The organism is Paenibacillus sp. FSL P4-0081 (genome assembly GCF_000758565.1).
Classification (GTDB): domain Bacteria; phylum Bacillota; class Bacilli; order Paenibacillales; family Paenibacillaceae; genus Paenibacillus_AQ; species Paenibacillus_AQ phytohabitans.
In genome coordinates, this window is record NZ_CP009280.1 from 7,148,592 (window position 1) to 7,206,262 (window position 57,671).

Here is a 57,671-nt window from a genome sequence, read left to right on the forward strand (position 1 = left end):
CAAGCAAGGAATCATCTTTTCTCTCAAGTATTTTATATTCAGAATCTTTTAAAAGGAGAGCCTCTCCGATATTACTTTTTAGCATTTCACCTAAAAACTCAATGAATTTTCTGTCTCCGTTCTCGTATACATTACATTCTAAGCCATAGTTCACTTCAATATCAAAATCTCTAGATATACTCTTTACATTAAATTGTGTTGTGGTAAAGCTGAAAAAATTACATTTAACATATAATGTATCTCCTTCACCTTCTTCACTCTCTTCTTGCTGTGTGAAGCTAATGTCACTTTCATTTCCCATAACATTTTCCACAAGCTGTAGAAGTGAATTTTCAATTTCTTCTCTTTTAAGTACGTTGTTGCAGAAATAATATGTTATTTCCATATTAATCACCTTTCGTAAAACATCTAGTGATTTCACCGTCTTTTATAACCAACAACTCTTGTAAATATTTCAAATCCCCATTAGGATTAGCCTTTCTTAGTATTTCTTGTTTCAAGCTTTCTATGTCACTAGGATTAAAATCATCAAGATTCAAAGTAATTCTTGTGGCTTGTTTTTTAGTTCTACCTTGTATTTCTTTAATTTTAATTTTTGAAAACTCTCCCTGAGGAGCATAACAATCAAATATATTACCTTCTAATACAAAGTCGGGGTTAGAATCAGGTTTTAACCCAAAACCATTTCATCCATCGCATCCATATACTGCTGCTGCACCGGCGTCCTCGGCAGTGAAGGTCCATCGGGTATCTCCCCTGCCTTTAAGGCCAGCCCTTCCGGTGTCTGTAAGACCGGACCCAGCTCCGGGAGCTTCTGCTTGATCCCATTCAAAGCATCCTTCGCCGCCTGGCTGACGACGTCTTCCACCCCGCTGAACACTTTCCCGGCTTTGCCGATTTTGGTGACCTGCATTCCACATAGACCTTGTCCACATAAAAAGCCAGCGTCGTCTCATTTTCTTTGCTGCTAGCGGTAATCGGAGTACCATCCGGCAGTTCCAGCGGCGGACCGTTCAGCCGTCTTGCAGATTCGGTCTGCTCCTGGACCTGCCTCACAGCCTCAACGATCCTGATCTCCTCCAGCTGGCTTCTTGCATAGGCTCCAGGGCACTCTTCTCCATCGCCATCCGCAGCAGATACTCTTCGTTATGTATTAGCGGTACACTTTCCGCCGTGATCGACGAATCATAATCGCAGGCTTTGACAGCCAGCTGCTTGAAATAGCCGCTTAGATCCTTCCCTGCTTCATATTTTTCACTACTTCACATTTTAATCCATATGTTACTTCTGACGAATTATAATCATGTCTTCGTCAATTAATCTAAGATCTCACGAGCTTCCGCCTTACAGCTTGAGGTCAGTTCACCACTAGCCACGATTATGTTGCCAGACTATATATCCTCTGCGGCCCATATGCAGCTGTCTATAATCACAAGACATTTCAGGATATTCCCCATTTCCATTGGGCATAGTCCGCTGTTGAAGTGCTCGCTTCCAAAGGTGTAATTAACGGCAGTTCAGAATTGGCCGGAGCAGCCCGTTTCACGTGCTGATATTGCTTTTTACATAAACGCAAAACAGCTCCCAGCTTGTTTGCAAGATGAGAGCCGCTTCACGCTTATATTTTCATAAAATGATGATCCTATAATCTCTATCTATAATAATAAACTTGTCATTAAAATCTATAGATAAACCCTCGTATTTCTCGACAAGCATTTCATTAAGCGTTAATAAATCTGCCCCTTCCCGAACATACAAATACATTTCGTTAATATTTCGAGTTATAGGATCAAGATGCATCTCAACTTTCATAATATCATTTGAATTTCTTTCAATAGTAGTTATTTTGTATACTATTTTCTCGACATCTTCCTCCACATTTGAATCTTTTCCAAACATTTCACCAAGTGATGAATAGTTCGGTTTTCCCCTCCTGAATATTTCCACTAACCCTATAACTAACTCCTGTAATGAACTTTCTGAAAATTTCAACTTTAACAATTCCCATGAGTTATCAAACATCCAACTCATATCATTGGGATCATTATCACTATCGTCCAAAATTCCAATAACTACAGGTTTTCTATAAAGAAATTTCGAGTTAATTCTTTCATCATTATTTAAAAACATTAAAATCCCCTCCCATCTTTTCTGCCATTTTACTATATAACCTATCCCATACTGCCTCTGTGTTACCTTCTTTAAATAATGCTTGAACCATAGGGTCACTGGAAAGCTCTCTTTGTGTTTGTTTAAAAACTTTCTCAACATCCAGTGGATGTATCGCCCATCCAAGAGTTCCTCTCTTAATACTGAACGTTACCCCATTTGGAGTCACAGCTCTTATTTCTGCCATATCGAAATATACCACTGTTTCTAGGTCAGCAATACTAAACCTACTACTACTAGGATGATTATGAGTAAATGTTGTATCCTTTGCTATATCTTTATAAGCAGAAAGGTCAATTTTTGCTTGTTCCCCATCAGAGATTAATCTACCAATCACATTGCCGTCATTATCGAAAAACAGACCATGCTCAAACGGCTCATTTCTAATACCATCTTCTAAATATTTAACTGTTGAAGGTGCTTTGTCTACTTTCCCTATACTGGATAGTAAATTTTGACCACCCGAACCCTCACTTACTACACCTATGTTAGAATCTGCACTACTAGATTTACCCTTCCCCTCAGATAACGGAACATTTACCTTTTTCACCCTGGACGCAGATATTTCACCCGCACCAGGGTTCAGCGGAAGGCTTCTCTTTATCGTTACATTGCCGCGCATTCCTTCAATCCCTTGAAAACTGGCGACTACACTGCTAATGATTATACCATAGGCCTGCAGCTTCGATAATTTCGCACCGGTCCAGTAGTTGGTCCCGTCTTTTGCTGCCAGAATCTGCTCCTGCATGATATCAACGGGCACATTATCCAGATTAGATTTGATTTCTCCATTCCTAATGGCTTCCTGATACGCTATGGATGCTTGCGCCGCCTCCTGGTCTGTTATGCCATTTTTACTGAGTACCCATGTGTTTCCTATAAGTGTTTTGCTGTACTCCTCAAAGTTGTATTTTTTCGCTTCCGTATTGCTATCCAGCGCCAACTTACGTTCAGCCGCCTCAATCTGCAGCCGCTTCACCTCCAGCTGGCTTCGCGCGTAGTTCCCAGCAGCACTCTTCTCCATCGCCAGCCGCAGCAGCAGGAGATATTCTTCGTTATGTATGAGTGGTACACTCTTCGCCGTGATCGACGGATCATAATCGCAGGCTTTGACAGCCGGCTGCTTGAAATAGCCGCTTAGATCCTTCCCTGCTTCATATTGGACCTTGCCTACACCCAGCGAAGCCAGCTTCTGGCGTGCTTCCTCAGCCTGCGCATGGACAGCCTCCATCTGCGTCTTGTTCCCGAACGCTTCATAGACCTTGAAGGCCATCTGCGCCTTCGCGATCCCCTCCCGCGCCGCGAAGATATCCTTCAGCTTGCTTAGGGCCGCAATACCCTCTACGGTCAAAAGCCCGGACGTTTGGATGATATTCCGCAGCTTCTGCACTGCCGGATCGTTATTCAGTTCATCCCTTCCCAGCAGGACGGTAACAGAAGTGATCAGATACGCTACACTCTTCTGCACAAAGGCTGGAATGGAAACCCGGCCAGCGGCATTTGACGTCCCAAAGCTTCCGAATGCACCAGCGAGAAGATTAAACTGCTGGTTAAGCTTGTCGGCCTGCCGTTTATTCTCCTCCTGGAGGCCTGCGACTCCTTTCAGGGCGGTCCGGATAATATCCTCCAATTTCTCTGCTTCTGCAGTTAATTCGTTGATCATGACCTGGGCCTTCACGAGGTGGTCTCCCATGGGAATTCCGCCCCAGCCGCTGGACTGGCCCTTCAGCTGCAAATACAGCCGGTTAGTGTCCTGGCTTACCTGGCCTATTTTGGTCTGCAGGCGCTGGACTTCACCTTCGTTAAATATAAGCTTCGTTGACGCCATGTCCACCCTCCCGCTTTGTCCGCACAGCAATATTTCCTATGTAATTTATAATTATATATATAGGATATTCTTTTTTATTATCGGATTATTTTTCCATAAATTTTATAGTTATCCATCCCTCCGGCATTTCCTTTAACCTTGATCCGTTGTCATTCCAATCTTCTTCTGCTTTTTGGCCAAATAAAAAGCCTCCTGAAAAGTGTAAAGTACTTCTTACACAATTCAAGAGGCTGGGAGGCTGTGATTAACGGCTGCATATTCAGCTGTCTATATCGACTTACAGTGCTAAAAATCCCCGTCTTAGCAAGGCTCAGCCGCCGGCTTGCCTGCATCTTCCTTCGTACGGAAAGAAGATCCGCAGCCGCACGTAGCAGTGGCGTTCGGATTGTTAATGGTGAAGCCGCCGGTCATGCCGGATTCTTCGAAGTCGATCTCCAGGCCGTCGAGGTAACGGATATCGTCTTTGCTTACGACTACCTTCAAGCCCTCAATGTCCATATACACGTCTTGCTCGCTTTCGTTATCATCGAAGCCCATGGCGTAAGAGAATCCGCTGCAGCCCCCGGGTGTTACGCCCAGACGGAGAAACATATCAGGTACTTCCTGCTCAGCAAGCATGGTCTTCAATTGGCCTGCTGCTAATTCACTAATGTTAATCATAACTTTAACCTCCCAAAAGTTTTGTGAGCATATTTTTGCAATAGCTTTTATCAACCAGCCCTAAGGCCTCAGGTAATGTTCAAATAATTTGCACTTCTATAATTTAAATTAAGTATACTCCACTATTCTCTTAGCCTCAAGTCGCAAACGTACCGCAGTTATGCATTTCATGCCGGGTTCCCTTAAGTTTTCTGGCGGTTGCTCACCCTCCGGGAGAGGTTTATAATAGGAAAAGCGATATACGTAAAAATTCGGAAATTTGTCACGAGGTTACATCTAACCTCTATTTCATGCCGGTCTGCTGCCGGCTCATTTCATTAGCTCACGATTCTGCGATGCAGTTGCCTCGCCAACCTTCAGGAGGAAATTATATGTCTACCCTTATAACACCCCACATGGATGCCCGGATGGCGAACATCATTGAGAAGGTCCGCGGCGGAGAAAGATTAAATTTGGAAGATGGCGTTTATTTATATGAGAGCAATGATTTATTAACGATCGGGCAATTAGCCAATGAGGTTAACCAGCGAAAAAACGGGAATAAAGTATATTTTATCGAAAACATGAGTCTATATTTCACCAATGTCTGCGAATCCCGCTGCGCATTCTGCAATTTCCGCAAGGATGAGGGAGAAGACGGCGCTTATACCCTTTCCGGCGAGGAAATGGTGCAATATGTGCAGCAGCATATCCATCCCGGCGTACGCGAGTTCCACATTGTCGGAGGCCATAATGATAACGTACCCTTCCAGTACTATGTTGATTCGCTAAAAGCTTTGAACGAGCACTTCCCTGACGTCACTCTCAAGGCCTACACCGCAGCAGAGATTGACTTCTTCACCCGCATCAGCGGCCTTAGCATCCGTGAAGTACTGGAGCAGCTGCGCGCCGCCGGACTGAAGACCCTTACCGGGGGAGGGGCAGAGATTCTGTCCGACCAGTACCGCAAAAAAATGCGTGTGGACAAAGCCAATGTTGAGGAATATCTGGAGGTTCACCGCACTGCTCATAATATCGGTATGAGAACACATACGACTATGCTGTACGGCTCCATTGAGTCCCGCGAGGACCGCATCCGCCACATGCTGCAAATCCGCGAGCTGCAGGACGAAACGGGCGGATTCATGGTGTTCATTCCGCTCTCCATGCAGCCTAAGAACAAGAATGCAGGCATTATGCGCCGGAACTCTGCTTACGAGGATCTTAAGACGATTGCAGTAAGCCGCCTGATGCTGGATAACTTTGACCATATCAAAGCCTACTTCATTAATATCGGAGCACAGCTGACCCAGGTCGCCCTCAGCTTCGGAGCTTCAGATGTACATGGCACGATTCTCAAAGAACGGATCAGCCATGCCGCGGGCGCATTGACCCCGGAAGGTCTGACACGTGAAGAGCTGATCTGGCTCGTCAAAGGGGCCGGACGGATTCCGGTTGAACGGGATACTTTCTACAACGAGATTAAAGTATACGAGTAACAACTAACCGCACCAGCCTATAATCCTGCGGAACTGCCTTGCCCATCTCGCACCATACCTGAAAGGAAGATCGGTTCGCATGAGAACTCTACTTGTCCTGGGCGGCGGCTACGGCGGTCTTGCCCTCATTCAGCAGCTACTTAACAACCATCTCCCCCATGATGTGGAAATCGTCCTGGTTGACCGGATGCCGTATCAGGGAATTAAGACGGAATATTATGCACTGGCCGCAGGAACTGTAACGGATTATCATCTGCGGATTCAATTCCCGGTTCATCCCCGCTTAACGATCCGCTATGGTCAGGTGGGCTCCATCGATCTGGAGAGCCGGGTGATATTCCTCGATACCGGGGAGCCGATATCTTATGATATTCTCGCGATAGCGCTCGGCTGCACCGATAATTACCATAACATTCCCGGAGCCGAGCACTATGCCTGCAGTATTCAGAGCTTTGCCGGGACCCGCGAAACCTACCGCCGGCTGAACGATGTGAAGCCTTACGGAACGGTCAACATTGTAGGCGGAGGACTGAGCGGAGTTGAGATTGCCTCAGAACTGCGGGAGAGCCGGCCTGATCTGAACATCTCCATTCTGGACCGCGGGGAACGGGTATTGTCTTCTTTCCCGGCCAAGCTGTCACAGTATGTGGAGGAATGGTTCAATGAGCATCATGTGGAGACCATAGGACGGGTATCCGTCTCCCATGTAGAAAAGGATGCCATCTTCAATGGCACCCAGGCAATTCCTGCTGATGTTACGGTCTGGACTGCCGGCATTCAGCCGGTGCAGGTGGTCCAGCAGCTTGAACTCCCCAAAGACCGTGGAGGACGGATCATTGTGGGCAATTATTACAATGTGGCCGACTATCCGGAGGTATACGTGATTGGGGATTGCGCCAGCCTGCCCTTCGCACCAAGCGCACAAGCCGCAGGTGCCCAGGGAGAACAGGTGGGGCAGATTATTCAGGCCCTATGGCGGGGTGAGACGCCGAAGCTGCATAAGATTAAGCTTAAGGGGACTCTCGGTTCACTGGGTAAAAATGCCGGCTTCGGCCTGATGGGCCGCCGCTCCGTCATGGGCCGTGTTCCGCGCCTGCTCAAAAGCGGCGTGCTCTGGATGTCTAAGCGCCATTTCGGATAGGACAACCACGGCTGCGGGTTTAGTCGATCTCAAGGCTATCCCATGCCTCAGCCTCTTTAATGGCTGCCTCAATCGCCTCTTCAAGTCCGTCGGCGGATTCGGCTTCAATAATCTCCCCGTCGACCATGGCGAAGGGCTGCAGATAACATTGTCCGCAGTTGTTCAGACAACCGTACTCCACCACATCGTATTCGGGGTTTTGCTCCAGCTTATTTTTGAGCTTTTCTGTACCATGTCCGATATTACTGGCACAAAATTCTATAATTGGTCTCATGATGATCTCCCTATTCTGCGCTAACCATTTTATTTTTTAACTTTTTGTACTATAATAAACATACGAAAGGAGTGATTGAGAAATGAGTGAGAATGTACAAAGTGCAACCATGTACGATGAAGTATTGGAAGTGCTCGATAAACTTCGTCCGTTCCTGCAGCGCGATGGCGGTGACGTCGAACTGATCGATGTAGAAGACGGCATCGTTAAGTTGAAGCTTATGGGTGCCTGCGGCAGTTGCCCAAGCTCCACGATCACGCTGAAAGCCGGGATCGAACGCGCTCTTGTTGAAGAAGTAGAAGGCGTGGAAGAAGTTATTCAAGTATTCTAATCCCGTATCATAGATCATCCCGGCCTCCGTTGAGAAGGCCGGGATTTTTTTTATTATAGTGGATTTCACAGGCAGGATCAACCCGCCGCGTTCCCGGTAAACTTACCCATCCCTCCCAAAGGCCAGAAATGCCCTGTTAACCGTTCCCGGCTGACAGGGCATTTCTGGTCTTCTCTTTAGTTGTTCAGCTTAAGCTTTAGGCTTAGAATGCAGGGATAATTGCACCTTCATATTTCTCTTCGATGAAGGCTTTGGCTTCAGCAGAGTTCAGGGCCGCAGCCAGCTTCTGGATCGCATCGGAATCTTTGTTATCCGGACGGGCTACCAGCAGGTTGGCGTAAGGGGAATCTGCTCCCTCGATGAACAAAGCATCCTTGGTTGGAACCAGGCCGGCTTCCAGCGCATAGTTGGTGTTAATCAGCGCCAGATCTACCTCGTCCAGCTGACGCGGCAGCATAGCTGCATCCAGCTCAATGATTTCAAGCTTCTTCGTATTCTCAGTGATATCAGCTTTGGTGGAAGTGATGTTGGTGTCATCCTTCAGTTTGATCAGACCGTTCTTAGCCAGCAGGATCAATGCGCGTCCGCCGTTGGTGGCATCATTCGGGATGGCAACCTTGGCACCGTCAGCCAGTTCGCTGATCGCTTTGATTTTTTTGGAATACGCGCCGAAAGGCTCAACGTGAACCGCGGTTACAGATACAAGATCCGTGCCGTTCTTGGCATTCTGGTCATCCAGGTAAGGCTTGTGCTGGAAGAAGTTCGCATCCAGTTGTTTCTCGGCAAGCTGTGTATTCGGAAGGATATAGTCCGTGAATTCTTTGATCTCAAGCTTAATGCCTTGTGCTTCAAGCAGCGGGGCAATAGCTTTCAGAATTTCCGCATGCGGTACAGGAGAAGCTCCAATGACCAGGGTTACGGGTTCTGCAGCAGGTTCAGTGGTCGGTTCTGCAGCAGCAGCTTCCGTTGGCGCCGTTGTAGCCGCAGAGTTTGCCGCGTTATTCGCAGCGTTATTGTTGCCGCAAGCTGCAAGCACCAATATCATGGTCAAGCTGAAGAATGTGAGCAGTACTTTTTTCATCTGTAAATCCCCCTCTAATCAATAATTTGTATGAATAAGGCTCTATATGGACATACCTTATTTCCGTGTAAAATGTCTTACCAGCCGGTCACCGGCCATTTGCAGCAGCTGCACCAGAATAACCATCAGGGCCACCGAGATAATCATGACTTCCTTCTCATAACGGTAATAACCGTAACGGATCGCCAGGTCACCCAGACCGCCGCCGCCTATCATCCCGGACATTGCGGTATACGAGACGAGGGTAACAATCGTAATCGTAACACCGGCCAGCAGACCCGGACGAGCCTCCGGCAGCAACACGCGCATTACAATCTGTCCCGTGGATGCTCCCATACCCTGCGCCGCTTCGATGATCCCCCGGTCAACCTCCCGCAGTGCGGTCTCTACCAGTCTGGCGAAGAATGGAGCCGCGCCGATCACCAGCGCCGGAATCGTTCCAAGTACGCCTATCGAGGTACCCATAATCGACTTGCTGAACGGAATCAGGGCAACCATCAGGATAATAAAGGGGACCGAACGCAGAATATTTACGACGAACGATAATACCGAGTAAACAGCCCTGATAATAGTGTTATTAGACTTGCCCCATAAATATAACACAATTCCGAGCGGTAAACCAAGGATAATTGTGAATATTCCTGAAAAAGCTAACATTTTTAATGTTGCGACCGTGGCATCAAGCATTTCTTCCCAGTTAATCGCGCTAAAATCCAGTCCGCCCATTAAGAAATCACCTCCACATCAAGGCCTTCAGCCGCAAGTTCGGAAAGTGTTGCTTCCACGGCTTCGGATGGCCCTTCAAACCGGACAATCAGCTGACCATAAGGAACATCCTTGATAGTAGAAATGGTTCCCTGCAGAATGGCGAAATTAACTCCGGTTCCCTGCGCCACATGGGAAAGGGTCGATTCGTACGTTTTTTGCCCGAGAAAAGTAATTTTGACCGCCTTAGTATATCCGGCATGTACAGCATCAATCGCTTGCCGCAGCGGTCCGTCCGCCTGAGTTTCACTGCGGATGAATTCTTTCGTAACCTCATGCCTTGGTTTCAAAAAAACCTGGGCAACGTCGCCCTGCTCCACAATCCCGCCCCCATGAATGACAGCCACCCGGTCGCAAATGCTCTGAATGACATGCATCTCATGCGTAATCAGCACAATGGTCAAGTGAAATTTCCGGTTAATATCCAGCAGCAGGCGCAGAATTGAATCCGTTGTCTGCGGGTCCAGTGCTGAAGTCGCTTCATCGCACAGCAGAACATCAGGATCGCTCGCCAGAGCACGGGCGATCCCGACCCGCTGCTTCTGGCCTCCGGACAGCTGAGCCGGATATTTGTTCCGGTGCTCCTCAAGTCCGACTAGAGCCAGCAGATCCTGAACCTTCCGCTCAATCTCCGTCTTGGAGGTTCCGGCCAGCCGCAGCGGAAAGGCAATATTGTCATAGACGGTTGCGGAGGAGAGCAGATTGAAATGCTGAAAGATCATCCCGATCTTGCGCCGCTGCTCCTGCAGCTGTCCCTGGCTGAGTGCGGTCAATTCCACCCCATCCACCCATACTTCACCCTCGCTCGGACGTTCCAGCAGATTAATGCAGCGGATCAGCGTGCTTTTGCCGGCACCGGAGTGGCCGATCACACCGAATATCTCCCCCTTCTTAATAGACAGGCTTAGTCCGGAAAGCGCCGTTGCGGCCTTGCTTCCCTTACCGTATACTTTCGTTAAATCTTTCAGCTCTATCAATCGCCCCGTCCTCCTTCTTCCATGCAATTTATAACAAAAAAGACCTCTTACGATCCGTGCAGATCGGAAGAGGCCGTGTGTGTGAAGTAAACAATGCCGTCTCATCTGCCAAGACCGCAAACCTAGCGGCATTGTAGGAATTAGCACCATGACATTTGCAGCCAGCAGCTAAGCTGTGTACAAATCGGTTGCCGGGCTTCATCGGGCCTATCCCTCCGCCGCTCTCGATAAGATTATAGTATGAAGTTATATATGCCGTTTCATGTTAGAAGTAAATACTTGCATAAGTATATTAAGTTTCCGGTTCTTTGTCAAAGGTAAGTTTTTACGGCTGTCCGTGCTCTGAACGCTGGCTGGATGCAGCTTTATTCTTGTGCCACTGCTCATTGCTGTACCTGAAGGCAGCCGATAAAGATTTGCACACCATCTCCAGGCTCTGCCTCAAATCCTCCAGATGACTGTCAAGATCCTCCAGTTGGATTTTGTCATGCAGCCCTTGATGGCGTTGCCAGAGATCATCCGTCATCTCAGCGTTCATGTAGTGAATCTCGGCATTGCGCCGTTTGCGCAGATTCTCCACCGGTTCGCGGTAAGAGTTCCTGATCTTCTCCAGCTCATTGGCCAGCGGGTTGTGCGCATGAAGCAGCTGAAATTGGCGAAGCACTGTGAAGTAAGAGAAATGCGCTTTGACTTTACCTGTATTCAGATCATACAGACTGTTCAGAACCGTACCCAGCTTGTCCAGCAGGGAGAACACCCGGATGAAGCCGTCCTTATAAAAATACACATACCTGGCGTACTCTCCCTGTTCCGTGGGCGACATATCATCCATATAACCGGCAACCACCGACTTCCGGTAAAAGGCGGCGGCGAACCAGCTCTGCTCCAGCTCGTCCAGCGATGAGATCAGACCGCGTGTCCATATCTCCAGCTTGCGGTATTCATGGTCACGGTCTTGATGTGTGTTCATCTCCTTGCGCAGCATGGAGGCGACCTTCGCCATGTTGTCCATGGCTTCGGCCAGTACCCCGCTGTTCTCGCGGGGCGGCTCTCCCAGTAATGTCCGCAGCATATTTGTCCTCCTCAGAATACTTAAGATCTATACAAGAGGGAAATAACGGTTCCAGTTCCGGTTCACCAGTTCAACCGTGTCCTCATGCGGAACCAGCTCCTCCGGGTACCCCGGCTTCATCCGGGCATCTATTACAATCGGCAGGGAATAGCTGATTGCGTTACGCAGTGCATGGGTCTCCGCATAAATATCATCCGCCGGATTAAACCGGGTGAACACTGTCCACAGGAAGGAGGTTTGTGTGCGCACCGCTTCAGCGGCATCGTCCACCAGAACAATCAGCGGCCAGGCTGTGCCCTTCTCCTTGAAGGAAGCGGCCAGCCTGACGGGAAGCTCAGGGTCTTCTATATAGGATGCTCCGGAAACGGCTAAACATCCGCCGCAATAGGGCACGGCGCCGGTGATTGCTGGAAGGTGACCCTCCGTATAGGTTCTGGGCAGCTCACGGACCGGGTTGCCGGTGCCCATCATCACAGCCTTACTGCCATGATTCAGCTTACGGCCGGTATAGTCAAGGGTATCCATGGAGGTGTTAGCGAAGATCACCAGATCCGATGCCGGATTAAAGCGTTCAAGCACGGTTTCCAGCAGTTTAGGGAAATCCGTAAGCTCAACCGGTTCATTCGTCAGGAGCAGGAATTTCGTTAAGGAGAGCTGGCCTTCCCCCAGAATACGGAAAGCCGAAGCCAGTCCCTCACGCGGATAGCTCTCCCTGACAACAGCCGAAGCCAAGGCGTTCGAGCCGGATTCGGAGTACGCCCACAGAGCTTTCACTGAAGGCATCATTAGCGGATAGGCCGGAGCCAGCAGCCGCTGCAGATAATCCTTCAGATAATAATCCTCCTGGCGGGGTTTGCCGGTAATCGTGGCCGGAAATATCGCGTCCTTGCGGTGCCACATCCGCTGCACATGCATCACGGGAAAATCATGCTGCAGCGAATAATAGCCGGATTGACTGCCATATGGACCTTCCGGTCTCCGCTCAAACGGAGACACCCGCCCGCGGATGGAGAATTCAGCTTCTGAAGGAATGCGGTGACCGCCCAGGGGGTCCTGCACCATAGGGAGCTTCCCGCCCAGCATAAGGGATGCCAGCATCAATTCCGGAAGCCGCTCTGAAACCGGGGCAACAGCAGCCGCAATCAGGGCAGGAGGCCCGCCGATAAAGACAGAGACCGGAAGGGTCTCCCCCAGCAGCTCAGCCTGGCGGTGATGGAAGCCGCCCCCTTTATGGATTTGCCAATGAATGCCGGTCGTGCTGTCATCATGAATCTGGACCCGGTACATCCCGAGATTATGGTCTTTGGGGTTGGTTATGCTCTCTGTATAGACCAGAGGAAGGGTGATGAACGGCCCTCCGTCCTTAGGCCAGCTGGTAATTCGGGGTAATTCCTGTAGCGGATTACTGCTGCGGCAGATGCCTAGGACCGGCGCTTCACCTTGCGGTATATTCTTGGTTCCTGCTCGGATCAGGTCAAGCAGCAGGCCCTTTTCTCTCCATAGTCCGGCAGCTGATGGCGGAATCATCGTTTCCATAGCTGCCGTCATAGATTTCACTAACTGCTCCGGGCGGGTCCCGAAGGCCTTGTTCACCCGGCGGACAGTACCGAACAGATTGGTTGCAACCGGGAACGGCGTTCCTTGTACATTTGTAAACAGCAGCGCCGGGCCGTCCTCACCGGCCACCCGGCGGTGAATCTCGGCCAGCTCCAGATGCGGATCAACCGGAGTATCAATCACAGCAAGATCCTTGTCTCTGCGGAGCTGTTCGATCCATTGTCGCAAATTACCGTATCCCACTAAGCGTTCCTCCTCGAACCGGGCCGACCTTGTCCCCATGCCCTTAACGGTAATCTTATTGCTTCTTGTCCGTTCCGCTTAACTGCCAGACACGGACACTCATATAACATAGAACCCCAAACAAGCCGGCAATCAGCAAAATATGCGATAACGCGGTAAATATGTACAGTCGTTCATTATACAGCGTATGAACCACAGCAGCCCCACTGAATACCTGCATCAGGCAGAGCAGCACTGCGGCAACACCCAGAGCCCTCAGCTCCGGCAGCTCTTTGTATCTCCAGAAAGCCAGATGTCCCAGAATAGCAGTCAGCAGGAACAGCAGCGCCGCTGCAACCCGGTGTATGAACACAATGCCCACCCCGCCAGACAGCTCGGGAATCCATTCCCCGTTGCACAGCGGCCAGCCTGAACAGCCCCCCTGCGAATCGGTATGGCTTACATAAGCTCCAATATACACGACCATATAAGAATATAACGCAGTAAACCAGGTTAAGTTACGGAAGCCCCTGCTAACTTTCGGTTCTGCAGTGCTATTCTCTTCCCCAGAAAGGTAGATCCGTCTGGCTCCAAGCGCAAGCATCAGTGAGCTGGCGAACGCAATCAGCGAGAATCCCATATGTAGAGCCATTACTGCAGCAGACTGCGACTTGATTACCGCAAGCGCTCCCATTCCGCCTTGCACCACTACGAATATAAGGGTTAACAAGGCATAGGTAAGCAGATCCCTGCGCTTACGGGCATAACGCCAGAACGCAAACATGGAAGCCAGTGACATTAGACCCGCAAGTCCGCTGAACAGACGATGGGTATATTCAATCAGGGAGCCTACGGTATAAGCCGGTATCAGCTTTCCGTGACACAGCGGCCATTCATTCCCGCATTCCAGTCCCGAACCCGTCTTGGTAACCACCGCTCCGCCGAGCAGCGCCAGAAACATAACAAGGCAGGTTATATAGCTAAGCCATTTTAATTGAAGGGTCGTCAATGTTATCACCCGCATTTTTATAGGAATGAATTAGTATAATGATTGCGCCCGCAGACCATTCTAGAAAAAAAACACCGCTTCTGCTCGGGTAGGGCGAAAGCGGTGCTGCTTCATTACTTGTGGATACTAAGGTAAACATCCAGCGCCGTATTCAGGAAATTCTCAATTTCCTCACGGGACTTACGAAGCTTATTCACGAATCGGACCAGTTCCCGTCCATCGGTATAAGCGACAAAGCTCGGAATGCCCAGAATATTCTGTTCCTGGCTGACGTCGCCTACTGCATCGACATCCACTTCAACGAGTGTAAGGCGGTCACTATATTTCTGTTCCACATCCGGCATGAACGGATCAATGAATTTGCAATCCGAGCACCAATCCGCCTTGAATACCGCCACCGTTAAGCGCGGAGATTGTATTGACACCTGAAACTCAGCAGGAGAACTAATTTTGTTCATCTATTATCCATCCTTTCTCATCTAACCGTTACCCATGATTCTCTTCTCTTTAAGTGAAGCAAAATGTACGGAATAAGTCAAATAAAAAAGACAAAATAAGACAATGATCACAGCTTTATTCGTTTGCACGCACGTGCGCAGGCTGCAGCTTCATTAAAGGATTCAGCAGTTTGCGCAGCGGACGCGGGTAACCAGCGATTTCCTGGCTGCTCAGTACACCCAGAACAATCAACAGCACCAGGTAAATGATAACCACGGCAGCTCCAACGACCAGACATGTAATCAGGAATGCCAGTCTTGCCGGCATCAGATGAGTCAGCATAATCCCCGCTTCATTGAGGCCATAACCGATTCCGGCCGATGCGAGTACAGCGATTGAGAATCCGCCCCAGCGTTTGCCGAGAATTTCGAAGGGAATGATCTTTTTGAGCATCCGCAGATTAAGCAGCGTAATGACAATGAAGCACAGGGCCGTAGAGCCGATGATGCCATAAATGCCGAACAGCTGGCTGAACAGGAAGTTGGAAGCGAACTTCACGATAATCCCGGCTAGCACGTAATACATTGAAATCCGCGATTTGCCCATTCCGAGCAGAATAGAGTTCGTAGTCATCATAGTGATTTGAAAAATAGTGCCCAGCGTCAGCATCGCTACAATCCCGCTGCCGTCCAGACTGCTGAAGATCAGTCCATTGACAGAATATGCCGCCACAACGAGAGAGAGTACAATCGGTGTGCCGGTAAGAATGGAAATACGCATGGCCAGGGTAACCTGGCGTTTCAGATGCTGTTCATCTTTGCGGGCGTACGCCGCTGAAATAATCGGAATGAGCGACGTACTAAGCGCGATGGAGAGCACCGGCGGAATACCCGCTATACTCTGTGCACGGCTGCCGAAGATCCCCAGAGCCCGGGTAGCTTCCTCCATTCCGATCCGTCCGCTGAGCAGCGGTACAATAAAGGAAGTATCGATAAAGTTCACAACAGGTACTGTGATCGAAGATAATACAATTGGAATGGACAGCTTAAAAATATCTTTATAAATTCCAAGTAACGGAAGGCGTGCCTCATTCGATTCATAAAGAGCAATCTGCTCCTCGCTGCGGCGCATCTTCATTGCGTAATACAGCATGACACCGAAAGCGCCGACGCTCCCGAGCACACTGCCGAAAGAAGCGCCTGCAGCCATCCATGTGTTGCTGTACCCTTGGCGCAGCAGAATAAAAGCCAGCAGAATTGCCGTAGATACCCGGGCAATCTGCTCAATAATCTGCGAGATACCTCCGGCCATCATATTATTGCGCCCCTGGAAGTAACCGCGCATCATCGCGATTGCGGGGAACAGCAGCAGCGCCGGGGCAATCGCCCGGATTGCCAGCGTACTCTCAGGAACTTTGGTGTACTCCGCATAATACGGAGCGGCTATGTACAGTATTGTACTCATTACAACACCTACAACAGCTGCAAAAATAAGGGCGGCACGGTATACCTGCTGCGCTTCATGCGGACGGTTCAGAGCATAACGCTCTGATACCATTTTGCTCAGCGTGCTGGGTATTCCGGCGGTCGCCAGCGGAAGGAGCAGGAGATACACATTGTTAGCCTGTGTAAAGGATGCATTCCCGATATCATTGAATAGATGTTCCAGCGGAACCCGCTGGGCAAGTCCAAGGATGCGGGCCACAAGTGCGGCCGCAGCCAGAATAAGCGTGCCTTTAACAAAAGATTCTTTCTTGGTGGACAAGCTGTTTCGCCTTCTTCACAATAAATTTAATACCGTCCGATCCAGATAAAGAAGAGGACGACCATAACAATCTGCAAAATGATCTTGACTACGGTACTGCTGAACAGCCCCAGCAAGGAGCCGAAGCTGACCTTGACCGCCTTGCCGGGCTTCGAGCCGGCAATCAGTTCGCCGACAAAGGCCCCGAGGAACGGGCCGATCAGCAGACCAAAGGCCGGAATGAGAAAGGGGCCAATAATCAAGCCGATCGTGCTGCCGATGACGGATGCCCGTGAGCCGCCGAACTTTTTGACTCCCCAGGCCCCGACCACATAATCGGCAACGAACAGGACCACTACAATCAGTGTCTGGATAATCCAGAACCAGGCGCCGAAGGAGTGGAAGGAAAAGAACCAGCCGTATACGAAGAAGGCCAGATAAATCGCCAGCGCGCCCGGCAGGATTGGATATACCGCTCCTGCCAGCCCTACTGCAAACAAAGCAATGATCAGAATCCAACCCAGGATCGTCAATTCCTTCAACTCCTCAAGTTTTGTTTTGGATAGGATAAGTAAGCTAAGCCTGCTTAGAAATCCTACCGGCCGAGGTTCCGGCTTCCGCAAGAATATACTTCTGGATCACTTCCGCGATCCCGTCATTATTGTTCGTAGCCACAACAGCATCGGCTTCCTGCTTAACGGTCTCCTGGGCATTGCCCATCGCTATTCCGAATCCGGCCTGCTGGATGGCCGCCAGATCATTCAGACTGTCGCCGACGGCCACAACCTGGGACATGTTAATGCCAAGCAGCTTGCAGACTTCCAGAATGCCGGATGCCTTGTTGACGCCAAGCGGATTAATCTCCAGATTGAACGGCGAGGAATTGGTGATCTCCAGCCCGCCCAGCTCCTGCAGACGCATCAGAAGTTTATGGCGGATATCATTATCCTCGGTAGAATAACCGAACTTCAGCCATTCCCTGCTGTCAATTTCGCCGTCCCAGGTGTCGCGGTTGTATACTTCATCCACGGAATATGCCCAGAACCAGATATCGAACTCTTCGGCAATCTTATGCATCTGTTTGACCAGTTCCACATCCATCAGGGACCGGCGGTACAGTTCTCCCGGTGCGCGCCAGACTTCACTTCCGTTTACCATAATCATCGGGGTCTCGAGGCCAAGCTGCACGGCATAAGGCATCGCACTCCGGGACGAACGTCCGGTAGACAGGCAGACATGTACGCCGGCATTCATCGCTTTTTTGATCCATTCCACCGTTTTGGGGGTGATTTTCTGTTCATCATTCAGTAGGGTTCCATCCATATCCAATGCAAGCAGGCGGTATTTGGCAATCATTTGCCACCCCTCCATTCTTGTATGTCTCCCGGTCGGGAGCAGCTGAGTATTTGTCAATCAGGCTACGGCGGTTCGTCAGTTTGTGTTTACGGCATCTCCGTTGGCCGGATCTGCAGTTTTTACATTTTTCTTCGGGTTGCCATCCAGCCCGTACTCCCAGTCATACGCATCGAATATTTTACGCGCGACCGGCGCGGCACTGTTGGAACCAAACCCGCCTTCAGGGATGACCACAGCAACTGCTAACTTAGGATTATTACGCGGGGCAAAAGCAATAAATACCCCATTATCACGCAATTCACCTTTCCCCAGCTGCTGGGAGGTACCTGTCTTACGGGCAAAATCATAAGGGAAATCCGTAAATGCAGTAACCTTACTGTTCATGCCCTGTTTGATTTCTCTCCAGAAGGACGGGTCAAAGGTCGTTACTTCATCCAGCACCTCGCGCTCAAACTTTTTGACCACATTGCCTTCAGAGTCGGTGATCTTGCTGACCAGCTGCGGCTTGATGCGCACACCTTCATTGGCAAGCGTGGAAGCATACTGTGCCAGCTGCAGTACCGTATAACGGCCCTGCTGCCCGAAGGAGGCATAGACCAGTGCGGCTTGCGCACTGCCCGCTGCCTTGATATCGGTATAGTTAATCTGTCCCAGATACTCATTGGGAAGCCCGCTCTGTGTGGAGACACCGAGGCCGAACTCCTTCATATACTTATCCCAAACTTCAATCCCCTTGCCCTTATATTGCTCATAAAGCTTCTTGCCGACCATATCCACCATGAATACGTTGGAGGAATCCTCAATCGCTTTGGCCGGGTCCATCGAACCGTAGACATGTCCGGAGGAATTGCGCACGGAGGATTTGTCATCCTTACCGAAATAAGCGATCCCTTTATCATTGTACCGGTAAGAGGTGCTGAAGAATCCTTCGTTCAAGCCCACAAGCACACTCAGCGGCTTAATGGTTGAACCCAGTAATACGGTAGAACCGAATCCATGGCCGGACATCCCCGAAGAATACGGAGTAATCGTCCCATTCTGATAGTTACCCATAATTTTATTCCAAGTATCGGAATCCAGCTTCTCCGCCGTCCAGACATTAGTATCATAATCCGGCATACTGGCCATGGCAACAATATTGCCTGTATCCACTTCCATGGCTACGGCATAACCCGTGAGTGCATCGGGGTGGGTTTTGCCCTGGACGGCATGACTGTGCAGCCAGCTGATCTGCTCCGTAATGGCCTCTTCCGTCTTGAGCTGGACGTTCTTATTAATCGTCATCCAGACATCATTACCCTTGACCGGCGGCACAACCTCTTCAACCTTCTCGGCCATATTCTGCGGATTCACTGAAATGACCTGATAACCATTCTTGCCGCGCAGCTCCCGCTGATATTGCAGCTCCAGACCGTCAAAGCCGACAAACTCATCATCTTTATAGTTCAGGCCGGGATCGGCATCGATCTTCTTCATTGCGTTCTGGATGTTCTTATAAATATTAAGTGTACTGGACGATTTGAAGGGCTTGATATACCCGACTGTCTGCACAGCAACCGTGTCCTTGTCATAATGCCGCACGCCTTCTTCAACAATCTCAAGACCGGGGAACTCGCTTTTATGCTCCATGAAATAAGCAACTTCCTGGGTGGTAAGACCGGATTTGATCTTGCGTGCCATATAACCCGAATATTTTTTGAAATATAAATCCAATGAAGTAATTACATTATTCACCGTCAGCTTCTCGCCGTCCGGATCACCATGTTTATCGAATTCCTCGACCAGCCGGGTTGCCAGCGCATAGGCGTTAGCTCTCGATTCCGGCTTCAGTGCACTGATTCCGGTTTCCTTATCCACGGCTTTGGCCGTATATTCCTTCGTCAGGGTGATATACAGCGATTGAACGGAGGTCGAATAGGCAATCTCTTCTCCTCCGGCTGCGCGAATCGCACCACGGATGGACGCGAGCGGTACACTTTTGGTATCCCGGCTGGTCTCCACCTCGGTCAGCTTAGGTCCTTCCACAAACTGCACAACAGCCAGACGGATAATAATTACGCAAAAGATTACAAACGTGCTGAAGAAAAACACGTTGAGCCGCAGGCCAAGCGAACTCTTGCTGTCCTTCTCGTCCGGGGGAGAGGCCTGCTTTCGGAAAACACTCACAGTTTTTCACTCCTCTACATCTCAAGTGGAAACGGCTTGGCTGCCCTTGATAAGGACAGCACCGTTTCAGCGGGAAAAATAATATAAACCTCTTAGTTCACAGTTGACTCTTGTTTCTGCTCTACTGGCGGAAGATTTTTTTTGGGGACTCCATCGAGCCCGTATTCTGAGTCATAGGCTTCAAATATTTTGCGGGCCACCGGTGCAGCACTGTTCGATCCAAAGCCGCCTTCCGGAATAATCACCGCTACAGCAAGCTTGGGATGCTCGCGAGGAGCATAAGCAATAAAGACTCCGTTGTCACGGACCGCACCGTACGCATCCATTTCAGAGGTCCCTGTCTTGCGGGCAAAATCATACGGGAATCCGTCAAACACCTTAACCGACGTGTTCATCCCCTGCTTGATCTCCTTCCAGTACGAAGGATCAAACGTAATTTTGTCCAGAACTTCCCGTCCGAATTCCTTGACCGTATGGCCTCCGGCATCTGTAATCCTGCTGACCAGCTGCGGCTTGATCCGTTCCCCTTCATTGGCAAGCGTCGCTGTATATTGGGCAAGCTGCAGTGCGGTATACTTGCCTTTCTGACCGAAGGAGGCAAAGACTAACGCCGCCTGGACAGAACCCGCTTGCTTCGTGTTGATATAATCGGCAACTCCGGCACTCTCACCCGGCAGTCCACTCTGTGTCGAAACCCCAAGTCCGAAGGCCTTCATATACTTGTCCCATACCGCGATTCCTTCACTCGGATACTTCTTATAGAGCGCATTGCCGACCCAGTCTACCATAAAAGCATTGGATGACTCCTGGATCGCCTTGGCCGGATCAAGCGGCCCCAGGACGTGCCCTGAGGAATTGCTTACAGAGGAACTGTCATCCTTGCCGAAATACGCGATTCCCTTGTCCGTATACGTATCGGTGGTGGTGAATAAGCCTTCATTGAGACCAATTAACACACTTAACGGTTTGATTGTGGAACCCAGGAAAATCAAGGACTTCAGCCCATTGCCTGAGAAGCCGGAGATATTCTCATTAATCGTCCCGTTCTGGTAATTATCCTTGATCTTATCGTATACTTCCGGCAGCAGCTTCTCGGCATTCCAGACATTCGTATCATAGTCCGGCATACTGGCCATCGCTACTACATTGCCTGTATCTACTTCCATCGCAACCGCATACCCGGTTAGGGCATCCGGATGATATTTGCCTTGGACCGGATTGGTATGCAGCCAGCGGATCTGATCCATAATGGCCTGCTCTGTCTTCATTTGCACGTTTTTATTGATCGTCATCCAGATATCGTTGCCCTTGACAGGCGGAACCGATGCAATGACTTCCTCAGCCATGTTCTGCGGATTAACGGAGAGGGTCTGATAACCGTTCTTGCCTCTAAGCTCGCGCTGATATTGCTGTTCGAGACCATAGATGCCGACAAATTCATCTTCCCTGTAAGTCAGGCCGGGATCAGCACCCGTTTGTTTCATGGCATTACGGATATTCTTGTATATATTATAGTCCTCTGTAGAACGGAACAGCTTCATATAGCCTACCGTCTGAACTGCCACTGTATCCTTGTCATAATGGCGGACGCTTTCTTCCACAACAGCTACCCCAGGATAGCTTTCCTTGTTCTCCATGAAATGAGCGATTTCCTTCACCGTCAGCCCCGTCTTGATTTTACGCGGGACATAACCAAGCGATTTCTTATAATCAAGATCCAGCAGAGCAAGGATATCCTCCTGCGAGAGCTTTTTGGCGGAAGGATCACCATATTCATTAAAAACTGACGTGAGCCGCGCCACCAGTGACTTCGTCCTTGCCTTGGCTTGAGCAGTGAAGTCGTATACTCCGGTGTCCTTATTCTTGGCTTTGGCTGTATATTCTTTGGTTAAAGTGATATATAACGACTGAATGGATGTGGAATAGGCAAGTTTCTCACCGCCGGCAGCATGAATAATTCCCCGGATCGCCGCAAGCGGCACATCCTTGGTCTCCCGGCTGGCCTCGACCTCAGTAAGCTCAGGACTCTCCACAAACTGCAGCCCTGCAAGGCGGATAATAATAATGCAGAAAATAAAAAAAGTGCCGAAGAAAAACAGATTTATGCGTAAACTCAGGTAGTTTCGGGCAGAACCTCCATCCGGGCGGGAGCCCGGCTTACCGAACCATCTCACAGCATGTCCTCTCCTTGTATGTTATGCAAAACCGTATATCCGGCAGTCCACAGGCAGAGCTCTTCTTACACGCTGTTATTGTACCATAGATGGAGGAGCTCCCGCTTCTTGTCAGAGGATGTTTTCCTTGATATGTGTTGAATCAAAATCCTTGGTATTGAACCAGTTACCGCTGCTGGCCCAGGTAGAATCCAGCGGAATCCAGGCTTCCCTGCTGCTGATATAGACCTCATTCCAGGCATGGGGACCATAACCGCCCTGCCCGTCATAGCCCCTGCCGGTTACAACCCGCACCTGAAGGCCCTGCGAACGGGCCATCATGGCATAGAGACGGGCATAATCTATACATACTCCCAGCCGGGTATCAAAAGTATCCTGCGGGGTCTGCTCATGCCAGATCCGTTTCTGCTCATAATTCTCTGCCTTGGTATAGTCATAGGTGATGCGTGAGCCGATCCAATCATAGAGCAGCTTGGCCTTCTCTTCATCCCCGTCAGCCTGTCCGGCAATATCTGCGGCTGCACCGGCGATGTCCGCGGAGATATCATGGTCGATCACTTCATATTTGCGCCGCAGAATATCATTCATCTCGGCGGCTACCGCCTTGGTCAGCACCGGAAGCTTCCCCCGGACCTGTTCACCGGCCAGCGGCTCAAATACCGCTGCCGCACTCTGGCTGTAGATCGGCGAGGACTCCACATAGCGGCTGAAGCCGCTGTCCGGATTCAGCCCTACGCCGATGTAGAGCGCGAAGACCAGGACAAGTGCGCGGGCAAGCCCTGCGGCGAAGCCTAGAACGGCTCCGCTTAAGCGGCTGGCCCCCGTGATCTTCCCTCCCGGCCTTGACGAAAACCGCGGCAGGCGGAAAGGCAGCAGCAGGAACAGCAGACCCAGCATTAGGCGGATCAGACTGTAGGACAGGAGCAGCAGGAGCAGGAACCGCACAAGCGGCGAGTTCGCCAGCACCGATACGGCTGTATAATACACCTGCTGCCACTGGCTCAGCCGGATGTCAGGCAGAACAACGCCTGATGCCCACTCCCCGGCTAGTGGCGAGAGGTATACAGCAGCCGGAACCGCCATGATCAGGGCCGCGATCGCCATTATTCCGGAGCCGAGCAGTCCGAACAGCCCTCCGGCCGCCCTTTTGAAGCCCCGGCCCCATCCCTGCAGTACGGAGAACAGCACGACCACCAGCAGGACGATCGAGATGATATTGGCTTCACTAAGACTATCTAACCAGCTGTTCAGCATCTCTCTCGCTCCTCCTTCTGCGGCCAGCCTGCCTGCCCAAAGTTCAGCTGCACTTTTATTTGCCGGCCTGTTTCCGGGCTTCATCGATAAATGTTTTGGTGGTATCCGTTACACTCCACTTTCCAAGACTGACCCCGCGGAAGATTACTTCAACCTTATCCTCTGCGGCGGAGCCCTTCACTTCCAGGTTTGGAGTAGTGATCGTAAAAGTGCCGTCACCGCCGGAGGTATACACCGCATCCTGCGCTTCCTTAAGCATGACTTCCTGCGCTTCGTTCTTCAGTGTGCTGACCGTCCCGTCCGCCACTTTGTTAACAGCATTACCTATCTGATCCATGGTCACCCCGCTGTAGATGAACAGGCCTGCAACGATAATGATAACAATTGCCCATTTCAATACAGTCTTAACGAGATTAATTACTGCAAACAGCAGGACAAGCGCAATAACGATAACAAGCCAATTCTCTCTGATAAATTGTGACCACACTGCCGGATCCATCAATTTCACAACACCCCTATCGCAAATTTCGCCACTCCGGGACTCCTGTCCCGTCAGACATATCATTAATAATAATTATTATACATGAATACCTCTTATAATTCATGGTTCCCGGGCTGCAGAAGCGCATACAGAGTCTGGCCAAGAAAATGGTATAAGCCCCCTCCGGTGCACGTAAAGTACAAGTAGGCCGTTTCTTCCAAGTGAATTCCGTTCCATTACTCATCGGCTGGCCACCAATCTGGAGGTGTTACCCGTGAAAACCGCGCTGTGGCTGTATCTGTTTCTGTTCCTTGCCTTCTTTGACCTGCATGCCCAGTATCCCATTCTGACGCCGTTTGCCATGTCTTTGGGAGCTGGGCCGGCCTTTATCGGCTGGATGATGGGGATGTATTCGCTGACCCACCTCCCCGGCAACCTGCTGGCCGGTGTACTGGTTGACCGCAACGGCAGCCGCCGTTACATCGTCTTTGCCCTTACAGCAGCCGGACTAATCCTGCTGCTCCAGGCTCATGCGCAGCTGCCCTGGCATCTGCTGCTGCTGCGCGCAGCAAGCGGCTTCGCGTTGGCCTTCCTCTCGCCTGCCTGCATGACCCTACTGGCCTCCCTCTCCTCTGACCCGGCTACCCAGGGCAAGTACATGTCAGGCCACGGAATCATCCACACGCTGGCCTCTGTGGTCTCACCGGCGGCCGGTGCGTTCATCGTGGCCAAGGCCGGCTATTCCGGTACCTTCAGCACGCTGGGCTGGCTGCTCATCCTGACAGGTGTGATGGCCTTCTTCAGTGTCCCGAAGCATTCTCCTGCGCTGGCTGTACACAAACCCGCTCTGCCGCTGCCGCAGGAGAAAGCGGCGAATCCGCTGTCAGCCGTTATTCCAGTCTCTAAGCGCTACTATCTGCTGCCTTTTTTCGTATCCTGCTCCCAAGGGGTACTCTTCTTTGAACTTCCGCTGTCTCAAGGAAGCGGCGGAATGATTTCGACCGGAATTCTGCTGTCGCTGCTCAGCCTCGGGGCACTACTAACCCTCAGCCTGTTCTTCCTGAACCGGCTGGCCCCTGGCATCCGCATTGCTGCCGCCCTGCTGGGAATGGCGATCTGCTTCTTCACTCTGGCCGCCTTCCGCAGCATCCCGGCGGGAGTCGTTCTGTTCATGCTGGGCGCAGCCAAAGGTGTGTTATTCCCGGCCATGGCTTCCCTGTTCATCAGTCTGGGCGGTGCAGGCCGGATGGGACGTACCTTCTCGCTGCAATCCATTGCTATGTCGCTCGGGGCATTTGCCGGGCCGGTAGCCGCCGGACAGCTGCGGGACTATGTCTCCCCTTACTTCATTGCCTTCGTGCTGCTGATGACAGCCCTTCTGCTGCTCCCCCCCGGAAGATCCGGCAGTCCCGCTGCTTATTCTCCGGGCTTGAACGGCCATGCCGCCTGATTCCAGCCGCATTCGCCAGCAATCACCCGCATTTTTTCTGCCGGGTGATTGTTTGTTTGATGACGTTTGTTTTTACGACATTTCCCGGGGAATGAATACATATTGCTCTTTGAACTGTTAAAATTGGCGAAGCTTAGGTACAATATCGTCATAACCAACTACGATCCGGGAGTGAGCACCTATGTCCATTACCATTATTGTCGAAGGCAAGAATGACCGCAGCCGGCTGAGACGGCTGCTCGCGCCGGAGGTCGACATTCTGTGCACTTTCGGCACCTTGAACACACTCAAGCTGGAATCCCTGCGCCGCACTGTCGGTGATGGAGAAGTATACCTGTATATGGACAATGACAGCTCCGGCAAAAAAATCCGCGGCGTACTGCGCGATGCCTTTCCCGATGCGGTGCATATGTATACCCGGCGGGGTTATGCCGGTGTCGAAGGCACTCCTGACGAGTACAGCATCACCCAGCTTGAAAAAGCCGGGCTTGAGGAATATATTCTCTATCCGCAGCCGTTCAGCAACAACTAGCTGGCTTCGGTCTATAGTCAACACCAAAAACGCCTTGCCGGTCCCTCCTTAATTGGAAGGAGTCCGGCAAGGCGTTTGATTTATTCGGGCAAATCTATTCACGGGCCAGCTTCTTAACCGATTCGGCCAGAAACTCCGGAGTCACATTCTCCGTATCCCCGGCATCATATAATCCCCGGAGGCGGTTGGTCCGGTCTACCAGACCAATAAGGTTGGCATGGGCAAAATCATCCTTACTGTTGCCGTAGATAAGAACCTTGAATGATTCAGCCGCCAGCTTGCGCACTTGCTCCTGATCCCCGCGCAGGAAATACCAGCCGTTATAATCGGCATGAAACTTGTCGCCAAATGCCCTGATCGCTTCACGTGTGTCGTTCTCCGGGTCAAAGGAAATGGAGACAAATTCAATATCCTTGCCGAAGCTGCCATCCTTCACCAGCAGATCCTGTGTCTGTGACAGCATGTAAGTAGTAATAGGGCACACATCCGGGCATTCGGTGAAGAAGAAATAGACCAGCCTTGCTTTGCCTGCCGTATCCGCAAGGCTCACCTGCTGTCCATCCACATTCTCCAGAGAGAAGTCCTGTACCTCCCCGATGACCGGCAGCTTCTTGTCTCCGAAGCTAAGCGAATTCACTACCAGATAGACGGCCATAATTACCGCCGCCAGCAGCATCAGCCAGGTCCATTTATAGCGTTTCAAGGTCTGCACAGGACCCCTCCCCATTCATCATAAGAATCCGTACTTCCACCGCGTGTATCTAAAATTTAACCGTGGATCGTATTCAATACCAGCACAATCAGACTTATGGTCAGATAGTTAATGGAGAAGAAGAAATTTTTCTTGGCCCAGGCATCATCATCCTTCGCCTTAAATCCGGTTAAGGTTAAATAGAGCCAGGCCAGCGACAAAGCTGACGATACGATCAGATAAAATATTCCTGCATAGTCATACATGTACATCAGTACAGGGATAGGCAGCAGCAGTGCCACATAAGGGATCATCTGGAACTTGGTGCGGCGCGTCCCTTTGACCACTGGAAGCAGCGGGAACCCTGCGGCCCTGTACTCCTCTTTGCGGCGGATACCAAGTGCCCAGAAGTGGGGCGGCTGCCACAGGAAGAGCATGGCGAACAGCAGCCAGGCACCAAGGTCTACGGTTCCGGTAACAGCCACATAACCGATTACAGGCGGCATGGCACCGGAGATGGCTCCCACGGAAGTGCTCCAGGTAGATGTTCTTTTGAGCCAAAGGGTATACACTACAACATATACGAACATGCCGACGATGCCAAACAGTCCAGCCAGTACTCCGCAGAAAGCAAACAGCACAGCCAGGCCGGCAATACCCAGCCCAATGCCGTACAGCAGCACTGTCTGAGGCTTCAGCCTGCCTGTAGGCAAGCCCCGCTCACGGGTTCTTTCCATCTTCATATCCAGATCCCGGTCGAAATAATTATTGAATACACAGGCCGAGGCCATAACCAGCATAGTGCCTAGCAGGGTAAGGATTAATCGCCCATACTGTACATCCCAGCCTGAAGCTACCCAGTAGCCTGCAAAAGCAGCGATCAGATTGGAACGGATAATACCGGGTTTCGTCACCGTAATGAAGTCGCGCCAGCTTGCACCTTCCGGTGGAGACTTGGCAGACATTGATGCGGAATCGGAAGAAGCTTGATATCTCAATTGATTGTCCACGTATGGTGTTCCTCCTTCTAAGGGACTTCTTAACGTTCCGCCGGAGCCTTAGTAACCGTTCGGCTGCATCTGGATAATATTACTCGCTCCGCTATTAACTTTATCATAGCAAACTGGGAAAGACTTTGACAATCATTGACCATGATGTTCATCAATTCGACAATTACGTGACAATATTTATTTCCTCCCCCCTAAATAACTGGACGCTAAATTGGGTAGTTATTAATAGAGAACTTCCGTACAAAGGAGATCTGACCAATGGATACCGCTACACATTTTGTTATGGGACTGGGACTCGCCGGTCTGTCGTTCGTTGATCCTTCAGTCGCCGCGAATGGGACACTTGCCGGTGCCGTAATGGTCGCTACTGTACTCGCTTCTCAGGCACCGGATGCTGATACTGCGCTGCGGCTGAAGGACAACGCAGTTTATATCCGCAATCACAGGGGAATCACCCATTCCCTGCCCTTTTTACTGTTATGGCCGGCTCTGATCACAGTGGTCATAGGTCCGGTCTTCGGATTAACGGATCTCCATGCCTTAAGCCATATTGCGCTTTGGAGCTTCATCGGCGTTGCCATCCATGTGTTCTCGGATCTGTTCAACACCTATGGGACCCAGGCGGCACGCCCGTTCACCGAGAAATGGATTGCCTGGAATATTATCCACATCTTCGACCCGTTCATCTTCGGCAGCCATGCGGCAGCGATCATTCTCTGGATCAGCGGGATTGTGCCTCCGGCACCCTTGTTCATTACCCTATACGCAAGCATCGTCTTGTATTACATCTGGCGGACGCTCGTACATGCGCGTATCACACGTAACATCAAGAACAAGGATGTGCACCATAATGCTGGTGACCGGTACTTTGTCATCCCTACGATTTCGCCTACACGCTGGAACGTGGTCAAAGCCAAGCCGGATGGCAGCTACAACGTCGGACTGCTGAACAACGGCAAGCTGGAATGGTTCAAGCATGCGGTGTGCTCCACTCACCCCGCGGTTGAACATTCGAAATCCCATCCGGATATTCAGGCTTTTCTGTATTTTACCTCTTACGCTGTCGCCGAGGTCGAAGAGCTGCCCTCTGGTTATATTGTACGCTGGGGGGATGTTCGTTATTTACATCGTAAGCAATTCCCGTTCGTTGCAGTACTGGTCATGGACAACCAGTATCATCCGCTGAATACTTATGTAGGCTGGCTCAGCAGTGAGAAGCTCGATGAGCGCTTCGCCATTGATCCGGGGACAGTTAAGACATAGCAGCGTAAACAAGGCATATCATGTAGATGGATGGCATCCGCCCATGCGGATGCCATCTTTTTAATTTATACGGGCAATGAGTTGAAGTTCACCCTCTTTACGAATTATTGTATGAAATACAGCAATTCCCCCGCTTAGCGGCTATGAAGGAGGAGAATGCTGCCTTTTGTGCAACAATTTTTGATTAGAGGCGATTTAATAAAGAAAATGTTGTATTCTGTGCAGGATTCCGTCATTGGACCTTTACTGGTTCTAAAATTGCAGCAGGTTAAATCTTCCTGAGGTCTAATTCTCTTGCAGCCTCTTGACGCCCCGGACCGCATAAGGCACAATCACAATAAAGCGGTTACAGTATATACTTCATGATATGAATTGAAAATCCCGGGGTGCAGAAAGCACTCCGGGACTCACTCCACCGCTATTGCAGCAGAAAGGAAGGCTGGAACATATGGGTAAAGGTCTGTCACTGTGGTTCGCCTGCTCTTCAATTCTCATACTTACGGCAGCTTCCATTTCAATCAGCTATAACATCTGGCTGGCGCTGCTGCTCGGCGCCCTGTGCGTGCTCAATATCGGCTGGGGCTTCATCATCAAAGCCCGGCTGAGACGCAAGGCCGAGCGCAAGCTGCCCTCCTCTTAACGGTAAGGCAGGAAGCCCATCCGTTCCTTCACGCCTTCCAGTGTCCGGGCAGCACTGCTGCGCGCGCTTTCGGCACCTTGAGCCAGAATATCGCCCAGTGTGCCTGAGCTGCGGATCTCATGGTATCTCTGCTGGATGGGTTCAAGCAGGGCGACGATTACTTCGCCAAGCTCTTTTTTGAAGCCGCCATACATTTGCCCTTCATACTTGTCTGCTATCTGCTGGAGGCTCATTCCCGAGCATTCGGCATAGATACTCATCAGGTTGCTGATCTCAGGCTTATTGGCCGGATCAAATACCACTTCGCGTCCTGAATCCGTGGTTGCGCGGCTGATCTTTTTGCGGATGACATCCGGCGGATCCAGCAGACCGATTCTGCTGCCGGCATTAGGGTCGCTTTTGCTCATTTTTTTGGTCCCGTCATCCAGAGACATAATCCGCGCCCCGACTTCAGGAATATACGGCTCAGGAATGGTGAAGAAATCACCGAACCGGTGATTGAAGCGCCCCGCCAAGTCGCGGGTCAGCTCCAGATGCTGCTTCTGGTCTTCACCCACCGGTACCAGATCGGCGTTGTAGACCAGGATATCTGCAGCCATCAGCGATGGATATACGAATAATCCGGCTCCTACGGATTCTTTGCCTGCCGATTTATCCTTAAACTGCGTCATCCGTTCCAGCTCACCCATAGCAGTCAGTGTCGTCAGAATCCATCCCAGCTCAGCATGCTGAGGCACGTGGGACTGCATGTAGACATGGGAGATGGCAGGATCAATGCCTGCAGCCAGATACAATGCAGCTACCGATTCCGAATTCTCACGAAGGGCAGCGGGGTCTTGGGCAACCGTAATGGCATGCAGATCCACCACCATGAAGTAACATTCATATTCCCTTTGAAGCTTGACGAAATTCTTGATCGCTCCGATATAATTTCCGAGCGTGAGCGAACCGCTGGGCTGAATCCCCGATAATACTTTTTTAGCCATGATCTTTATCCTCCATCATCTGTTTATTCCGTTTGCGTCAGGACGCAAAAAGGCCCCACATCCGCAAGGGACGTGAGACCGTGGTACCACCCTTATTCGCTGCTCCTAAGTTATCCCTGAAGGACAGGCAAGCAGCCTTAGCTTCCGTTAACGGGGAAGAGCCGGCCGGTCTACTGAAGGCTTATGCAGCCCGTTCGATCGCGGCGCTCAAGGGTCCATTCGGTCAGAGGTGCACCACCGGTTCACATCAGCCACCGGCTTTCTGAAGGTACAGTCCATGCTTACTTGTCCCTGTCATCACGTTGTTGTCATTCATTGTTGCCTTCATCATAGAGCGTGCCGGAGAAGTTGTCAAATCTCTAACCACCGCTGAATAAATCTGGTATGATAAGGATATTCGTGTATGATCTGATTACAGTTTATCAAAGGAGCATATCTCTTATGAAACAGGTGACCAAAGGGCAGTGGAACGGTTATGATACGTACATTTTGCATAGCCGTGAGCTGGAAGTCACGCTTTTGCCCCGGCTGGGGAACAATGTAATTTCCTTATGGGACCGCAAGGAGGAGCGGCAAATCCTGCGCCAGCCTGATGAAAGCGACTTGGCTTTTTATATTCAGAAACCTTATCACTTCGGTATTCCGCTTCTGGTACCGCCCGGCCGTATCCGAAACGGGCAGTTCGCGTTCGATGGCACCAGCTACCAGTTCGACCGGAATTCAGGCGATCATCATATTCACGGCCTGCACCGTACCCAAGCCTGGTGTGTCAGCGATATTGAAGAAGACGAGGAAGGCTGCGCGGTAACAACCGAATTCACAACTACGGATGATCCGGAGTGGATCAGGCAATTTCCCGAGCCGCTGAAGCTTGAGATGACATTCCGCCTGCAGGGGCCTGACCTGGTGCAGACACTCAAGGTTACCCATCTGGGCGGCAGTCGCATTCCATTTGGTATAGGCTATCATACATGGTTTATGCTTGACGGCGCCCCTGAGCGCTGGAGCATAACTCTCCCTGTGCAAAGCGTTTATGAGCTAAATAATGAACTCCTGCCTAGCGGACATTTATTACCGCTCGGTGAACTCGATAGTCTTAACAGCCATATGAATCTCCAAGGCAAGAATCTGGATACGGCCCTGAGGATGGATGATCATCAGCCTGCCGAAGCGTTACTGATGCGCGATGACGGCTACGGACTGCGTTATTCGGTGGACAAGGAACAATTCCGCCATTGGGTCCTCTATACCAAAGGAGAGGCTGACCAGTTCCTCTGCATTGAACCGCTCACCTGGCTTCCGGATGCGCCGAATCTTCAGCAGGACGCTTCCTTCACCGGAATGGTCACGCTTGAACCAGGCCAGATACTCGTGTTCGGCAGCAGCTTGCAGATGATTTATCCCGGCGGGTAAATTTCATATAATTACCAGCCTCTAAACCTTCGAAATTCGTGCATGAATTCTCCCCCTAGCGCTCATACTATCTTCACAACGGGCGAAGGAGGTGAACAAACATGGGTCAAGCAGGTCAACAAGGTCGTGGTAGCCGTTCTAACAACCTGGTCGTTCCTCAAGCGAATGCAGCGCTGCAGCAGTTGAAATATGAAGCAGCACAAGAACTTGGAGTAACTATCCCGGCTGACGGTTATTATGGGAACTACACTTCCCGCGAAACCGGTTCTTTGGGAGGATACATCACCAAACGTCTGGTGCAACTGGCAGAGCAACAACTGTCCGGTCGTTCGTAGTAGCAGCCTTATCATAAGTATCCGGCCAAGCGCATAGCTTAGGCCGAGCAGCTTCACAGCCCTCCCGCGCTTCTCGTCGAAGCGCAGGGGGGCTTTTTATATGGGCATACCAAAGATATATATAATCGGGTAATCAGCCAAAGGATTGGTCAGAGACATCGCCATGGTTACTGCGGGGGTAGCGGATCATCAGGTTGGCCATATTGTAATTAGACTCCAGTGTCGCATCCACAACCACCATCCCCTGGCGGACGGCAAATTCATAGCTGATCTCGCCATGAGTCCAGCGCTTCTTGTACTTCAGGCTCTCCAGAGCCATCACCCGGAAAGAAGATTGCTGACCCGCAGTCAATCCTTCCTGCTCCGCTGCATAGCTCCCGCTGCGCCCGGCAAGCGGATTATGGCGGATGCCGAACTTGCCGATGACGTTATTTCTGATTTGCACAAATACGATACCGGAAGTCAATCCTGACAATTCTTCCTGCAGTTCCTTAAACACCAGATCGATTTGTCTTGCCAGCGATAGTTGTTCCGTCCTCAACATACATATCCTCCTAGAAGTTTTGTGGGTGATACAAATTCCATGATTCAGCTTCACAAACACGTTTCGTAAGCTATGGCTTAAGTTTTGTGTGGGCAAAAATACAGAGTAGTAAAATATCAGCCTAACAGCCCTTATATAAGGCTTTAGGCACATTATAGGTCACTAATTAAACGCATACAACATTATTCAACATAATTGGGTTATTATCCCTAGGAATGCGCAAATTTCTTAATACTATTAGCTAAATCCATCCTTATATCGCCCTTTTTCGACAAAAACGCTACTAAAAAAGCCCCTGTATCCAGGGGCTTTGCGTATTCATACCATATTCTACAGCTATTGTTTTACTGCAAAAAAATCAATTCGCCTTATTTCCGACAAATTCTTAGGCCAGATGCGCTGTCATTTCCAGGAATTCATTAATATCTGCAGCAATCAAATCTGCGGCCCCCTGCCAGAAGTCCGGCTTGGACAAGTCCACGCCAAGATGCTTCGACACCAGATTCTCCAGTGTCATGACTCCGGTATCCTTCAGCAGGCTGTCATATTTATCAGCAAAGGATGCGCCTTCCTGCAACGCAAGCCGGTACAGTCCGGTACTGAACATATATCCGACGGTGTAAGGGAAGTTGTAGAACGGCACATCCGTGATATAGAAATGAAGCTTGGAGGCCCAGAAATGCGGGTGGTACTCTGAGAGCACACCGCAGAAGGCTTCTTTCTGCGCTTCTTCCATCAGGGCAGAGAGTTCTTCCGCATTCACCAGACCCTCTTTGCGTTTCTCGTAGAAGCGGGTCTCAAACAGGAAGCGGGCGTGAATATTCATGAAGAACGCTACGCTGTTCTGAATCTTCGCTTCAAGCAGCGCCAGCTTCTCCTCAGCATTGCCTGCGGATTTCACCTGTGCATCAGCCACTATGACTTCAGCGAAGGTTGAGGCCGTCTCAGCCACGTTCATGGCATAGTTCTGATTGAACAGCGGCTGGTCATCCAGCAGGAACGAATGATAGGCGTGACCGAGCTCATGCGCAAGCGTCGATACATTGGACGGAGTACCGCTGTAGGTCATAAAGATGCGCGATTCTTTGCTCTCCGGGAATGATACGCAGAATCCCCCGGGGCGTTTGGCCGCACGGTCTTCGACCTCAATCCAGTCATTGTCAAAAGCATGTTCGGCAAAGTCCGCCAGCTTCGGACTGAATTTGCGGAACTGGGTAACAATGTCGGCTGCCGCTTGTTCATAAGGGATTTTGCCGGAGGACTTGCCGACAGGCGCTTCCACATCAACCCAGGCCAGGGATTCCAGGCCAAGAAGCTTCGCCTTGCGCTGCAGGTAGGACACTATCGCAGGCTTGTTCTTCGTAATAACCTCCCACATCACATCGAGCGATTCCCGCGTCATACGGTTAATGCCAAGCGGCTCCTTCAGCACATCCTCCCAGCCCCGGCCTTTGTACAGCTTCAGGCGGAATCCCGCCAGATGGTTAAGGGTATCAGCACAATAATCAGCAGCGCCGGCCCAGGCCTCTTCCCATTTGCGGAACATGGTGCTGCGGACCTCAGGGTCCTCGTCATCCAGCTTGTTGAAGGCTTGGCCGGCAGACAGCAGCTTCAGGCCTTCTTCATCCTCAAAAGGAATCTGGACCCGGCTCACGATCGTTTCGTAATGCTCGCTCCAGCCATGGTATCCGTCAACTGCCAGTTCAAGCGCAAGGCTCTCAAGCTCCGGACTCATCTTCTCACGGGCCTGATCACGGCTCTCGCTGAGCACGAAGCTCAGCGGGGCAATCTCCGGCCGGGCCATCCATTCAGCCCATACCCCGTCCAGAGTCTGGCGCAGCACATTGTCGAATGCAGAGCTGACGCCCTCGAATCCGGCCCGCATGCCAGTTACCTTGGACGACAGCCTTACAGCCCCTTTGTCCTGCTGATTCTGGGCTCCCAGACAGCCGGTGAATTCTGCAGCCTGCGTGAGGCGTCCGGCACAGCTCTGCAGCAGTTCGATCACACCGTCCAGCGACTCCGTAGAAGCAGCATCGGTTGGCGCAACTGCCGCAGCGACCTGCCGGCGCAAGCTCTCAATGTCTTCTTCCAGATGGTTCAAAAAACTCTCAAACTGGGGGGAAGCCGAACCTCCAGGGAAAATGGATTCCAGTTCCCAGGTCAATGATAAAGGCTGTTTCATGTATTCTCACCATTCCTTTGTTCATATTGGTTTTCTTTGTATTTGTGCTGCAGCCATGGTAAAGTGAATTACGATAGTCCACCAATGTTAAGGAGGCCACCCTTGTGAAGCCACTGCAAATTTCGCCGGAAACGGCCATTACGTTATCCAAACAACTCGGAGTTCCGCTGGAACACCTGATGCATATGCCTCAACATATCCTGCTGCAAAAAATCGCCGAATTATCCAAGAAAGCAAGTACAGAGCAGGACAAGGAATGATTCCCTTTAGCCATACCTGGCCTTATGATATTATTCTGGGAGACATGTACGTACAATATTGCCCGTTCTGCGACCAGGAGAATGTTCTTCTGCCTATGAAGCCCAAAGAGCTGCAAATCGTGCGTGACGGCAAAAAAAAGCTGCTGGTCTTCCCCTGCTGCAGTGCCAGCCCCACGGTCATCGACAATGATGGGGACTATCTGCTGTTCGACCGGGCTGTCCGCTAAGCAGCGGAAGACAGTGCCCCGCTTCCGTCACCAAATACAGGCGTATGAGGAGTTTTCTCTTCTACGCCTTTTTGGTGTCCGGATGACTGCGGACCGACATTCAAAATCCAAGTACGGTTCTCTATGTAGCCGACGGAAGGCCGTCCGGATCAATCTCTTCTCCGCGCATCTGCTCCCGCAGAATGGCCCACTGTTCACGTGAAGCGCGGATCATAGCCGCATCTGTAATTCTCTGGTCATTAATCACACGGGAAAACCACCTTACAGCCACAGTGAACTCGCCGACACGGCGGTTAAGCTCCCCGATCAGATACATCAGACGGGCATCATTTCCTCCCGAGGAATCATTCTCGAACACCTTCACATACTCATCAAGCGAGTAACGCAAGAAACGCTGTTCCTGTACCGTATCCCCTTGATAGCGGTATAGCCAGGCAATATGATGCAGCAGACTTGCAATGATCCGTTCCTTGTCCTTGATGCTTTGTGCGCAGATCAGAGCCAGCTTGTAAGTCTCCAGAGCTACCTCCCAGCTGCGCTTGTCCCCGAAGTCTCGGGTTACCCAGCGTCTGCCCACCTGCGCTTCAAAAGATTTGCGCTGCCATTCCACCAGTTTGTCTGCTGAATTCTCCGTGGATGCGAAGCCGCACTTCGGACAGACACGTACAACATAATAGTCAGGATTCTCATCCTTGTAATACGAGCAGAAATCAGCATCACGGCGGATGGCTTTTTTGAGACTGGGACGTACTCTGGATGTTGAAAATTCATGTTCGCAGTTGCAGCATACAACCTTAATTGAATACAGGGGTATTAATTCCGGCAAAATGCCCTCATCCTTTCACAGCAGCTCTTATTCATGGGGCATATTGACAAAATGATGCGCAGGACCCGCCAGCCGGCTGAGTACGAACGAACGCAGGGGCTCTTCCACACCGGTCTCTTCAAGTGCGGCCTTCATGCAGTTCAGCCAGTCATCCGCCCGTTCCGGAGTGATGGGAATATGCATATGCCTGGCTCTCATCATGGGATGGCCGTGCTGCTCCGAATAAAGGGCAGGACCACCAAAAAACTGGCTTAGAAACTGATATTGTTTCTCCAGTACAGGAGTAATATCTTCAGGAAATAACGGACTTAGCTGCGGGTGGAGCTGTACCTTGGAGTAGAACACTTCCACCAGACGGTGAACCCCCTCGGCACCTCCCAGGTTGTCAAACAGACTCTCATTCGAATTCATTGGAGGCTTCAGCCTTCTTCCCTGTTAATCTGACAAGCAGTTATTTTATTATACCAAAAAATAAGCTACACAGTTATCCCTGCCTTAAGACATGCATCCTAAGGGAAAAAAACACAAAAAAAGGCGCCAAACCTAAGTTCAGCGCTCGTTAACTACTGTAGTTTAGTCAGTAGGTTCTAAATTCTTCATCACCAGGCGGGACAAGAGAGACCCGGATTACATATACAAAAGCACAAACAAGAACTCCGGCAACTACACTCATCACCATCACTCCATCCCTTAAATCAATCTTGATCAGATGTGCATTAATTAATTTTATAATATCATAATTCCGGTGAAAAAGCACCGGTAAATGTAACCGCTTTCTGCGTTATTTTTGTGCTGTTTGTCCCACTTCCGGCATACAACTAAGCATAGAATTGGAGGTGCCATCAATGTCACTGAACAAAATTGCCGGCCCGCTGCTCGGTATCCTGCTGGCGGGCTGCATGCTGCTGATGCTGATCCATCCGTCCAGCTCTCTGGATGCGGCACTTCGCGGGCTGGCTGTCTGGTGGGACGTGCTGTTTCCTTCACTGTTCCCCTTCTTCGTCATTTCTGAAATCATGCTGGGCTTTGGCATCGTCCACCTCTTCGGGGCGCTGCTTGATCCGCTTATGCGCCCGCTCTTCAATATACCCGGCAGCGGCGGATTCGTGGCTGCCATGGGATATGTGTCAGGATATCCCGTCGGGGCCAAATTAACCGCCAAGCTGCGGGAGCAGGGAATGATCAGCAAGGTGGAGGGGGAACGGCTTGTGGCCTTCACCACCTCCTCAGACCCTATTTTCCTGCTTGGCGCCGTGTCCGTCGGGTTCTTCCATGATGCCTCCCTTGGGCTTATCCTCGCCCTTGCCCATTACGGGGGCGGATTCATCGTTGGACTGCTGATGTCATTTCATGGCCGCAGCAGACACGTGGACTCCGGGACAGCTCCCTCTCTCCCCGCAGCGCCCTCATCTGCAGCCCCGTCAGGACCAAGCTACGGCAGACTGCGCACCGCGATGAATGCCATGGCTGAAGCCCGCCGTAAAGACGGCCGAAGTCTCGGCGAACTGCTGAGGAACGCCATCCAGTCCTCGCTGCAGCTTATTATTGTCGTTGGGGGCCTGGTAGTATTCTTCAATGTGCTGATGGAGCTGCTTGCCCGCGCCGGAATTATGTCCATGCTGTTCAGTTCCACCGGCCGGCTGCTGTCCCTGGCCGGATTCCCGCCGGGGCTCTCGGCCGCTCTGGTCAGCGGGTTATTCGAGGTGACACTCGGGGCCCGCTCGGCCGGAGAAGCGGCTGCAGGAATTCCGCTGCAGTTCAAGGTGGCCGCTGCAGCGTTCATCCTCTCCTGGGGAGGATTATCCGTTCACGCCCAGGTAGCCAGTATACTGAATGGCACCGGACTGCGTTACCTTCCCTTTATGGCCGCACGGTTAGTGCATGCCCTGCTCTCTGCCGGGCTTGTTCTTCTGCTCTGGAAGCCGGTGGTCAGCTCAGGAATGGCCGGACAGTGGGGGGCGCTGCCCGTTGCCTCCGGCCTGGCTTCACCGGATTCGGCCCTGATCAGCAGCATCAGCCTGCTCTGCCTGCTGCTGGCCTGTATGCTTGTGCTGTCGCTGCTGTTGCTGCTGGCGGGCAGGCTGCGGCGTTTTTAACTCATTCAAATATTGTGTTCCGGGTCAAGATTGATTATGATCGGTGTATGACTGAATCATACAAAGGAGCCTGTACATCTTGAGATATTATGTTCTGGACCGCGGAGATGAATTGTCCATCCAACTAGCGGAGCAATTTCACAAGCTGGCGGCGGAGCGGGATTTGGAGCTGGATGCCAAGTCTCCGGAAATTGTGATATCGATTGGCGGCGACGGCACCATGCTGCATGCTTTTCATACGTTTATCGACCAGATTCCTAATTTGGCTTTTGTCGGTGTGCATACCGGGCATCTAGGCTTCTATGCGGACTGGCAAGCTGAAGAGCTGCCGACCCTGATCGATTATATGTGCGGAGATATAGGGCCGCATAATCCACGCATGGTGCAGTATCCGCTCCTTGAACTGGAAATTCACAAGAAGTCCGGTTCAAGCTCGCATATTGCCCTGAACGAATTCACACTTAAAGGCGTAGACGGAACGGTTGTCATCCAGATTGATATTAACGATGTAACCTTCGAAATGTTCCGCGGTGACGGCATTTGCATCTCTACCCCCTCCGGCAGTACCGCTTATAACAAAAGTCTGGGAGGCGCCATGGTGCATCCCACGATCGAGGCGCTGCAGATTTCGGAGATTGCTTCGATTAATAACCGGGTATTCCGCACGATGGGTTCACCGCTGCTGCTGCCCAAGCATCATCACTGCGATATTTTCTCGCGCAAGGATCAGCGTCTGCTGCTGACCGTGGACCATAACAATATTCCTGTGGATGATCTGATCTCTGTACGTTGCCAGGTGTCCGACAAAAAAATCAGTTTTGCCCGGTACCGCCCTTTCCCTTTCTGGAACCGTGTCCGTGAAGCGTTTCTAGTGTAGGATTTCTGGGGAATAGAAGGTATCCGAACCAAATGATACGTCTGCTTTCCATTGCTCTTACAGCCGGAGATGCCCCGCCTCTCCGGCTTTATCATGCCGCCTGCCCGGAGTCCTGCTACCTCCGGAGCATCGTTCATAAGAAATGGACAGAGGGAATTTTCAAATGGTATAATGAACCTATTTTACAAAGTTTGCTAATTAAAAGGAGAGAATCTATTGAAAAAACTACTATCCCTCATTGGCGTGAGCCTGCTGGCCCTCATACTGGCCGTTCCCGCTTTTGCAGCAGAGAAACCTATCAAAGTCTACATAAACAACAGCAATCTTACCTTCACCGCCGGAACCCCTTATCTGAAGGATAATACGGTGCTGGTGCCATTCCGGGTTATATTCGAGAAGCTCGGGCTGCAGGTGCTATGGGATTCCAAGACAGGAACAGTTACAGGGACAGGGACAGGCCTGAATATCAGCCTTAAGGTCGGCAGCAAACGTGCTACTGTCAACGGTACGGTCAAGCAGCTTACGGTTGCTCCGGTATCCACGGCAGGTACAACTTACATACCGCTGCGTTTCATAGCTGAAGCCACCGGCGGAACAGCCGTCTGGGATTCAGCCAGCCGGAGCGTGAAAATTACAGTACCGCAATCCTCCTCCAGCGATGAGAAGGATATTACAGCACTCATTCAATTATCCAATAAATATTATAATGAAGAAAAAGCCATCAGCTTCTACTCCCTGGTGGATTCCGAATCCGATAATATGGAATCTGTAACGGATATGAATTCCCTGTTCGAGCTGTACGACCTCAAGAATACCATTACAAGCCTTAAGATTCTGAGTCTTGCCGGAGACGAGGCTACTGTCTACACTGTCGAAAGCTCGGTTAGAACCGGCGGTTATTATATCCCGGATGAGCAGTTCGAATATTTGTACACACTGGTCCGTAAGGACGGGTCCTGGAAAATCTCCGGAATGGAGGTACAGGAATCCACTGTGCTGCTTACACGCGAGCAAGGCATGAAGCAGGCGGTGCTTCCACAGGGTGACGCCACAGTAATCAAGGATAATCTCAGCAAATATTATCAGAACATGACTACCCAGAATGTTGATGGAACCATGGCACTAATGACCTCTTACGGTGAGGAATACGACGCTGCCAGTGCAGCCGATCTGCAGGATCTTTTCGATTCCTATGATCTCAGCTACTCGCTGACAAATGCGAATATCTACTATTATGCGGCCGACGAAGCTGCGGTCTACACGGAAGTCTCAATAAAAGACGGTGAATCGGGAGAGAGCTACACCCAGTCCCTCATCTTCATTCTGAGCAAATCGGAAAGCGGCGCATGGACCATTGACGACACTTATCACATCAGCTTTGATAGTGCGCAATCCTAGAATATCAAAATATATCAAAAGGATGTATGAACTTATGAAATCAGCCAAGATCCTTACTGCAGCCCTAAGCGGCTGCTTGGCTTTATCCATCGCTTGGGCTCCTGCCGCTTCGGCCGCAGACGCTGCTGCTTCCACTGAAGCAGTGCAATCCTCCAAAACGGATATCATCAATGAAATTATGGAATATCTTGAGTACTACAATGTGGAGGGTATTGATCAGGATACGCTCATCCGTGGTGCGATTGACGGCATGGTAAGTACGCTGGATGATCCCTACAGCCAATATTTCGATCAGGCGGAAGCCGCTGACTTCGGCCACGCGGTTGATCTGGAATATGTCGGCATCGGCGTCCGGCTCGTATATACGCCCAAAGAACTCTACATTGAAGAAGTGATGAGCGGTTCCCCCGCAGAGAAAGCCGGTCTGAAACGCGGGGATATCATTCTTAAGATCAACGGTGTAAGGGTAGATGATACGGCAGGCGATGAGCTTGCCGGCGCGTCCGGCACGAAGGTCTCTCTGCTGATCCAGCGGGACGGCGTTAGCAAATCCTACAGTGTTACCCGCAGTGAAATTACCACAACATCCGTTACCAGCACAATTATCGGGTCCAAGGTTGCCTATATTGCCATCAACGGCTTCACACAGACCGCTGACGAAGAGTTCTCCACAGCGCTGGATAAAATGCGGGCAGCCGGAATGAAGTCACTGGTGCTCGATCTGCGTGACAATACAGGCGGCTACATGGATAGCGCCCAGAATATTGCCGCCAAGTTCATGGATGCCGGTATCATGATGTACACCTCCGATCAGAGCGGCGTACTGACACCTGTAACGATCACAAGCGGCAGCAAAATCGGCGTTCCCGTTGTTGTACTGACCAATGAATACACCGCCAGTGCTTCCGAAGCTTTGACCGGGGCACTCCGCGACAACAAACTGGCTACAATCGTCGGTACCCGTTCTTACGGCAAGGCGCGGATTCAGAGTCTGATTCCCATGTCGGACGGCGGCGAGCTGAAGCTGACAACGATGAAGTATCTGACTCCAAGCAAGGAGGATTTCAACCACATCGGACTCGCTCCTGATATTGAGATCAAGGGCAAAACAGCCCAGCTGATCACCGCTCTGCAAATCGCCGGTCTAACCGGAATCACAGCCTCCGGTGACAATCATATTCTCGATATCAACGGTGCTGCTTTTGCCGGAAATGTCGGTCTGATCAAGCAGGGGGATAAAGTCTATGCCTCCTCCCGCGTACTGTCCGCGCTTGTAGAGAGTGAAGTAACCTGGGACGCGAAGAACAAGAAGGTGCTGATTACGACCGGAGCCGGCAAAAGTTCGGGATTCACCCTGGCCGCCAAAGAGGCGCTATACCAGGACGGCGAAACCTTCATCGAGCTGGGTGCCTTCAAGAAAAAGTTCCCGCTGCTTACGTGGAGCTACAACGCTGCCCAGAATCAGCTGAAATTATCGGTTAAATAATTGGACTCCATAGCTAAAATACTGCACTGACATCGAAAGAGTCCCTCCAGCCATGTGGCTGGAGGGACTCTTTAAGTTATCGGCAGCGCCTAAGCGACACTGCGGGAGAATGCACCGAAACACCGGAGAAAACCTGGAGAATAACCGCCCCGTGAACAGGCGTTGCTAACTTTGGCTGTTATTCGGGTTCTGGCTGTTCTGGCTATCCTGTTTGTTTTGATTGTTTTGATTGTTTTGATTGTTTTGATTGTTTTGATTGTTTTGATTGCTTGGGTTATCTTGCTTGTTCTGTCTGTTGGGATTGTTCTCTCTATTCTCTCTGTTCTGCTTATGATTATTCGAGTTGCCTTGATTGCCACCCTGATTCCCCTGCTGCTGGCCTCGGCCCTGGAACTCTTTGTGGTTCTTCTTGCCTTGCTCCTTGTTGCGGTGATTCCGGCTCTGGTGTTCACGCACAGGTCTGTCTTTGGCAGCATGCTCCCGGCCCGAACCGCCTGCGTTATCCTTGTCCCGGTTTCCTCCCTTGGACGGGGATTCGCGGTGATCTTTCACATTCCCTGCCGGCTCGGCAGACTCCTGCTCCAGTTCTTCCTCCGTTCCCGGTTCAGGAACTTCCTTAATCAGAATATCCTTGAAGGTTCCCTCCTGCGGAGCTTCCTTCAGCTTGTGCAGCACAAAATATGCACAGCCAAAATTACAGTATTCATTAATGTAATCCACCATGCCTGAAATAGCCGTATCCCGGTTCACCTTGGGGTGATTATCCCGGTAGAAGCCTTTCAGACGCAATTGGCTGTACCCCCAGTCACCGATAATATAATCGTAGCGGTCCAGCACCTCGCTGTATCTTCCGCGAAATGCTTCCGGGTTCCAGCCGTCCTTATGATCGAGCATGAGCTCGTAACCTTTTCCACCTATAACGATCAAGCGTGTGTCGCCTGCCTTTCTATGAGAGGGTTGGGGGCGTTGATAAGCCGTCATTCCGCGACTCCATCAACGCGGAGGGGTGGTGCAACCGTACACCCCAGGACCTCGCCGCTAACGCGCCATTGGTCCTTTCCCCTTCTTAACAACTGAAACCTGAAGCCATAACCTTAAGGCTAAAGCATAGAGCCAATTTAAAGCTAATACTTTAAAAAAGCATTTAAAACCTATCCCCTGTGACTCCGTCACGTGGCAAATTTGCACAGCAAATTTTTGTAAAGATTACATTATAGAACGCACATAAGATTAAGCACTACACTTAAGCCTGGGAAACCGAACGCGCCTCACGCGCAACCGCAGCAGACTTCACCTGATCATGCGCATGATAGGAGCTGCGCACCAGCGGACCCGCCTCCACATGGCTGAAGCCGCGCTTCATTCCCTCTTCCTTCAGCATAGCGAATTCTTCCGGCGGATAATACTTCTCCACGTTCAGATGTTTCGGCGAAGGCTGAAGGTATTGTCCTAATGTCAATATATCACAATCTGCCGCTCTCAGGTCATCCATCGCCTGCAGAATTTCGTCCCACTCCTCGCCGACCCCAAGCATAATGCTCGATTTCGTTGGAATATCCGGCTTAATCTCCTTCGCGCGGCGCAGCAGCTCCAGGGAACGGCGGTATTTGGCTCTGGCCCGGACACGGTCCGACATGCGTTCCACGGTCTCAATATTGTGATTCAGAATATCCGGATTGCTGTTCATCACGATCTCCAGACTCCCGCGGTCGCCCAGGAAATCGGGAATCAGTACCTCTACGCTGCACAGAGGAAGACGCTTACGAATAGCGGCTACCGTCTCGGCAAAAATCTGCGCGCCCCCATCCTTAAGATCATCGCGGGCCACGCTGGTAACCACACAATGCTTAAGCATCATCCCTTCTGCAGCTTCAGCTACACGTTCGGGTTCGAGCAGATCGAGTTCAGTCGGCAAGCCTGTATTTACAGCGCAGAAACGGCAGGCCCGTGTGCAAATATCACCCAGAATCATGAAGGTTGCCGTACGGTTCGCCCAGCATTCATAAATATTCGGACAGCGCGCTTCTTCACATACGGTATGTAACGTCTTGGAACGCATCATGCCCTTAATTTCCTGATAATCTTCACCGGTGGTTAACTTGATTTTGATCCAGTCTGGCTTGGGCTGTTTGGCTGTTCTATTAGTCAAAATGATGAAACCCCGCTTTCGATCTGAATGTCATTTTCATAGTTAAAAGTTGCTGCCTCATATTATAGCATGTGGAATAGTCATTTGCCTGTTTTTGTGAACCTTTGGGCGGTAACGGATAAAAATAACGCTTTTGCTTCAATCTAAAGAAAAGCACCTGCAAGGTGCCATTTCATGAGGATGTATAGATGACTAAGCGTCCGGAACACAGGAGGTTGAGATTATGCCTGCCCTATTCAGAAGTTATAACACCCGGAGAACCCTTATATGCATGTCGGCAGCCGCCTTGCTCTGGGGCAGCAGCCCTGCTATGAGTACCCCCGCCCACGCTGCCCGTTATCATAAGCTGCCGTTGCTGACGTCCAGCGGTCCCGTAGCCGCAGACAGCAAAGAAGCCGCCGCCGCTGCACGCAAAGGGCTCTATGAACAGATGAGTGCAGCAACCGGAATTCCCTGGTTCCGGTTCGCTGCGATTGATCAATATGAACGGTCTGTCGCCAAAAAGAAAAAAAGCCCTGCGGCGTCAGAAACAGACCCTGCAGCAGCTCCCGCCCGGCTCACCGGTATCTCCATCCCTGCCCCCGTATGGTCCGGACCCCTGAACCCTAATCAGGAGGATAAGTTCCCGGAATCCATCACCTTCTTCGGCGGCTTCGGCCGTGACGGCACGGGAGACGGCATTGCCGATCCCGGGAATGACATTGATGTGCTCTATAGCATGGCAGAGCATCTGCTTAAGTACGGCAGATCCTCCAGCGACTTCAGCATCGGCATCTGGGAGTATTATCATAACGGCCGTGCAGCTCAGCGGATAGCCCAGTTCGCCAAGCTGTATGAGCATTTCGGGCGGCTTGACTTGTCAGGCAGCGCCTTCCCGCTGCCGATAGGTACGAACTACGCCTACCGCAGCACCTGGGGAACAGGCCGGAGCTGGGGCGGGGCGCGTGTCCACGAAGGGACGGACTTGTTCGCACCGCATGGCTTGACCGTCCGCAGCACCTGCTTCGGAGTGGTGGAGACCAAGGGCTGGAACCGTTACGGCGGCTGGCGGATCGGCATTCGTGATATCGAGAACCGCTACCATTATTACGCGCATTTGATGGGTTATGAGAAGTCCTTATCCCGGGGGGATATTGTGATTCCAGGCCAGACCATCGGCTGGGTCGGCAGCTCCGGCTACGGCAGTCCGGGCACCCAGGGCAAATTCCCGCCCCATCTGCATTACGGGATCTACCGTGACCGCGGAATTACCGAATGGGCCTTCGATCCCTACCCGCTGCTCAAACAGTGGGAGAACCAGGAATTCCGGCAGCTCAAAAAAAACAAAAATAAGAAGTGAGCCTCTGCTTCATGCAGATCTTCATTTAATGCAGCATCAGGCAGCCAAACGGCTCAATCTCCACAAGCATCCGCTTATCGGTGCGGATGGTGAGTCCGCTCAACAGATCAACCAGCACAGTTTTGTCCGGGCGGTAATTGCATAGCTCAAGCTGGTACGCATTAGGAGAATTATTGATAATAAGGCCCATCCGGTCCTGCTCACTGCGCCGCACATAACCTAGGACATTGCGCGGCTCGTCTGTAAACCACGGGCGGAATCCGCCTGTCCGCAGCACTTCATGTTCTTTTCGCAGAGAGATCAGCTGTTTGTACCATTCCTGCAGCAGGATATTCTGATCCTGAGCCTCCCAGACCATCGGCTGCCGGCAGTGGGGATCCGTAGCCCCTTCCATTCCAACTTCATCACCGTAATAAATCATGGGCAGACCTATATAGGTCATCTGGAAAAATACAGCCAGCTTCATCCGGCTTAAGCTTGTGGATTCACGGTCCCAGCCCCTCCCTCCCTGCTTGCAGGCAGTCAGAAAACGCAAGGTGTCATGGCTGCCCAGCAGCTGGAACATAGCTGAATTAGCCTGATCATTATAGAGGGCTTCCTGGTGCAGCACCTGTTCCATGAAGCGGACCGGGCCCGCAGATTGTCCGGCAAAAAACTCCAGCACCGCATCCCGCAGCACGTAGTTCATCCCGCCGTCGAACTGGTCTCCCCGGAGCCACGGTCCGGAAGCATGCATAATCTCACCAATCAGCAGGAGGTCGGGGAACTCGGCCTTCAATTCCCGGCGGAACCTCGGCCAAAAGGCCGGGGATACTTCATTGGCCACATCCAGCCTCCATCCGTCGATTCCCGCCTCCCGTACCCAATACTTGGCTACCTCCATCATATAATCAGCTACATCCGGATGATCCATATTCAGCTTCGGCATGCTGGCTTCCGCTTTGGCGAAGGTCTCATAGCTGGGAACCGGCGCCTGGCGTACAGGGAAAGAACGGATATAGAACCAGTCTTTATACGGCGATGCCTCTCCCCGCTCCAACACATCTTTGAAGGCAAAGAACGTATCCCCGGCATGATTGAATACCGCATCGAGCAGAACCTTCATCCCGTGTCGGTGTGCTGTATCAACCAGCATTCTCAGATCCTCCATCGTACCAAAGCCCGGGTCCACCTTGTAATAATCGGATGTATTGTATTTATGCTCAGAAGGCGATTCGAAGATCGGAGTCATATAAATGGCGGTCACACCCAGCCCGTGCAAATAGGGGATTTTGTCCGCAATGCCTTGTAACGTCCCCTGGTTGTAGCTGCTGGGATAAATCTGATAAACAATCGCATCTGCAGTCCAGGAAGGCAGCAGGGTTGCCTGCGGACGGTGAATATATGCATATTGAAAAGCCCCTGCCTGCTCCCGGTTCTCCGACATTCCCCTCTCTCCATACCATACATTTTCCCCTGCGGGATTCTTGATATGGAACTGGTACCGGCATTTGCCGGTCTCCGTCCGGAGTACCGCCTCATGAATGTCATAGGCCCCGGCAGAACCGGTCCGCTCCATCTCCTGCGGAAGCTCGCTGCCGGGTGAATCGTAGCGGTCGGAATGGATAACGGTACAGCAGAGCGACTGTCCGCTCTGCACAAATAAACGCAATTTAAGGGTGCCGGGACCTGCCGGGAAAGCGAAAGGGTCCTCAGCCGTATGGTACAGAAACAAATGCTTGGACATCAGGTTCAGTCTCCTTTGGTACTGCATAGAGTAGCTTGCACAATCTGTGTTATTATGGCAGGTAGAACGAGTTCACTGTCATGGAATACAAATACCGTTATGACCGAGAGGGATCGCTATGAAAGTTACGATTAAGGATATTGCCCAGGCGGCAGGAGTTGCCAAATCCACCGTATCCAAGGTAATGAATGACTCTCCCAAAATATCCGAGGAAACGAAAACCCGGGTCAGGGATATTATTAAACAGATGAACTATACTCCCAGCAGTATTGCCACCGGACTTGCCAGACAAAGCAGTAATACGGTCGCAATCCTGATCGATATGTCTAAGGAAAGCGAATTTTTGAATCAGTTCTTTTATAACATTATCGGCGGGGTGGAGAGCGTCATCGGACCTCTGAAATATGAGCTGACCATTGCCAACATTCAGCATGATCAGGCTGAGGGGCATTTCCTGCACAGACTGGTGCTGAATAAGCGGGTGGACGGTATCATTGCCAACACTTCTGTGCTGACTCCTGAGCTATGCGCAGAGCTTAACAGGCTGGAGTTCCCCTATATCTCGATCGGTGAAATTAATCCTCCAGGAACATGGGTCGATTGTGACAATGAGCTGGGAGGAACCGTGCTGACTAAGCATCTGCTGGAGCAGGGATATTCCTCGGTTGCTTTTATTGGCGGCGAGCAGAACGAGCCTCTGTTCCTGCGCCGTATCGCCGGTTATACGGCCACACTGCGTCAGGCGGGACTTCCGGTGCGCAGCGACCGGATTATCAATGGCAGAGCAGCCGAAGAGGATGGCTATGACGCGGCTATACAGCTGCTGCAAAGCGCAGAACCGCCAGATGCTATTGTCTGCATGAGTAACTTCTCTGCTTTTGGAGTGCTCCAGGCTGCCCGGGAACTGAATGTTCAGATTCCGGCGCAGCTGGGCATCGCCACGTTCGATGAATACCCGCTGTCTCCCTATACCACACCTCCGCTAACTTCACTCAATATGGATACCTTCCAGCTCGGGGTCTCCGCAGGACGGTTGTTAATGGACAGGCTTGGCACCACGGTCACTACTGAGAGCGGACAGCTGCTGGAGCCGGTGCTGATTCCAAGGTTGTCTTCCCTGCGAAGCAGTAAGTAGTCTGCGGACTGAATAGATTAAATGAGGCAATTCGTCCGAATGAATAACCCGGACTGGACTTGGCTGGGCTATACCGGCCCCATCCGGGGAAACCGGTTTCCTTAAATTGAAATTAACACGCACTATAGGCAATGTCAATGTGAAATCATACAATAAGAACTGCATGCCGAAGAGCCCCTTCCACTGAATTGTGAAAAGGGGCTCTTCGGCTTGTCCGTCTACCTTCCCTGAATTAATGACCGGAGCTGCGGATAAACTGCAGTACTTCCCTCATCATCGCCGGGCTCTCCTCGCTGTGGCAGACCATATGCCCGCTCTTTTCCATAATCAGCACCTGCTTGCGGCCGGAGGGGATGGTCTGCTCCAGATAGCCTGCACTTTTGAATTTCACCAGATGATCGCGCCTGCCCTGCACAATGAGGGTTGGCAGATCCATCTGCGGATAGATCTCAAAGCTCTCGCGGACCAGACGCTGAAATTCTCTTGTGGCCTTCGCGGGAGTGGAGCCCCATTTACGGATGTAATTCCTGATCATCTCCGGCTGCCCCAGCGTCCGCAGGATCTCGACCGGATTCAGCGGAAATACAGGGGTGGACAGCAAAGTCAGTGATTTGATCCTGGCCTTATATTGAACCGATAGATGGGAAGCAATCAGCGCTCCTGTAGAAAAACCTATCAGATGTACGCCCTCTGTCCGGGTCAGCAATGTACTCAGCTCATCCTCGGCGCTTTGCCGCCAACCCTGGCGGTCCGACTGGAGCAGATCACTGCGGCTGCCCCCGTGTCCCTGTAACGTAAACGTTCTGGACAGGCAATCATGCGCTCCGAGATACTGGGACAATGGAGCAACCTCATATTCGCCTCCGGTGAAGCCATGTATAAACAAGCAGCTATCCTTCATGTATCCTCATTTCACCCCTTATTAATATCCATTTTATCCATTTATAGAAAAATAAACCTTAACAGTGCTGAAGTCAAGGTTTACTCCCTTTTCCTGCTATGAACCGACTGCAAAACAGCGGTTATCTCTCCCACCAGGTCAGACTCAGCGCAGAGATAATGGTTCCGACCGCAGCACTTGAGGAGGTTACATTGATGCTGATTGCATTGTTAGGCGGAACGATGATACTTCCGGTAAAGGCCGGAGTAAATACTCCCGGCGCTAATTGATAAGTGGCTAATACGCTTCCTCCGGTGATTGCCGCGGTAGAGGACTGAACCGTCATGGCACTGGCCGCCGGGCTGCCCAGATTATTGTTCACCGGAGTTACAGTAGCAGGCGAAGTGATTGTGCCTCCTCTAACAATGGTAAAGGTTCCTGAGATGGAGGTCAGCAGCGAGGTCCCGCCGATACTGCCGCTTACGCGGGATAAATACAAGGTTCTGCCGCTGCCGGCCGGATTATTGATGCGCACTGTGATGATGGCAGAAGCAAGTCCCAGGACAATCGTTGCCGAGTTCGAAGCATTCGCCGAGAATAAAACGGCAGACTGGGAAGCGCTTATCTCCGGCGGTGCGCTAATGTCCGGTGCCCGAAAAGTATTCGTCATCTCTACATAGACCGGCTGGTCATTGTCATTAATTACATAATTATTAGGCATGAGCCGCTCCCTCCCGTTCGGGTCTGGTTCTAGTTCTCCCACCAGCTGATGTTCCCGGTAGCCGCTGTACTGCCAGATGCAATTGTAATGCTTATCGTAAGCGAGCTGCCGGGGGACAGAATTATTCTTCCGTCCAAATCAAGAATCACCGGACCTGTGGCCAGCAGCAGCGACATTAACGTTGCCGGACTTCCGGTGGGTGCCGCCGTTGCTGTCCGTGCAGTCGTCACACTGGTGACCGCGCTGCCGAAGTTATAGTTGACCGGGGTTACGATAGATCCCCCGACTGTTGCATTGCGCAGCAGTGTTAAGGTTACCGCTGCTGTCCCGGTGCTCGCGATTACGCGCGAAATATACACCGTACGTCCGTTGCCGCCCGGATTGGATACCTGCATCACAAGCGGAGCTGCAGTAGTAACTGTGGAAGCAAAGGAAAATCCGAACAATAAGCCTGACATGGCGGCTCCCGCCTCAGGAAGGGTATCAATACCGGGAGCAATATAGGTGTTGACCTGCTCTGTATACAGCGGCTGGCTGTTCTGGTTGAATACAGCATCATTGGGCATAGCTTTACCCTCCCTCGTTCTAGCATATTCTCATAGTATGCAAGGACGTCTGGCAGGTTGTTCGGTAATATGCGTATTTTTGCACCCGCAACCCAGTCATCCTCTTAAATTCTCCATATAGTAATATCACACCATTCGAATGGTCCAGCTTAAACGTACAGGCTTCACCCTGTTCCACCCGCCAGCTTATATATGCTTGAGACCCAGACGACGGTTTGGGTTTTTTCATGAGTAAGCAGACGATATCCATTCTATGAAGAAAGGATGAATAACTTTGCCGAATTTCAGTTCATTTCAAGCCAATCCGGACAATCTGCGCACGCTTATTTTCGGCCGGGACCCTTCGACTCTGATTGACCGCCCACTGACAACGGATGCCAGCGGAAATCTGACCACCGTTATCTTAAACGGAACCATCTCCAGCGTGCTCGGGGCTACGATTACTGCTGGTACATTAACATCTGCCGGTACAGTTACCAACATCCTTGCCGGTACGATTACTAGCGTGCTTGGCGCTACGATCACCGCTGGTACATTAACATCTGCCGGTACAGTTACCAACATCCTTGCCGGTACGATTACTAGCGTGCTTGGCGCTACGATTACTGCTGGTACATTGTCTTCGGCTGGTACAGTCACCAATATCCTCGCCGGTACGATTACTAGCGTGCTCGGCGCTACGATTACTGCTGGTACGTTGTCTTCGGCTGGTACAGTTACTAACCTGTTGGATGGTACGATTACTAGCGTGCTTGGTGCTACGATTACTGCCGGTACATTGTCTTCGGCTGGTACAGTTACTAACCTGTTGGATGGTACGATTACTAGCGTGCTTGGCGCTACGATTACTGCTGGTACATTGTCTTCGGCTGGTACGGTTACTAACCTGCTCGATGGTACCATCACTAGCGTGCTTGGCGCTACGATTACTGCTGGTACGTTAACCAACCTGCTGGACGGTACGATTACTAGCGTGCTCGGCGCTACGATTACTGCTGGTACGTTAACCAACCTGCTGGACGGTACGATTACTAGTGTGCTTGGTGCTACGATTACTGCCGGTACATTGTCTTCGGCTGGTACAGTTACTAACCTGTTGGATGGTACGATTACTAGTGTGCTTGGCGCTACGATTACTGCTGGTACGTTGTCTTCGGCTGGTACGGTTACTAACCTGCTCGATGGTACGATTACTAGCGTGCTTGGCGCTACGATTACTGCTGGTACATTGTCTTCGGCTGGTACGGTTACTAACCTGCTCGATGGTACGATTACTAGCGTGCTTGGTGCTACGATTACTGCCGGTACATTGTCATCCGCTGGTACGGTTACTAACCTGCTCGATGGTACCATCACTAGCGTGCTTGGCGCTACGATTACTGCTGGTACATTGTCATCCGCTGGTACGGTTACTAACCTGCTCGACGGCACGATTACTAGTGTGCTCGGGGCTACGATTACTGCCGGTACATTGTCTTCAGCTGGTACGGTTACCAACCTGCTCGATGGTACGATCACTAGCGTGCTTGGCGCTACGATTACTGCTGGTACATTGTCGTCAGCTGGTACGGTTACTAACATCCTTGCCGGTACGATTACTAGTGTGCTCGGGGCTACGATTACTGCCGGTACATTGTCTTCAGCCGGTACGGTTACCAACCTGCTCGATGGTACCATCACTAGCGTGCTCGGGGCTACGATTACTGCTGGTACATTGTCGTCAGCTGGTACGGTTACTAACATCCTCGCCGGTACGATTACTAGTGTGCTCGGCGCTACAATTACTGCTGGTACATTATCATCGGCTGGTACGGTTACTAACCTGCTCGATGGTACCATCACTAGCGTGCTCGGGGCTACGATTACTGCCGGTACATTGTCTTCGGCTGGTACGGTTACTAACATCCTTGCCGGTACGATTACTAGTGTGCTCGGGGCTACAATTACTGCTGGTACATTATCATCGGCTGGTACGGTTACTAACCTGCTCGATGGTACCATCACTAGCGTGCTCGGGGCTACGATCACTGCCGGTACGCTGAGCAGCGTAACCTCGATTTCACAACGCAGCTTTATTGAGCTGGCTACAACCGGAATTGCAACTTCAGATACCTACACGCCTTTGCCGGCCAATACTACCAGCGTACTGGGCACCTATTCTTACTTCATTGTGAATACCGGAGCCAATCCGGTGAATACCCGTGTTGAGATCAGCGCGGACGGAACTAACTATTTCGTGGATACTACAGGCGACAATCCGCTGCCGGCTGGTTCGGTTGACGTCATCGTGCCTGCACGGTTCCTGAAATACACCCGCCTGTCCTATCAATCCTCTACGCCGGGTGCGGCTTCTACGCTTAATGTCATTTTTGATGCACAAGGAACGTAAAAGAAATGCCCGTCATATGATGCAGAAGCAAAGAGTGCATGGATATCCATGTACTCTTTCCTGTGCAGCATTCTGCTTCTACATAAGACGGCAAAACGCGACCCTGTGCCTCAACTAGCAATAAGCAGTACCTAATGATATGGCCCGCCAAGGAGGAACAATCGTGAATAAACCTGCCAAACCAACGCTCGGAGTGCAGCTGATTGTCAAAAATGTAGCCGAGCTCCTGCCCTGCTGTCTTGCCAGTCTAAGCGGTGCTGATGAAATCATCGTTACCGATACCGGATCTTCAGATCAAACGATGGACATTGCCCGGGCTTATGGGGCTGACGTATATGCGGTCGGGTGGAGTAATGATTTCTCGGCAGCACGCAATTCCGGATTGTCCTGCGCGAATACCGACTGGATCCTGGTGCTGGATGCGGATGAAATATTGCAGACTTCCATAGAGTCAATCAAGGATATCCTGCAAGGCAGCACAGCCGAAGCTTATACAGTGCGCATAGAGAACTGGCTGGGGAGTAATCCGGAGGACCGTCTGTATCACAGCAATGTGCGGTTATTCCGCAATGGACAGGGCTATCTTTTCAGCGGAAGAATTCATGAAAGTGTAGATCCCTCTATTCTAAAAATACATGGAGCCGCCGCAATCGGAACCAGCAGCATAGAGATCATTCACCTCGGCTACCTGCCCTCCCTTATGAATGCCAAAAATAAAATCAGCCGCAACGAACAGCTGCTGCGCCTTGCGCTGGAAGAAGAGCCGGACGATGCCTTTTACAGCTATAATCTGGCGGTCACCTGCTGTCAGGACGGGCGGCTGAAGGAAGCCGAAGAACTGCTGCACCATACGCTTAGCCATGCTCCGCTTCAGGTCTCATACCGTCCGTCCATGATTCGTGATCTATGCAAAATCTATCTGGCCACCGGTAAAGTAAAAGCGCTCGACAGCCTCCTGACACGCGAGCTTACGCGTTATGGCGATTATCCCGACTTACACTATATTCAGGGACAGTCCTGGGAGAGCCAGGGGCTTCCTGATCGTGCGTATCAGTCTTACCAGCATGCAGTGGACACTTCCTCCGCCGCTGCTCCGCACAGAGCTTATGTCAGCGAACAAGGCATGGACAGCTTCCGCCCGCTGCACCGCATGGGGGTCATCTCACAGCAGCTTGGCAAGCAGGAGGAGGCCGCCCGTCTGTTCCACCGTTCACTGCAGCATCATTCGCTGTATCTCCCGGCGATGCAGGGTATCGCCTCTGCCTTCCAGCAGCTGGAGGTGCCGGATGAGGACATCGCAGGGCTGCTAATACAGCTGTCCGGTACCGGACAGAGCGCAGCAAGAGGCGCAATTATCCGCACTTTATATGAGCTTGGCGCTTATAAGGTAATTGCTGAGCTGCCGCCCGAGCTTTTTCCGCTGGAGACAGGTACTGTGCTGCTCATCCTCTCTTCCTGGGTCAGCACCGGGAAATATCATGCGTTCAGAAAGACTGCAGCCAAGCTGCGGGCACAACCCTTGCAGCTGTCTCCCGGGGAATTGGATACAGAGACTATGCGGCAGCTATGGCTCCTTGAAGCGGTCTGTACGTGGGAGCTTGGCGAGAAACTCCAGCAGGAGAAATGGTTGCAATCGCCTGCAGAGCTGCGCTCCGGATTGCTTTTTATCGATACACAGTTGTCGTCAGAAGCAGTCCTCCCGCAAGCAGCCGTTGCTGATTCCGGCCACTCTCCGCTCATTACCGAGGTAATCCGGCTCGCTGTGAAGCTGGAGCTTGTGACACTGGGTAAGCTGCTTGTGGATCGTTTCCCTGCTCATACAGGCGATCTGGCGGAGGTGCTCTATGAAGAAGGCTGGCGGGCGGAGGCGGGGGAATTGTTCATCCGTCTGGTCAGCAGCAAAGAAGCGCGGGGATCGACGCTGCGGTATCTCGGAGAGATGCTGGCGGATAAAAGGCATTATGCCGAAGCAGCGGACTGGTACCGGCTTTCGCTCGAAGAATCTCCCGGGGATGAGGCAGCTAGTGCCGGATTGGCGCTATGTTATTTGCATTTGGCGGAGTTGGGGCTCGGGGAAGTTGCAAACAGCTTCAAGGGGGAGCAGGCCCACGGGCGTCTTCAGGAGGATCGGACCACGACTGCCCATTCCATCGAGGTGCTGAACCGCACGCCCTGGCACACGACTTGGAATTACAGACAGCGGCAGAGAGGAGCAGACCTAAGCTTATGAAAAAAACACCGCGCAAACCGCTGATCTCCTTATGTATGATCGTCAAAAATGAAGCCGACACTTTGGCCCGCTGTCTGCAGAGTGTACGCGGCGTTGCGGATGAAATCATAATTGTGGATACAGGCTCCACCGACTCCACGGTCTCTATCGCCCGCAGCTTCGGTGCCCGGATCATCCCGTTCCCCTGGAACGGGGATTTCGCGTCCGCACGCAATGCCGGCCTGGCCGGGGCTCGGGGAACCTGGATTCTGGTGCTGGATGCGGATGAAGAGCTGGAGCCCGGGAGTAAAAAAGAATTGCTGGTGTGCGCGGAGCATACGGAGTATGAGGCGTTTTTTGTGCGGATTCATAACCATAAGGGGACGGACCGCGCCTCGCAGACCATTACGGTCAATCCGATCCTCCGCATGTTTAAGAGCCGCGCGAGCTATCGCTTCAGCGGAATTATTCATGAGCAGATCGCCGCTGTGATTGTGCAGGAAACCCCGGCCGCCGCGATGCATATGAGCACTGTCGTTGTTCATCATTACGGCTATGCCGACGGGGTTGTGGAGAAAAAAGATAAAATCAGCCGTAATATCGGGCTGCTTAAGGAACAGCTGAAGCTGAATCCCGGGGATGCTTTTCATCATTTCAATATGGCGGTTGAATATATGCGGCTGGGCGATTACGGGCATGCCCTGGAGCATATCCAGACTTCGCTGGACCATGTGGAGCCGGATACGAGCTATATTCATCTGCTGTATAAATACGAAATCCGCTGCCTGGCTGTAACAGGTGATCTCCCGGGTGCGCTGGAGGCTTGTGAACGGGGGCTTGCCCTCTTCCCGGATTATCCCGATCTTCATCATATAAAAGGGGCTTTGCTGCTGCAGGTGTCAGCTTTTGCCGAGGCCAAAGCTGCGCTGGGCCGGGCGCTCGACATCGGAGTTTCGCCTCCCGCCTACCATACGGAATCCGGTCTCGGCACTTATCTCACCCGGACGCTTCTGGGGCAGGCATGCCAGCAGATCGGCGAGGATAATGAAGCGATAGCCTGCTTCACCAGTGCGGCTCAGCTCCATCCGGAGCCCTTGCCGCTGGTCACACGGCTGGTGCGGCTATTCAAATGCGCCGGGCGTGAGCTTGAGATCAAGGGCTGGCTGGCCGAGCATTTGCCCGTCATCCTGGCGGATCAGCGCCCGGAGCTTGTGCGGCTGCTGGTAAGGGACGGTTGTTATGCGGCGGCGGCTGATGTGTTGGGCGGCGGAGTGAATAAGGGTGCTGCGGGGAAGCGGGCGGCGGGGGAACAGGTCGTTCGGGAGTTCCGTGCGGGAGAACGGGCTGCGGGGGAAACAGTTACGCGGGAGCGTGTTAAGGGAGAGCTTGCTGCGGAGGAACAGGTCGTTCGGGAGTTTGGTGAGGGAGAGCTTACTGCGGGGGAAACAGTTGCGCGGGAGCGTGTTGAGGAAGAGCTTGCTGCGGGGGAGGTTGGTGCAAATGAACGTAGTTCGGGGGCGCATGCTGAGAAAGGGCAAGATTACGCTGGAGAACCGGAGGCAGCATCTGCCGATTCTCTGCTTCGGCTGCTTCAGCGGGCGGAAGCCATTCCCGCAGCAGAGCTGACGTACGGCGATATCGCAGCGCTGCTTCAGCATCCTGCGATTGCCCGAACAACGGGCGGGACAATGTCCGCCTCCGAATCTGCGGCTTCAGCGGTACAGCCCTGGATATCCCTCGCTGACAAGGTACTGGCTACGCTGGAGGCTTCATCCGTCTTTTCCCCGGCGGCCGCAAGAGCACGTCTCGCACTTCCGCTTCCCAGACCCGCTGATTAGGAAGGAGCTTCTGACTATGCATAATCCAGGGCTATCGCTCTGCATGATTGTTAAGAACGAGGCCCAGCATCTGGAGAAATGTCTGAGATCCGTGCAGGGATTAGTCTCAGAGATCATCATTGCCGATACCGGATCGACGGATGGCAGCATGGAGATCGCCCGCAGGTCCGGTGCCCGGGTCATTGAGATGCCATGGGAGCATGATTTCTCCAAGGCCAGGAACCGGGCACTGCGGCTGGCCTCCTATGCCTGGATTCTGGTGCTGGATGCGGATGAAGCAATCGCAGGCTGGAAGCCGGAAGAGGTGGAGCGGCTGCTGGAGAC

The 57,671-nt window shown here is 51.6% G+C and carries 54 protein-coding genes, 1 pseudogene and 1 riboswitch (2 of these 56 cut by a window edge); of the genes and pseudogenes, 21 read left to right on the forward strand and 34 right to left on the reverse strand.

All coding sequences use genetic code 11. The features are described 5' to 3' along the window. From P40081_RS30310 to P40081_RS30330, 6 genes and pseudogenes are all read right to left on the reverse strand, one after another. Positions 1-385, reverse strand: the 5' portion of a protein-coding gene (locus P40081_RS30310; protein WP_042139817.1) for a hypothetical protein. It extends 491 nt beyond the left edge of the window; only the first 385 of its 876 coding nucleotides appear in the window; the start codon lies at positions 383-385; its stop codon lies beyond the left edge, outside the window. Between the two features lies 1 nt (position 386). Next, positions 387-647, reverse strand: a pseudogene (locus P40081_RS40195) (hypothetical protein); the annotation flags it as partial. A 23-nt stretch (positions 648-670) separates the two neighbouring features. After that, the gene (locus P40081_RS30315; RefSeq protein WP_042139818.1) at positions 671-913 is read right to left on the reverse strand and encodes a hypothetical protein; all 243 of its coding nucleotides are present in this window, start codon (positions 911-913) and stop codon (positions 671-673) included. Positions 914-1,626: 713 nt separating this feature from the next. Further along, positions 1,627-2,130, reverse strand: coding sequence for a hypothetical protein (locus P40081_RS36805; protein WP_052422088.1), 504 nt, complete (start codon positions 2,128-2,130; stop codon positions 1,627-1,629). Further along, positions 2,117-3,832 (reverse strand): hypothetical protein, encoded by a 1,716-nt coding sequence (locus P40081_RS36810; protein WP_156118733.1) that lies wholly within the window; start codon positions 3,830-3,832, stop codon positions 2,117-2,119. Before P40081_RS36810 ends, P40081_RS36805 begins: the two co-directional genes overlap by 14 nt. 465 nt (positions 3,833-4,297) lie before the next feature. Then, positions 4,298-4,657: a HesB/IscA family protein gene (locus tag P40081_RS30330; RefSeq protein WP_039307246.1), complete on the reverse strand. Its 360-nt coding sequence runs from the start codon at positions 4,655-4,657 to the stop codon at positions 4,298-4,300. Positions 4,658-5,028: 371 nt separating this feature from the next. Between P40081_RS30330 and mqnE the strand changes: the two genes are divergently transcribed. Both mqnE and P40081_RS30340 read left to right on the forward strand, forming a co-directional pair. After that, complete coding sequence (gene mqnE, locus P40081_RS30335) at positions 5,029-6,135, forward strand: aminofutalosine synthase MqnE (protein ID WP_039307245.1); 1,107 nt, start codon at positions 5,029-5,031, stop codon at positions 6,133-6,135. 79 nt (positions 6,136-6,214) lie between these two features. Further along, on the forward strand, positions 6,215-7,276 hold the full coding sequence (locus tag P40081_RS30340) for an NAD(P)/FAD-dependent oxidoreductase (protein ID WP_042139820.1): 1,062 nt from the start codon (positions 6,215-6,217) through the stop codon (positions 7,274-7,276). Positions 7,277-7,295: 19 nt separating this feature from the next. Here the strand turns inward: P40081_RS30340 and P40081_RS30345 are convergent, their stop codons facing one another. Beyond that, complete coding sequence (locus P40081_RS30345; RefSeq protein WP_039307242.1) at positions 7,296-7,550, reverse strand: YuzB family protein; 255 nt, start codon at positions 7,548-7,550, stop codon at positions 7,296-7,298. An 82-nt stretch (positions 7,551-7,632) separates the two neighbouring features. On the opposite strand from P40081_RS30345, the gene P40081_RS30350 reads away from it, so the two are divergent. Continuing rightward, on the forward strand, positions 7,633-7,881 hold the full coding sequence (locus tag P40081_RS30350; RefSeq protein WP_039307240.1) for a NifU family protein: 249 nt from the start codon (positions 7,633-7,635) through the stop codon (positions 7,879-7,881). 202 nt (positions 7,882-8,083) lie between these two features. On the opposite strand, the gene P40081_RS30355 is transcribed toward P40081_RS30350, so the two are convergent. The 14 genes from P40081_RS30355 to P40081_RS30420 form a co-directional block, all read right to left on the reverse strand. After that, a complete protein-coding gene (locus P40081_RS30355; RefSeq protein WP_042139821.1) occupies positions 8,084-8,962 on the reverse strand; it encodes a MetQ/NlpA family ABC transporter substrate-binding protein in 879 nt (292 codons plus the stop codon). 57 nt (positions 8,963-9,019) lie between these two features. Further along, on the reverse strand, positions 9,020-9,688 hold the full coding sequence (locus tag P40081_RS30360) for a methionine ABC transporter permease (protein ID WP_042139823.1): 669 nt from the start codon (positions 9,686-9,688) through the stop codon (positions 9,020-9,022). Continuing rightward, on the reverse strand, positions 9,688-10,704 hold the full coding sequence (locus P40081_RS30365) for a methionine ABC transporter ATP-binding protein (RefSeq protein WP_042139824.1): 1,017 nt from the start codon (positions 10,702-10,704) through the stop codon (positions 9,688-9,690). The genes P40081_RS30360 and P40081_RS30365 overlap by 1 nt, the downstream gene beginning before the upstream one ends. Positions 10,705-10,802: 98 nt before the next feature. After that, a riboswitch (SAM riboswitch) is annotated at positions 10,803-10,938 on the reverse strand. Positions 10,939-11,029: 91 nt separating this feature from the next. Then, entirely contained in the window at positions 11,030-11,776 is a 747-nt protein-coding gene (locus P40081_RS30370; protein ID WP_042139825.1) for a Cthe_2314 family HEPN domain-containing protein, read from the reverse strand. 27 nt (positions 11,777-11,803) lie between these two features. Further along, positions 11,804-13,576, reverse strand: a complete 1,773-nt coding sequence (locus P40081_RS30375) for a UbiD family decarboxylase (protein ID WP_042139826.1) — start codon at positions 13,574-13,576, stop codon at positions 11,804-11,806. Between the two features lie 55 nt (positions 13,577-13,631). Continuing rightward, positions 13,632-14,564 carry a COX15/CtaA family protein gene (locus tag P40081_RS30380; RefSeq protein WP_156118803.1) on the reverse strand — a complete coding sequence of 311 codons (933 nt, stop codon included), beginning with the start codon at positions 14,562-14,564 and terminating at the stop codon, positions 13,632-13,634. A 113-nt stretch (positions 14,565-14,677) separates the two neighbouring features. Continuing rightward, positions 14,678-15,022, reverse strand: a complete 345-nt coding sequence (locus P40081_RS30385; protein WP_042139828.1) for a thioredoxin family protein — start codon at positions 15,020-15,022, stop codon at positions 14,678-14,680. A 115-nt stretch (positions 15,023-15,137) separates the two neighbouring features. Further along, positions 15,138-16,766: a putative polysaccharide biosynthesis protein gene (locus P40081_RS30390; protein WP_042139829.1), complete on the reverse strand. Its 1,629-nt coding sequence runs from the start codon at positions 16,764-16,766 to the stop codon at positions 15,138-15,140. Between the two features lie 26 nt (positions 16,767-16,792). Next, positions 16,793-17,278, reverse strand: a complete 486-nt coding sequence (locus P40081_RS30395) for a DUF456 domain-containing protein (protein WP_042139830.1) — start codon at positions 17,276-17,278, stop codon at positions 16,793-16,795. A gap of 43 nt (positions 17,279-17,321) precedes the next feature. Then, entirely contained in the window at positions 17,322-18,101 is a 780-nt protein-coding gene (locus P40081_RS30400; protein ID WP_042139831.1) for a Cof-type HAD-IIB family hydrolase, read from the reverse strand. Positions 18,102-18,176: 75 nt separating this feature from the next. After that, entirely contained in the window at positions 18,177-20,267 is a 2,091-nt protein-coding gene (locus P40081_RS30405; RefSeq protein WP_042139832.1) for a peptidoglycan D,D-transpeptidase FtsI family protein, read from the reverse strand. Positions 20,268-20,359: 92 nt separating this feature from the next. After that, positions 20,360-22,441, reverse strand: coding sequence for a peptidoglycan D,D-transpeptidase FtsI family protein (locus P40081_RS30410; RefSeq protein WP_042139833.1), 2,082 nt, complete (start codon positions 22,439-22,441; stop codon positions 20,360-20,362). A gap of 111 nt (positions 22,442-22,552) precedes the next feature. After that, entirely contained in the window at positions 22,553-23,695 is a 1,143-nt protein-coding gene (locus P40081_RS30415) for a transglutaminase domain-containing protein (RefSeq protein ID WP_042139834.1), read from the reverse strand. Between the two features lie 55 nt (positions 23,696-23,750). Further along, the gene (locus tag P40081_RS30420; protein ID WP_042139835.1) at positions 23,751-24,194 is read right to left on the reverse strand and encodes a hypothetical protein; all 444 of its coding nucleotides are present in this window, start codon (positions 24,192-24,194) and stop codon (positions 23,751-23,753) included. Between the two features lie 256 nt (positions 24,195-24,450). Here P40081_RS30420 and P40081_RS30425 point away from each other — a divergent pair, with 256 nt between their 5' ends. Together P40081_RS30425 and P40081_RS30430 are read left to right on the forward strand one after the other, a co-directional pair. Continuing rightward, the gene (locus P40081_RS30425; protein ID WP_042139836.1) at positions 24,451-25,626 is read left to right on the forward strand and encodes an MFS transporter; all 1,176 of its coding nucleotides are present in this window, start codon (positions 24,451-24,453) and stop codon (positions 25,624-25,626) included. Between the two features lie 181 nt (positions 25,627-25,807). After that, entirely contained in the window at positions 25,808-26,158 is a 351-nt protein-coding gene (locus P40081_RS30430) for a DNA primase (RefSeq protein ID WP_039307212.1), read from the forward strand. A 94-nt stretch (positions 26,159-26,252) separates the two neighbouring features. Here P40081_RS30430 and P40081_RS30435 read toward each other — a convergent pair whose 3' ends face one another. Then, entirely contained in the window at positions 26,253-26,870 is a 618-nt protein-coding gene (locus P40081_RS30435; protein ID WP_144026206.1) for an SCO family protein, read from the reverse strand. 56 nt (positions 26,871-26,926) lie between these two features. Beyond that, the gene (gene cyoE, locus P40081_RS30440; RefSeq protein WP_039307208.1) at positions 26,927-27,859 is read right to left on the reverse strand and encodes a heme o synthase; all 933 of its coding nucleotides are present in this window, start codon (positions 27,857-27,859) and stop codon (positions 26,927-26,929) included. A gap of 258 nt (positions 27,860-28,117) precedes the next feature. Here cyoE and P40081_RS30445 point away from each other — a divergent pair, with 258 nt between their 5' ends. Continuing rightward, positions 28,118-29,122, forward strand: coding sequence for a metal-dependent hydrolase (locus P40081_RS30445; RefSeq protein ID WP_042139837.1), 1,005 nt, complete (start codon positions 28,118-28,120; stop codon positions 29,120-29,122). A gap of 448 nt (positions 29,123-29,570) precedes the next feature. Then, positions 29,571-29,762, forward strand: coding sequence for a hypothetical protein (locus P40081_RS30450; protein ID WP_042139839.1), 192 nt, complete (start codon positions 29,571-29,573; stop codon positions 29,760-29,762). On the opposite strand, the gene trpS is transcribed toward P40081_RS30450, so the two are convergent. Continuing rightward, on the reverse strand, positions 29,759-30,748 hold the full coding sequence (trpS, locus tag P40081_RS30455) for a tryptophan--tRNA ligase (RefSeq protein WP_042139840.1): 990 nt from the start codon (positions 30,746-30,748) through the stop codon (positions 29,759-29,761). The genes P40081_RS30450 and trpS overlap by 4 nt on opposite strands. Positions 30,749-31,189: 441 nt before the next feature. Between trpS and P40081_RS30460 the strand changes: the two genes are divergently transcribed. Together P40081_RS30460 and P40081_RS30465 are read left to right on the forward strand one after the other, a co-directional pair. Further along, complete coding sequence (locus P40081_RS30460) at positions 31,190-32,161, forward strand: aldose 1-epimerase (protein WP_042139841.1); 972 nt, start codon at positions 31,190-31,192, stop codon at positions 32,159-32,161. Between the two features lie 101 nt (positions 32,162-32,262). Then, on the forward strand, positions 32,263-32,496 hold the full coding sequence (locus P40081_RS30465) for an alpha/beta-type small acid-soluble spore protein (protein WP_039307200.1): 234 nt from the start codon (positions 32,263-32,265) through the stop codon (positions 32,494-32,496). Positions 32,497-32,629: 133 nt separating this feature from the next. Here the strand turns inward: P40081_RS30465 and P40081_RS30470 are convergent, their stop codons facing one another. Continuing rightward, the gene (locus P40081_RS30470; RefSeq protein WP_042139842.1) at positions 32,630-33,040 is read right to left on the reverse strand and encodes a hypothetical protein; all 411 of its coding nucleotides are present in this window, start codon (positions 33,038-33,040) and stop codon (positions 32,630-32,632) included. 385 nt (positions 33,041-33,425) lie between these two features. After that, positions 33,426-35,225, reverse strand: coding sequence for a M3 family oligoendopeptidase (locus P40081_RS30475; RefSeq protein WP_042139843.1), 1,800 nt, complete (start codon positions 35,223-35,225; stop codon positions 33,426-33,428). 104 nt (positions 35,226-35,329) lie between these two features. Between P40081_RS30475 and P40081_RS37945 the strand changes: the two genes are divergently transcribed. After that, entirely contained in the window at positions 35,330-35,485 is a 156-nt protein-coding gene (locus P40081_RS37945; RefSeq protein ID WP_076248154.1) for a YycC family protein, read from the forward strand. Beyond that, positions 35,482-35,712, forward strand: coding sequence for a hypothetical protein (locus P40081_RS30480; protein ID WP_039307194.1), 231 nt, complete (start codon positions 35,482-35,484; stop codon positions 35,710-35,712). Before P40081_RS37945 ends, P40081_RS30480 begins: the two co-directional genes overlap by 4 nt. A 121-nt stretch (positions 35,713-35,833) precedes the next feature. Here P40081_RS30480 and P40081_RS30485 read toward each other — a convergent pair whose 3' ends face one another. Next, positions 35,834-36,538 (reverse strand): DUF2225 domain-containing protein, encoded by a 705-nt coding sequence (locus P40081_RS30485; RefSeq protein WP_042139844.1) that lies wholly within the window; start codon positions 36,536-36,538, stop codon positions 35,834-35,836. A 27-nt stretch (positions 36,539-36,565) separates the two neighbouring features. Then, positions 36,566-36,949 (reverse strand): globin domain-containing protein, encoded by a 384-nt coding sequence (locus tag P40081_RS30490; RefSeq protein WP_042139845.1) that lies wholly within the window; start codon positions 36,947-36,949, stop codon positions 36,566-36,568. A gap of 434 nt (positions 36,950-37,383) precedes the next feature. Here P40081_RS30490 and ylbJ point away from each other — a divergent pair, with 434 nt between their 5' ends. The 4 genes from ylbJ to P40081_RS30510 all read left to right on the forward strand — a co-directional run bounded on the left by ylbJ (position 37,384) and on the right by P40081_RS30510 (position 42,395). Further along, positions 37,384-38,634, forward strand: coding sequence for a sporulation integral membrane protein YlbJ (gene ylbJ, locus P40081_RS30495; protein ID WP_042139846.1), 1,251 nt, complete (start codon positions 37,384-37,386; stop codon positions 38,632-38,634). A gap of 79 nt (positions 38,635-38,713) precedes the next feature. Continuing rightward, positions 38,714-39,511, forward strand: a complete 798-nt coding sequence (locus P40081_RS30500; RefSeq protein WP_039307186.1) for an NAD kinase — start codon at positions 38,714-38,716, stop codon at positions 39,509-39,511. A gap of 216 nt (positions 39,512-39,727) precedes the next feature. Further along, on the forward strand, positions 39,728-40,909 hold the full coding sequence (locus tag P40081_RS36815) for a copper amine oxidase N-terminal domain-containing protein (RefSeq protein WP_081970246.1): 1,182 nt from the start codon (positions 39,728-39,730) through the stop codon (positions 40,907-40,909). A gap of 34 nt (positions 40,910-40,943) precedes the next feature. Next, the gene (locus tag P40081_RS30510) at positions 40,944-42,395 is read left to right on the forward strand and encodes a S41 family peptidase (RefSeq protein ID WP_052422092.1); all 1,452 of its coding nucleotides are present in this window, start codon (positions 40,944-40,946) and stop codon (positions 42,393-42,395) included. A gap of 165 nt (positions 42,396-42,560) precedes the next feature. On the opposite strand, the gene P40081_RS38825 is transcribed toward P40081_RS30510, so the two are convergent. Beyond that, complete coding sequence (locus P40081_RS38825; RefSeq protein WP_156118735.1) at positions 42,561-43,322, reverse strand: YutD family protein; 762 nt, start codon at positions 43,320-43,322, stop codon at positions 42,561-42,563. Positions 43,323-43,638: 316 nt separating this feature from the next. Next, entirely contained in the window at positions 43,639-44,544 is a 906-nt protein-coding gene (gene lipA, locus P40081_RS30520) for a lipoyl synthase (protein WP_039307183.1), read from the reverse strand. Positions 44,545-44,767: 223 nt separating this feature from the next. On the opposite strand from lipA, the gene P40081_RS30525 reads away from it, so the two are divergent. After that, a complete protein-coding gene (locus P40081_RS30525) occupies positions 44,768-45,883 on the forward strand; it encodes a M23 family metallopeptidase (RefSeq protein ID WP_052422093.1) in 1,116 nt (371 codons plus the stop codon). A 25-nt stretch (positions 45,884-45,908) separates the two neighbouring features. On the opposite strand, the gene P40081_RS30530 is transcribed toward P40081_RS30525, so the two are convergent. Continuing rightward, the gene (locus P40081_RS30530) at positions 45,909-47,609 is read right to left on the reverse strand and encodes an alpha amylase N-terminal ig-like domain-containing protein (RefSeq protein WP_042139847.1); all 1,701 of its coding nucleotides are present in this window, start codon (positions 47,607-47,609) and stop codon (positions 45,909-45,911) included. 118 nt (positions 47,610-47,727) lie between these two features. Between P40081_RS30530 and P40081_RS30535 the strand changes: the two genes are divergently transcribed. Then, entirely contained in the window at positions 47,728-48,744 is a 1,017-nt protein-coding gene (locus P40081_RS30535; protein WP_042139848.1) for a LacI family DNA-binding transcriptional regulator, read from the forward strand. 232 nt (positions 48,745-48,976) lie between these two features. Here the strand turns inward: P40081_RS30535 and P40081_RS30540 are convergent, their stop codons facing one another. From P40081_RS30540 to P40081_RS30550, 3 genes are all read right to left on the reverse strand, one after another. Next, on the reverse strand, positions 48,977-49,645 hold the full coding sequence (locus P40081_RS30540) for an alpha/beta hydrolase (RefSeq protein WP_042139849.1): 669 nt from the start codon (positions 49,643-49,645) through the stop codon (positions 48,977-48,979). A 121-nt stretch (positions 49,646-49,766) separates the two neighbouring features. Next, complete coding sequence (locus P40081_RS30545) at positions 49,767-50,345, reverse strand: hypothetical protein (protein ID WP_042139851.1); 579 nt, start codon at positions 50,343-50,345, stop codon at positions 49,767-49,769. 29 nt (positions 50,346-50,374) lie between these two features. Continuing rightward, entirely contained in the window at positions 50,375-50,911 is a 537-nt protein-coding gene (locus tag P40081_RS30550) for a hypothetical protein (protein WP_042139852.1), read from the reverse strand. A 274-nt stretch (positions 50,912-51,185) separates the two neighbouring features. On the opposite strand from P40081_RS30550, the gene P40081_RS39585 reads away from it, so the two are divergent. From P40081_RS39585 to P40081_RS36825, 4 genes are all read left to right on the forward strand, one after another. Beyond that, a complete protein-coding gene (locus P40081_RS39585) occupies positions 51,186-53,300 on the forward strand; it encodes a DUF6385 domain-containing protein (RefSeq protein WP_231575221.1) in 2,115 nt (704 codons plus the stop codon). A 163-nt stretch (positions 53,301-53,463) separates the two neighbouring features. After that, positions 53,464-55,530 carry a glycosyltransferase family 2 protein gene (locus P40081_RS30570; RefSeq protein WP_042139854.1) on the forward strand — a complete coding sequence of 689 codons (2,067 nt, stop codon included), beginning with the start codon at positions 53,464-53,466 and terminating at the stop codon, positions 55,528-55,530. Next, the gene (locus tag P40081_RS36820) at positions 55,527-57,347 is read left to right on the forward strand and encodes a tetratricopeptide repeat-containing glycosyltransferase family 2 protein (RefSeq protein WP_052422094.1); all 1,821 of its coding nucleotides are present in this window, start codon (positions 55,527-55,529) and stop codon (positions 57,345-57,347) included. Before P40081_RS30570 ends, P40081_RS36820 begins: the two co-directional genes overlap by 4 nt. A gap of 16 nt (positions 57,348-57,363) precedes the next feature. Beyond that, positions 57,364-57,671 carry the beginning of a tetratricopeptide repeat-containing glycosyltransferase family 2 protein gene (locus tag P40081_RS36825; protein ID WP_052422095.1) on the forward strand. Its footprint extends 1,873 nt past the window's final position, so 308 of the gene's 2,181 nt are visible here — the first part of the coding sequence; its start codon is at positions 57,364-57,366; its stop codon lies beyond the right edge, outside the window.

Coding starts and splice junctions, on each gene's coding strand:
- P40081_RS30450 (WP_042139839.1), top strand. CDS start 29,571: ATGGGTAAAGGTCTGTCACTGTGGTTCGCCTGCTCTTCAATTCTCATA.
- P40081_RS36810 (WP_156118733.1), bottom strand. CDS start 3,832: ATGATCAACGAATTAACTGCAGAAGCAGAGAAATTGGAGGATATTATC.
- P40081_RS30430 (WP_039307212.1), top strand. CDS start 25,808: ATGTCCATTACCATTATTGTCGAAGGCAAGAATGACCGCAGCCGGCTG.
- P40081_RS30465 (WP_039307200.1), top strand. CDS start 32,263: ATGGGTCAAGCAGGTCAACAAGGTCGTGGTAGCCGTTCTAACAACCTG.
- P40081_RS30385 (WP_042139828.1), bottom strand. CDS start 15,022: ATGAACAAAATTAGTTCTCCTGCTGAGTTTCAGGTGTCAATACAATCT.
- P40081_RS30480 (WP_039307194.1), top strand. CDS start 35,482: ATGATTCCCTTTAGCCATACCTGGCCTTATGATATTATTCTGGGAGAC.
- P40081_RS30460 (WP_042139841.1), top strand. CDS start 31,190: ATGAAACAGGTGACCAAAGGGCAGTGGAACGGTTATGATACGTACATT.
- mqnE (WP_039307245.1), top strand. CDS start 5,029: ATGTCTACCCTTATAACACCCCACATGGATGCCCGGATGGCGAACATC.
- trpS (WP_042139840.1), bottom strand. CDS start 30,748: ATGGCTAAAAAAGTATTATCGGGGATTCAGCCCAGCGGTTCGCTCACG.
- P40081_RS30490 (WP_042139845.1), bottom strand. CDS start 36,949: ATGAATTCGAATGAGAGTCTGTTTGACAACCTGGGAGGTGCCGAGGGG.
- P40081_RS30475 (WP_042139843.1), bottom strand. CDS start 35,225: ATGAAACAGCCTTTATCATTGACCTGGGAACTGGAATCCATTTTCCCT.
- P40081_RS30415 (WP_042139834.1), bottom strand. CDS start 23,695: ATGCTGAACAGCTGGTTAGATAGTCTTAGTGAAGCCAATATCATCTCG.
- P40081_RS30315 (WP_042139818.1), bottom strand. CDS start 913: ATGCAGGTCACCAAAATCGGCAAAGCCGGGAAAGTGTTCAGCGGGGTG.
- P40081_RS30340 (WP_042139820.1), top strand. CDS start 6,215: ATGAGAACTCTACTTGTCCTGGGCGGCGGCTACGGCGGTCTTGCCCTC.
- P40081_RS36805 (WP_052422088.1), bottom strand. CDS start 2,130: ATGTTTTTAAATAATGATGAAAGAATTAACTCGAAATTTCTTTATAGA.
- P40081_RS30370 (WP_042139825.1), bottom strand. CDS start 11,776: ATGCTGCGGACATTACTGGGAGAGCCGCCCCGCGAGAACAGCGGGGTA.
- P40081_RS30530 (WP_042139847.1), bottom strand. CDS start 47,609: ATGTCCAAGCATTTGTTTCTGTACCATACGGCTGAGGACCCTTTCGCT.
- P40081_RS30330 (WP_039307246.1), bottom strand. CDS start 4,657: ATGATTAACATTAGTGAATTAGCAGCAGGCCAATTGAAGACCATGCTT.
- P40081_RS30525 (WP_052422093.1), top strand. CDS start 44,768: ATGCCTGCCCTATTCAGAAGTTATAACACCCGGAGAACCCTTATATGC.
- P40081_RS30545 (WP_042139851.1), bottom strand. CDS start 50,345: ATGCCTAATAATTATGTAATTAATGACAATGACCAGCCGGTCTATGTA.
- ylbJ (WP_042139846.1), top strand. CDS start 37,384: ATGTCACTGAACAAAATTGCCGGCCCGCTGCTCGGTATCCTGCTGGCG.
- P40081_RS30510 (WP_052422092.1), top strand. CDS start 40,944: ATGAAATCAGCCAAGATCCTTACTGCAGCCCTAAGCGGCTGCTTGGCT.
- P40081_RS30470 (WP_042139842.1), bottom strand. CDS start 33,040: ATGTTGAGGACGGAACAACTATCGCTGGCAAGACAAATCGATCTGGTG.
- P40081_RS30550 (WP_042139852.1), bottom strand. CDS start 50,911: ATGCCCAATGATGCTGTATTCAACCAGAACAGCCAGCCGCTGTATACA.
- P40081_RS30540 (WP_042139849.1), bottom strand. CDS start 49,645: ATGAAGGATAGCTGCTTGTTTATACATGGCTTCACCGGAGGCGAATAT.
- P40081_RS30355 (WP_042139821.1), bottom strand. CDS start 8,962: ATGAAAAAAGTACTGCTCACATTCTTCAGCTTGACCATGATATTGGTG.
- P40081_RS30345 (WP_039307242.1), bottom strand. CDS start 7,550: ATGAGACCAATTATAGAATTTTGTGCCAGTAATATCGGACATGGTACA.
- P40081_RS30350 (WP_039307240.1), top strand. CDS start 7,633: ATGAGTGAGAATGTACAAAGTGCAACCATGTACGATGAAGTATTGGAA.
- P40081_RS30400 (WP_042139831.1), bottom strand. CDS start 18,101: ATGATTGCCAAATACCGCCTGCTTGCATTGGATATGGATGGAACCCTA.
- P40081_RS30360 (WP_042139823.1), bottom strand. CDS start 9,688: ATGGGCGGACTGGATTTTAGCGCGATTAACTGGGAAGAAATGCTTGAT.
- P40081_RS30445 (WP_042139837.1), top strand. CDS start 28,118: ATGGATACCGCTACACATTTTGTTATGGGACTGGGACTCGCCGGTCTG.
- P40081_RS30420 (WP_042139835.1), bottom strand. CDS start 24,194: ATGGATCCGGCAGTGTGGTCACAATTTATCAGAGAGAATTGGCTTGTT.
- P40081_RS36820 (WP_052422094.1), top strand. CDS start 55,527: ATGAAAAAAACACCGCGCAAACCGCTGATCTCCTTATGTATGATCGTC.
- P40081_RS30535 (WP_042139848.1), top strand. CDS start 47,728: ATGAAAGTTACGATTAAGGATATTGCCCAGGCGGCAGGAGTTGCCAAA.